This window comes from Alteromonas sp. CNT1-28, from assembly GCF_022348345.1.
Taxonomy (GTDB): domain Bacteria; phylum Pseudomonadota; class Gammaproteobacteria; order Enterobacterales; family Alteromonadaceae; genus Alteromonas; species Alteromonas macleodii.
In genome coordinates, this window is record NZ_JAKREZ010000001.1 from 115,344 (window position 1) to 173,014 (window position 57,671).

Annotated in this window: 51 protein-coding genes and 1 pseudogene (2 of these 52 cut by a window edge); 22 read left to right on the top strand and 30 right to left on the bottom strand. The window is 44.8% G+C overall.

Going from position 1 to position 57,671, the window contains the following annotated elements; translation table 11 throughout:
• The 3 genes from MHN02_RS00520 to MHN02_RS00530 form a co-directional block, all read left to right on the top strand.
• Positions 1-1,050, top strand: the 3' portion of a protein-coding gene (locus MHN02_RS00520; protein ID WP_061486814.1) for a phosphoenolpyruvate carboxykinase. It extends 513 nt beyond the left edge of the window; 1,050 of the gene's 1,563 nt are visible here — the last part of the coding sequence; its start codon lies off the left edge, out of view; its stop codon occupies positions 1,048-1,050.
• 235 nt (positions 1,051-1,285) lie between these two features.
• The gene (locus tag MHN02_RS00525; RefSeq protein ID WP_061486813.1) at positions 1,286-3,709 is read left to right on the top strand and encodes a TIM-barrel domain-containing protein; all 2,424 of its coding nucleotides are present in this window, start codon (positions 1,286-1,288) and stop codon (positions 3,707-3,709) included.
• 140 nt (positions 3,710-3,849) lie between these two features.
• Positions 3,850-5,022: an MFS transporter gene (locus MHN02_RS00530; RefSeq protein ID WP_061486812.1), complete on the top strand. Its 1,173-nt coding sequence runs from the start codon at positions 3,850-3,852 to the stop codon at positions 5,020-5,022.
• A 26-nt stretch (positions 5,023-5,048) separates the two neighbouring features.
• On the opposite strand, the gene envZ is transcribed toward MHN02_RS00530, so the two are convergent.
• The 5 genes from envZ to MHN02_RS00555 all read right to left on the bottom strand — a co-directional run bounded on the left by envZ (position 5,049) and on the right by MHN02_RS00555 (position 10,802).
• Positions 5,049-6,368: a two-component system sensor histidine kinase EnvZ gene (gene envZ / locus MHN02_RS00535; protein WP_014951299.1), complete on the bottom strand. Its 1,320-nt coding sequence runs from the start codon at positions 6,366-6,368 to the stop codon at positions 5,049-5,051.
• 136 nt (positions 6,369-6,504) lie between these two features.
• A complete protein-coding gene (gene ompR / locus MHN02_RS00540) occupies positions 6,505-7,227 on the bottom strand; it encodes a two-component system response regulator OmpR (RefSeq protein ID WP_014951298.1) in 723 nt (240 codons plus the stop codon).
• A gap of 298 nt (positions 7,228-7,525) precedes the next feature.
• Positions 7,526-8,671: a DUF2855 family protein gene (locus MHN02_RS00545; protein WP_061486811.1), complete on the bottom strand. Its 1,146-nt coding sequence runs from the start codon at positions 8,669-8,671 to the stop codon at positions 7,526-7,528.
• Between the two features lie 167 nt (positions 8,672-8,838).
• Positions 8,839-9,744 carry a phosphoribulokinase gene (locus MHN02_RS00550; RefSeq protein ID WP_014951296.1) on the bottom strand — a complete coding sequence of 302 codons (906 nt, stop codon included), beginning with the start codon at positions 9,742-9,744 and terminating at the stop codon, positions 8,839-8,841.
• A gap of 122 nt (positions 9,745-9,866) precedes the next feature.
• Positions 9,867-10,802, bottom strand: coding sequence for an ion transporter (locus MHN02_RS00555; protein ID WP_014977768.1), 936 nt, complete (start codon positions 10,800-10,802; stop codon positions 9,867-9,869).
• Between the two features lie 157 nt (positions 10,803-10,959).
• On the opposite strand from MHN02_RS00555, the gene MHN02_RS00560 reads away from it, so the two are divergent.
• A complete protein-coding gene (locus tag MHN02_RS00560; protein WP_239244084.1) occupies positions 10,960-11,721 on the top strand; it encodes a CBM9 family sugar-binding protein in 762 nt (253 codons plus the stop codon).
• Positions 11,722-11,890: 169 nt separating this feature from the next.
• Here MHN02_RS00560 and MHN02_RS00565 read toward each other — a convergent pair whose 3' ends face one another.
• The 7 genes from MHN02_RS00565 to prmA form a co-directional block, all read right to left on the bottom strand.
• The gene (locus MHN02_RS00565; protein ID WP_061486809.1) at positions 11,891-12,643 is read right to left on the bottom strand and encodes a glucosaminidase domain-containing protein; all 753 of its coding nucleotides are present in this window, start codon (positions 12,641-12,643) and stop codon (positions 11,891-11,893) included.
• A 468-nt stretch (positions 12,644-13,111) separates the two neighbouring features.
• Positions 13,112-14,404 carry a phosphoribosylamine--glycine ligase gene (gene purD, locus MHN02_RS00570; RefSeq protein ID WP_061486808.1) on the bottom strand — a complete coding sequence of 431 codons (1,293 nt, stop codon included), beginning with the start codon at positions 14,402-14,404 and terminating at the stop codon, positions 13,112-13,114.
• A 27-nt stretch (positions 14,405-14,431) separates the two neighbouring features.
• Complete coding sequence (locus MHN02_RS00575) at positions 14,432-15,247, bottom strand: class I SAM-dependent methyltransferase (RefSeq protein ID WP_039228695.1); 816 nt, start codon at positions 15,245-15,247, stop codon at positions 14,432-14,434.
• 311 nt (positions 15,248-15,558) lie between these two features.
• On the bottom strand, positions 15,559-17,157 hold the full coding sequence (purH, locus tag MHN02_RS00580) for a bifunctional phosphoribosylaminoimidazolecarboxamide formyltransferase/IMP cyclohydrolase (protein WP_239244086.1): 1,599 nt from the start codon (positions 17,155-17,157) through the stop codon (positions 15,559-15,561).
• Between the two features lie 82 nt (positions 17,158-17,239).
• On the bottom strand, positions 17,240-17,533 hold the full coding sequence (gene fis, locus MHN02_RS00585; RefSeq protein ID WP_012520109.1) for a DNA-binding transcriptional regulator Fis: 294 nt from the start codon (positions 17,531-17,533) through the stop codon (positions 17,240-17,242).
• A 30-nt stretch (positions 17,534-17,563) separates the two neighbouring features.
• Entirely contained in the window at positions 17,564-18,562 is a 999-nt protein-coding gene (gene dusB / locus MHN02_RS00590; RefSeq protein ID WP_014951289.1) for a tRNA dihydrouridine synthase DusB, read from the bottom strand.
• A gap of 369 nt (positions 18,563-18,931) precedes the next feature.
• Positions 18,932-19,810 carry a 50S ribosomal protein L11 methyltransferase gene (gene prmA / locus MHN02_RS00595; RefSeq protein ID WP_239244088.1) on the bottom strand — a complete coding sequence of 293 codons (879 nt, stop codon included), beginning with the start codon at positions 19,808-19,810 and terminating at the stop codon, positions 18,932-18,934.
• Between the two features lie 291 nt (positions 19,811-20,101).
• Between prmA and MHN02_RS00600 the strand changes: the two genes are divergently transcribed.
• From MHN02_RS00600 to MHN02_RS00620, 5 genes are all read left to right on the top strand, one after another.
• Positions 20,102-20,863, top strand: coding sequence for a transporter substrate-binding domain-containing protein (locus MHN02_RS00600; RefSeq protein WP_239244090.1), 762 nt, complete (start codon positions 20,102-20,104; stop codon positions 20,861-20,863).
• A gap of 141 nt (positions 20,864-21,004) precedes the next feature.
• On the top strand, positions 21,005-22,624 hold the full coding sequence (locus MHN02_RS00605) for an amidase (protein WP_239244092.1): 1,620 nt from the start codon (positions 21,005-21,007) through the stop codon (positions 22,622-22,624).
• A gap of 339 nt (positions 22,625-22,963) precedes the next feature.
• Positions 22,964-23,752, top strand: coding sequence for a hypothetical protein (locus MHN02_RS00610; protein ID WP_049585492.1), 789 nt, complete (start codon positions 22,964-22,966; stop codon positions 23,750-23,752).
• Positions 23,753-23,763: 11 nt separating this feature from the next.
• On the top strand, positions 23,764-24,525 hold the full coding sequence (locus tag MHN02_RS00615) for a hypothetical protein (protein WP_239244094.1): 762 nt from the start codon (positions 23,764-23,766) through the stop codon (positions 24,523-24,525).
• Positions 24,522-25,160, top strand: a complete 639-nt coding sequence (locus MHN02_RS00620; protein WP_168533060.1) for a hypothetical protein — start codon at positions 24,522-24,524, stop codon at positions 25,158-25,160. Before MHN02_RS00615 ends, MHN02_RS00620 begins: the two co-directional genes overlap by 4 nt.
• Before the next feature lie 183 nt (positions 25,161-25,343).
• Here MHN02_RS00620 and MHN02_RS00625 read toward each other — a convergent pair whose 3' ends face one another.
• From MHN02_RS00625 to MHN02_RS00645, 5 genes are all read right to left on the bottom strand, one after another.
• Entirely contained in the window at positions 25,344-25,637 is a 294-nt protein-coding gene (locus MHN02_RS00625; RefSeq protein ID WP_014951285.1) for a high-potential iron-sulfur protein, read from the bottom strand.
• A 222-nt stretch (positions 25,638-25,859) separates the two neighbouring features.
• Positions 25,860-26,489, bottom strand: a complete 630-nt coding sequence (locus MHN02_RS00630; protein WP_239244096.1) for a flavin reductase — start codon at positions 26,487-26,489, stop codon at positions 25,860-25,862.
• On the bottom strand, positions 26,482-26,673 hold the full coding sequence (locus MHN02_RS00635; RefSeq protein WP_014980678.1) for a CPXCG motif-containing cysteine-rich protein: 192 nt from the start codon (positions 26,671-26,673) through the stop codon (positions 26,482-26,484). Before MHN02_RS00635 ends, MHN02_RS00630 begins: the two co-directional genes overlap by 8 nt.
• A 312-nt stretch (positions 26,674-26,985) precedes the next feature.
• Positions 26,986-28,812 carry a hypothetical protein gene (locus MHN02_RS00640; RefSeq protein ID WP_239244098.1) on the bottom strand — a complete coding sequence of 609 codons (1,827 nt, stop codon included), beginning with the start codon at positions 28,810-28,812 and terminating at the stop codon, positions 26,986-26,988.
• Positions 28,813-29,009: 197 nt separating this feature from the next.
• Entirely contained in the window at positions 29,010-32,840 is a 3,831-nt protein-coding gene (locus MHN02_RS00645) for a hypothetical protein (RefSeq protein ID WP_239244100.1), read from the bottom strand.
• Between the two features lie 148 nt (positions 32,841-32,988).
• On the opposite strand from MHN02_RS00645, the pseudogene MHN02_RS00650 reads away from it, so the two are divergent.
• Positions 32,989-33,728 (top strand): annotated as a pseudogene (locus MHN02_RS00650) (IS5 family transposase).
• Between the two features lie 695 nt (positions 33,729-34,423).
• Here the strand turns inward: MHN02_RS00650 and MHN02_RS00655 are convergent.
• Positions 34,424-34,621, bottom strand: coding sequence for a hypothetical protein (locus MHN02_RS00655; RefSeq protein WP_239244102.1), 198 nt, complete (start codon positions 34,619-34,621; stop codon positions 34,424-34,426).
• Positions 34,622-34,780: 159 nt separating this feature from the next.
• Here MHN02_RS00655 and MHN02_RS00660 point away from each other — a divergent pair, with 159 nt between their 5' ends.
• From MHN02_RS00660 to MHN02_RS00670, 3 genes are all read left to right on the top strand, one after another.
• On the top strand, positions 34,781-35,068 hold the full coding sequence (locus MHN02_RS00660; protein WP_232375974.1) for a hypothetical protein: 288 nt from the start codon (positions 34,781-34,783) through the stop codon (positions 35,066-35,068).
• A gap of 117 nt (positions 35,069-35,185) precedes the next feature.
• A complete protein-coding gene (locus MHN02_RS00665) occupies positions 35,186-37,321 on the top strand; it encodes an exonuclease domain-containing protein (protein ID WP_014980676.1) in 2,136 nt (711 codons plus the stop codon).
• A gap of 102 nt (positions 37,322-37,423) precedes the next feature.
• Complete coding sequence (locus tag MHN02_RS00670) at positions 37,424-37,687, top strand: TIGR03643 family protein (RefSeq protein WP_014977757.1); 264 nt, start codon at positions 37,424-37,426, stop codon at positions 37,685-37,687.
• 36 nt (positions 37,688-37,723) lie between these two features.
• On the opposite strand, the gene MHN02_RS00675 is transcribed toward MHN02_RS00670, so the two are convergent.
• From MHN02_RS00675 to cutA, 8 genes are all read right to left on the bottom strand, one after another.
• Positions 37,724-38,164 (bottom strand): hypothetical protein, encoded by a 441-nt coding sequence (locus MHN02_RS00675; protein ID WP_239244104.1) that lies wholly within the window; start codon positions 38,162-38,164, stop codon positions 37,724-37,726.
• 250 nt (positions 38,165-38,414) lie between these two features.
• Positions 38,415-39,359: a hypothetical protein gene (locus MHN02_RS00680; protein WP_239244106.1), complete on the bottom strand. Its 945-nt coding sequence runs from the start codon at positions 39,357-39,359 to the stop codon at positions 38,415-38,417.
• A gap of 364 nt (positions 39,360-39,723) precedes the next feature.
• Positions 39,724-41,067, bottom strand: a complete 1,344-nt coding sequence (gene accC / locus MHN02_RS00685; protein ID WP_014951277.1) for an acetyl-CoA carboxylase biotin carboxylase subunit — start codon at positions 41,065-41,067, stop codon at positions 39,724-39,726.
• A 14-nt stretch (positions 41,068-41,081) separates the two neighbouring features.
• Entirely contained in the window at positions 41,082-41,546 is a 465-nt protein-coding gene (gene accB / locus MHN02_RS00690; protein ID WP_014951276.1) for an acetyl-CoA carboxylase biotin carboxyl carrier protein, read from the bottom strand.
• 14 nt (positions 41,547-41,560) lie between these two features.
• Positions 41,561-42,001, bottom strand: coding sequence for a type II 3-dehydroquinate dehydratase (gene aroQ, locus MHN02_RS00695; RefSeq protein ID WP_014999994.1), 441 nt, complete (start codon positions 41,999-42,001; stop codon positions 41,561-41,563).
• 303 nt (positions 42,002-42,304) lie between these two features.
• Positions 42,305-43,114 (bottom strand): M23 family metallopeptidase, encoded by an 810-nt coding sequence (locus tag MHN02_RS00700; protein ID WP_239244108.1) that lies wholly within the window; start codon positions 43,112-43,114, stop codon positions 42,305-42,307.
• Between the two features lie 115 nt (positions 43,115-43,229).
• A complete protein-coding gene (locus MHN02_RS00705) occupies positions 43,230-45,029 on the bottom strand; it encodes a protein-disulfide reductase DsbD (RefSeq protein WP_239244288.1) in 1,800 nt (599 codons plus the stop codon).
• Between the two features lie 150 nt (positions 45,030-45,179).
• The gene (gene cutA, locus MHN02_RS00710; RefSeq protein WP_014951272.1) at positions 45,180-45,494 is read right to left on the bottom strand and encodes a divalent-cation tolerance protein CutA; all 315 of its coding nucleotides are present in this window, start codon (positions 45,492-45,494) and stop codon (positions 45,180-45,182) included.
• Between the two features lie 214 nt (positions 45,495-45,708).
• Here cutA and MHN02_RS00715 point away from each other — a divergent pair, with 214 nt between their 5' ends.
• The 3 genes from MHN02_RS00715 to groL all read left to right on the top strand — a co-directional run bounded on the left by MHN02_RS00715 (position 45,709) and on the right by groL (position 48,479).
• On the top strand, positions 45,709-46,233 hold the full coding sequence (locus tag MHN02_RS00715) for an FxsA family protein (protein WP_239244110.1): 525 nt from the start codon (positions 45,709-45,711) through the stop codon (positions 46,231-46,233).
• Positions 46,234-46,510: 277 nt separating this feature from the next.
• Complete coding sequence (locus MHN02_RS00720) at positions 46,511-46,801, top strand: co-chaperone GroES (protein ID WP_012520088.1); 291 nt, start codon at positions 46,511-46,513, stop codon at positions 46,799-46,801.
• A gap of 40 nt (positions 46,802-46,841) precedes the next feature.
• Positions 46,842-48,479: a chaperonin GroEL gene (groL, locus tag MHN02_RS00725; protein ID WP_239244112.1), complete on the top strand. Its 1,638-nt coding sequence runs from the start codon at positions 46,842-46,844 to the stop codon at positions 48,477-48,479.
• Positions 48,480-48,569: 90 nt separating this feature from the next.
• Here groL and MHN02_RS00730 read toward each other — a convergent pair whose 3' ends face one another.
• The 4 genes from MHN02_RS00730 to MHN02_RS00745 all read right to left on the bottom strand — a co-directional run bounded on the left by MHN02_RS00730 (position 48,570) and on the right by MHN02_RS00745 (position 51,847).
• Complete coding sequence (locus tag MHN02_RS00730) at positions 48,570-50,393, bottom strand: DUF885 domain-containing protein (RefSeq protein WP_014980669.1); 1,824 nt, start codon at positions 50,391-50,393, stop codon at positions 48,570-48,572.
• 81 nt (positions 50,394-50,474) lie between these two features.
• Positions 50,475-50,858, bottom strand: coding sequence for a hypothetical protein (locus MHN02_RS00735; protein WP_014980668.1), 384 nt, complete (start codon positions 50,856-50,858; stop codon positions 50,475-50,477).
• A 48-nt stretch (positions 50,859-50,906) separates the two neighbouring features.
• The gene (locus tag MHN02_RS00740; protein WP_239244114.1) at positions 50,907-51,104 is read right to left on the bottom strand and encodes a hypothetical protein; all 198 of its coding nucleotides are present in this window, start codon (positions 51,102-51,104) and stop codon (positions 50,907-50,909) included.
• Entirely contained in the window at positions 51,104-51,847 is a 744-nt protein-coding gene (locus MHN02_RS00745; protein ID WP_239244116.1) for a helix-turn-helix domain-containing protein, read from the bottom strand. The genes MHN02_RS00740 and MHN02_RS00745 overlap by 1 nt, the downstream gene beginning before the upstream one ends.
• A gap of 516 nt (positions 51,848-52,363) precedes the next feature.
• Here MHN02_RS00745 and MHN02_RS00750 point away from each other — a divergent pair.
• The 6 genes from MHN02_RS00750 to cyoE form a co-directional block, all read left to right on the top strand.
• Positions 52,364-52,771, top strand: coding sequence for a hypothetical protein (locus tag MHN02_RS00750; protein WP_239244118.1), 408 nt, complete (start codon positions 52,364-52,366; stop codon positions 52,769-52,771).
• 150 nt (positions 52,772-52,921) lie between these two features.
• A complete protein-coding gene (cyoA, locus tag MHN02_RS00755; protein WP_014999973.1) occupies positions 52,922-53,863 on the top strand; it encodes a ubiquinol oxidase subunit II in 942 nt (313 codons plus the stop codon).
• A 2-nt stretch (positions 53,864-53,865) separates the two neighbouring features.
• Positions 53,866-55,854, top strand: coding sequence for a cytochrome o ubiquinol oxidase subunit I (gene cyoB / locus MHN02_RS00760; RefSeq protein WP_014980664.1), 1,989 nt, complete (start codon positions 53,866-53,868; stop codon positions 55,852-55,854).
• Positions 55,851-56,468 carry a cytochrome o ubiquinol oxidase subunit III gene (gene cyoC, locus MHN02_RS00765; RefSeq protein ID WP_014977735.1) on the top strand — a complete coding sequence of 206 codons (618 nt, stop codon included), beginning with the start codon at positions 55,851-55,853 and terminating at the stop codon, positions 56,466-56,468. The genes cyoB and cyoC overlap by 4 nt, the downstream gene beginning before the upstream one ends.
• Positions 56,468-56,839 (top strand): cytochrome o ubiquinol oxidase subunit IV, encoded by a 372-nt coding sequence (cyoD, locus tag MHN02_RS00770; protein ID WP_012520077.1) that lies wholly within the window; start codon positions 56,468-56,470, stop codon positions 56,837-56,839. Before cyoC ends, cyoD begins: the two co-directional genes overlap by 1 nt.
• Positions 56,840-57,036: 197 nt before the next feature.
• Positions 57,037-57,671 carry the 5' portion of a heme o synthase gene (cyoE, locus tag MHN02_RS00775; RefSeq protein WP_239244120.1) on the top strand. The gene runs 262 nt beyond the window's last position, so only the first 635 of its 897 coding nucleotides appear in the window; it begins with the start codon at positions 57,037-57,039; its stop codon lies off the right edge, out of view.

The window sequence follows — 57,671 nt, forward strand, 5'->3', positions numbered from 1 at the left end:
ATCAACTTCGCGAAAAAACGCGTATTGCTTGCGGGCATGCGTTACGCGGGTGAAATGAAAAAAGCCATGTTCTCAGTGCAAAACTTCCTGCTTCCGGCAAAAGACGTGCTACCTATGCACTGTTCAGCCAACGTGGGTGAAGAAGGCGATGTGACCTTGTTCTTTGGTCTTTCAGGTACTGGCAAAACAACACTTTCAGCCGATCCTAAGCGTTTCTTGATTGGTGATGACGAGCACGGCTGGGCACCAGGTAGCGTATTTAATATCGAAGGCGGTTGTTACGCTAAATGTATCGACCTATCTCAAAAGAACGAGCCAGTAATTTGGAATGCTATCAAGTTTGGTACCATCCTAGAAAACGTAGTGCTTGATGAAACACGCACGCCGGACTATACCGACACGTCGTTAACCCAAAACTCACGTGCGGCCTATCCGCTTTCACACATTGAAAAGCGCGTTGCTGAAAACCGAGGCGGCGAGCCTCGCTCGGTTGTATTTTTGACCTGTGACGTAAGTGGCGTATTGCCTCCTGTTTCAGTGTTAAGTGAAGAAGCTGCGGCGTATCACTTCCTAAGCGGTTACACAGCGAAAGTAGGCTCTACTGAAATTGGCTCTACTAGCGATATTGAATCAACCTTCTCAACGTGTTTTGGTGCGCCTTTCTTCCCACGTCCAGCAGGCGTGTATGCAGAGCTTCTGATTAAGCGTGTTAAAGCGTTTGGCGCTAAGGTTTACTTGGTTAATACCGGTTGGACAGGCGGCCCTTACGGCACAGGTAGCCGTTTTGATATCCCTACTACGCGCGCCATCATCGACGCAATTGTATCGGGCAATTTGGCTGATGTTGAAACCCAGCACATTGACGCGTTAAACCTAGATGTGCCAGTGGCAATAGACGGTGTAGACAGCAATTTGCTTGTGCCACAAAACACGTGGGCAGACAAAGAGAAGTACAACGAATACGCCGCTAACTTAGTCAACGACTTTAAACAGAACTTTGAAAAATACGACGTTAGCGACGCTATCGTTAAAGCCGGGCCGGGTAACTAACACTCGGTTTGCCCCTTCCCAACGTTAATCACACTCAACGTGATTGATGTTTTGCCCGCACCGTGTTGCGGGCTTTTTTTGTATTGTTGTTAACAAATTTAACATTATGAATACGTATGTTTATTTAAGTTGAGCAATGCACTGGCTATCATTCACCGTACACAAGAAGGCTTTAATTAAGCGCGCTTCGTTAATTAAGTGCGGTTCGCTATGAAGCATAAAGAAGGTTTTGAGCATGATAGACAGGAAACAGCGTATAGCACTTGCATGTGCTGGTTTGGCATTTTTCTCGGTAAATACGGTAGCCGAAGTTCAAACAGCGACACTCGAAAAAGCAACGCTAAATATTGATACGGATACCAATGACTTCACGATAAGCGCGTTGCACGATAGTGGCTTTCAAGTAACGTATCTTACTGATGATAATGGCACGCCTTACGCAAATCTACCGTCTATGGCGCTTCCCGAGCCCGCGTTGACTGGTGTTAAAAACAAAAAAGCTAATGATGTAGAGCTAGTTGAAACTGCGACAACCCTAAACTTAAAACTCAATAATATTGCAGCGCATGTTGATAAGGCGACGCACGCTATCAGTTATTCTGTTAACGGCAAAATTGTCGCGAAAGAGCAAGGCGGACTAAGTATTTCCAGTAAAGGCGTCAGCCTGTCGTTTGCGCTAGATAAAAACGAAAAACTCTATGGTGGCGGCCAGCGCGTCTTAGGTATGGATCGTCGTGGTCATAGCATGCCGCTATATAACAAAGCACACTATGGCTACACCACGTCTTCAAATCAGATGTACTTTGGCTTGTCGGCTGTGATGTCGTCAAAAAATTACAGCGTATTGTTCGATAACACCGCTTCTGGTGAGCTAGATATTGGCAAAACGAACAGCGACGAGTTGCTATTTAAGGCACAAGGCGGCCGTGCTAGCTACATCATGGTGTTGGGTGAAAATTTAGAAGACACGGTTACGAATACCGTAGCAGTTACGGGAAAACAGCCGCTTCCACCGCGTTGGCTGCTGGGTAACTTTGCATCTCGATTTGGCTATAAATCTCAAAATGAGGTGATGGATGTTGTTGATGCCTTTAATACGCAAGATATTCCCGTTGATGCCGTAGTGCTTGATTTATATTGGTTTGGAAAAGACATTAAAGGGCACATGGGGAACTTAAGCTGGGACGCCGCCACTTTCCCTGAGCCTGAGAAAATGATTAGTGAGCTACGCGCTCAAGACGTGAAAACCGTGCTGATAACAGAGCCTTTTATTCTTACGACGTCAAAACAATGGGAAAGCGCCGTTGCCAATAATGCCCTTGCTCAAAACGATAACGGTGCGCCGTATACCTTCGATTTTTATTTTGGCAATACCGGCCTTGTTGATGTGTTCAGTGAAGCGGGTCAAGATTGGTTTTGGCAATATTATGAAAAGCTTGCTGCACAGGGTGTTGCAGGCTGGTGGGGCGACTTGGGCGAGCCTGAAGTGCACCCTGATGATATTCAGCACATGTGGCAGTCTACAAAAGTAAGCGGCGCAGAAGTGCACAATGCCTACGGTCATCAGTGGGCGAAAAGCGTATATAACAACTTAACAGAGCTTCAGCCTGATACGCGCCCCTTTGTGCTGATGCGTTCAGGCTTTTTGGGCAGTCAACGGTACGGAATGGTGCCGTGGACAGGCGATGTGAGTCGAAGCTGGGGCGGACTTAAACCTCAGGTAGAGTTGGCACTTCAAATGAGTGTTTTTGGAATGGCGTATACCCATTCCGACTTAGGTGGGTTTGCTGGAGGCGAAACCTTTGATCCTGAGCTTTATACAAGATGGCTTCAGTTCGGTACCTTTTCGCCGGTATTTAGGCCTCACGCTCAAGATAATATTGCGCCGGAGCCAATTTTCCACGCCGACCCCGTAAAGTCTATTGCGCGCAAGTTTATCCAACTTCGCTATGACATGCTGCCTTATAACTATTCATTGGCCTTTGAAAATGCGCTTTACGGTACGCCATTAATGCGTCCGTTAGCTATGGCGTACGGTGAAAGCGATTGGTTTGAAAATGCAGACAGTTATCTGTGGGGCGATGGTCTGTTAGTTTCGCCTGTGACGAGCGCTAACCAAACGGTGTGGCCGACCAAGTTACCCGAAGGCGTATGGTTTGATTTTTTCTCTGATACGAAATACCAAGGTGGTCAAACCGTTAACTACCCGCTAAGCCAAGATAATTTCCCAGTGTGGGTAAAAGCGGGAAGCTTTATGCCAATGACTAAAGGGCTTAGCCGCACAGAGCAGTTTGATGCCCGTAAAATAGAAATGCACTACTGGCATGACAATTCAGTGAATTCATCTTCATATACTTATTACGAGGATGACGGCAAAAATCCAGCGTCTGTCAAAAAAGGCTTATATACAAAGCTACTTCTTAATGCGTCAGTAGACGATAAGGCCGCATTAACCCTGACGCTTGATAGCGAAGGCAGCTATATAGGCATGCCAAAGCAGCGAGACATCACTTACGTCGTGCATGGTTTAAGCGAAAAACCACAGAGCGTTTCAATTGATGGCAGGAGCGTACCTGTAATGTGGGATGAAAAAGGGAAAACGCTTTCACTTGCAACTTCTTGCGATTATCAGCAATCTGTAAAGGTAGTGATTATGTGATAATTAAGGGCTGCTGTTCTTTCTTGCACAGTAAAGGTCAGCGCCCTCAAAAGGTTCACTTTGTGTTCAAGGGCATAACTACGCTGTGCCCTCACGCCTAAATCGGATGTCTTTCTACTGATATCAGCCATGGAGCCTAAATGAGCCGACTTCCTGCCACCATCGTTATTTTCGCTGGTTTTTTTCTAATTGGTAAATTGTTTCTCTTGTGGGGAATATTACTGCCAGATATTGCAGCCGATTTGCAAATGTCTGAAGTAGTCAGCGGCGCACTTTTTTCGCTCTTCTCTGTAGGCATGATGTTAGGCGCTGTGATTGGTGGCAAGTATGCCAGTCGCTTTGACTATATGCCGCTATTAGCTACGTTATTCAGTATGAATACGGCGCTGTTGCTGCTTGTGTCAGTGCTTACCGCTTGGCAATGGTTTTTGGTATTAGCGGTATTAATCGGTGTGGTGAGCTCAACAATATTTACTATTGGCCACACGCTTATAGCACGAATGTACGCAGAAAAGCGCTTTACTATGATGGGCTTAATGGATTTTATGTTCAGTTTAGGAACGTTTGCGGCGTCGTTCTTTGTAACGCTGTTATACCTTGTTGAGCACAACTGGCGTTTACCTATTCAGGTGTTGGCAGGCGTTATGATTGTGCTTTCGTGCTATGCATTTATTGCGGCGCGTTCTCAGGCAAAAGTGCTTAAAGGTCAGCCTAAAGCGCCTAAAAAAACCTTGGCATTTGGGGTCATTATTAAGCAGCCTGTTTTCATATTTCTAACTTTGCTTACCTTTGGCTATGGTGCTGTAGAATTTGGTAACGCGAACTGGTTTGTGAGCTATGCGCAAAACGGCTTAGGCTTTACCGGCGAACAGTCGCGAAACTTACTGGCATTTTTTACCGCTGGTATGGTGATAAGCCGCCTTACTTTCCCGTTTTTACTGCGATTTGTATCGGTACACCGCATGATTGTGCTTATGGCAACAGCATCGCTAGCAGGTGTATTCGCACTGAAGTTAATGCCTTCATTTTACGGGATTGGCGCAGGTAATTTACTGCTCGGCTTAGGGCTAGGTGGGCTCTTCCCGTTAGCACTGTCTGCTGCAATGAATATCGACAGTGACAACGGCCCGGTACTTTCTGGTATTTCTATTATCGGTAACTCTACTGGCGTGCAAGTGGCATCGTTTTCTACCGGACTATGGGCGAACTTCGCGCCACTTACTACGGCGTTTTGGGTGATCCCACTTGGCGGCTGCGTGCTGTGGTTGGCGTCTTATGGATACAGCCGAAAAATTAAGTACCACAGAAGTTAATACCAATCCGTGTAGTGTTTTTGGGCTTAATGGGTTTGATAGGGTAAATAAAACTCTGCGACCAAGCCCTGCTGAGGATGATTTCGCAACGTCACCTCACCATCGTGAGCTTCTACAATTCGCCTTATTATGGCAAGGCCAAGGCCTGAACCTGACGAATTGCGGGCTTTGTCGCCTTGTGCAAACGGCATGAATACACCGTCGAGCTCCGCTTCCGGTATTCCCGGGCCAAAGTCGCGTACTTTGCAATACACGCGCTTTTCGTGGCGATTGTAAAAGCTGCTAATCGCAATATCGTCCGAGCCGTATTTGAAGGCGTTTTCGATGAGATTATCGATCACGCGTTTCATTGCAATTCGTCGTAGCGACAACGGAGGAATGGCGTTGAGTTTAAGTTCAATGTGGTGCTTATCGTCTAAATGTCTGGCTTGTACCAGTTCTGCAATAATCGCGTTTAAATCGGTTTCTTGAGTGACTTCTTCGGTGTCGTAGCGCGCATAGTCAATGAACTGATCGATGATGGCGTTCATGTCTTCTATGTCATTTACAATGCCGTCTTTAATCCAGTCTTGATCTTCTGGCAGCATTTCTGAGGCTAGGCGTATACGGGTAAGCGGTGTGCGCAAGTCGTGAGAAATGCCCGCTGTCATAATATTTCGGTCATTCTCAAGCTGCTTAATACCCTGATTCATGCGGTTAAACGCCCGAGTAACCTGAATCATTTCGGTGCTGCCTTGTTCGCGAAGCGGCGCCGGGTGCTCGCCTTTACCCACCGCTATTGCTGCTTTTTGCAGGGCTGACAACGGGCGAGTCATGCGTCTTACAAACAACCAGCCGCCGGCCACACTTAATATACCAATTACCATCAAGTACATAGTAAGAGGGGATATATTCGCTTCGTTAAGCCCTGAAATAGGAATAGATATCCACGTGTCTGGGTAGCGGTTCAGGGATATCCACACAATGTAAGGTGCATTTTCATCACTGGCCTGCGTGGTAGTGCTAATACGTACATCAGCAAGTTGCCTGAGCTGCTCGCTAACTTGAGAAGAAATATAGCTATAGTATACGGCGCTCTCTAATCCATTCTGTTTGGCAACGCTTTCGTCAAAGACCTGCACCTGTGTTTTTTGAAAATAGCGGTCTCGGGTCTCTTGGTTAGTCACCAACAAATCGTTGGCGAGCACAGATTTAACTTGGGTGGCCAATAAACTGTTAATTTGTTGGTAACTGGGCTGAATAAAGTAATAGGTAACAGAGATGTAGGACACAATCTGATTAATAAGCAACAGCACGCCAATAAGCATGACGGTTTGGCCAAATGCACTTTTGGGAATTAAACGCATAACATGCCGTCGCTTTGAATCATAAGCCAGTGTTTGGAATGGCAGTAGGTAAACGCATAATTAGGGGTCATGAGTAAACATACTTCACTTGCGCACTGGCCAAGACGGGTAGAGCCCGCCGTATCAGTCATAGGTGCTAAACTTGTTCGCCATCAGGCACGAATACGTAGCCCAATCCCCATACAGTTTGAATATAGCGAGGGTTGGCAGGGTCTTCTTCAAGCATTCTTCGTAAGCGCGAAACCTGAACGTCAATACTGCGCTCTAACGCACTATAGTCGCGACCACGCGCTAGGTTCATCAGTTTGTCTCGCGACAATGGCTCGCGGGGGTGAGTAACCAGAGATTTTAATACTGCAAACTCGCCGCTCGTCAGTGTTAAAGGTGTATCGCCAGCTGTCATCTCACGGGTGGCGAGGTTCAGCTTGTAGTTGCCAAATTCCACAATTTGCACATCTTTAGACGGCGCGCCCGGCGCTTCGCTGCTGCGTCTGCGCAATACCGCTTTAGCACGCGCTAGTAGCTCGCGTGGGTTAAATGGCTTAGGCAAATAATCGTCTGCACCCATTTCAAGGCCGATAATGCGGTCAACTTCATCGCCTTTTGCAGTAAGCATAATAATGGGCATGTCGTTTTCTTGCTGGCGCAATCGGCGGCAAATAGACAAGCCGTCTTCACCAGGTAGCATAAGGTCCAAAACCATAAGGTGAAAATTCTCGCGCTCTAGCAGTCTGTCCATTTGTTCTGCGTTAGCCGCACTGCGTACTTGATAGCCCTGTTCGAGTAAATAGCGCTCTAATAGGCTGCGCAGACGCATGTCATCATCAACAACGAGAATTTTAGAGGTTTCCTGACCCATACTCATACCTTTCGTTTTACTTTTGTTTCACTATAACCACAAGATGTGAAATACAAAAGCGAGAAAAGCGTAAAAGGCTGGGGATGTTTGTTACAAATAGTGTCTAGGTCTGTCGAACTTAGATGTAAAGAAAGAGCCAGCAAAGGCCCAGTAAAAGCCCAGCAGACTCCAACGAGGAGGAAGCCATTACGCTTTTCTTCCCACTGAGCTTATAGTGAACTACGTATTGGTGAGAAGCTTTATAACGTAGGCACTGCAACAACACATCAGCAGTTCAAGTTGTAATCCTTAAGGAGCGCTAATCAAAAGTGACGACATTAAGGGCTTTTGTTTGCGCCGTTCCATTAAGCGTTTCTAAATATAACTGCGTTATAGCATCAGCTCCGCGGTGCGATTGCTCATAAAACTGATCGCTCACTTTCTCTGCGAAGCGTTTCCATGCACTGGCGTATTTTGCCAAAAAGGCCTCGTGCCCCCATTCATGTTGGCGCAGTTTCACGCGAGCTGGCGCGAAAAATATCTCTGCATTGAGCAATTTGGGGTTGGGCTTCTCTTGGGCTTTCCAATCTGTCGCACCAATGAGTGTAACGTCGCTCAGGCTGTCGCCAAGCTGCTTGGTAAGGTCATTAATCAACGTACCGTTGGCAGCGAAATCAAGCAGCCAGTAGCGCGCATCGCTGCTTTTACTGCTATTGCCTTCGCTACTCAGGGCTGAGAGTTCGTCATAACTATACACTTCATCGTAGCAGCCGGACGCTTTTACCAAATCCACGTTTTGTTTCGAGGTTAGCCCAACCACCTTGTAGCTTGCGTTTCGAGTGGCCTTTTGGTCTTTAAGTAGTTGCGCTGTACCCAGTGCGGTTTTACTCGAAGCGCTCGACAACAGTAAGGTTTCATTGTTTGCTTTCTCTGCCACATAGTCATCGAGAACAAACGAAGTCATATAAAGGGGTCTAAAATTAAGCTGCCATGCTTCGCGGTTTTTGTCGTAGCCGGGGTCGGCGGCACAGCGAAGATATTGATCGTAAACAGGGCTAATGCTCTTCCGTTTTTCGTGGATGTCTGAAAAACCGTGAGGGGCAACTTTGCCAGCTTTTATCACCCAATGGCTAGCCATAGGCAGGTAGCCGAACACCTTTTCACCTACTTTGATATCGCTATGACAAGACGCCTTAACGGTAGCAAAGCCCCAAACGGGCACAATACCGAAGCCATGTGCTTCATCAACGTCATTATCACTCTTTGCAGGGAAAAAGCCCCAATAGCCCATTTTAAAACCCAGTGCAGCATAGGTGATGTTGTTGGCAGAAAAGCCAAAGCTGTCTGTCTCAAGCAATACTTCGTCTTGCTGTAAGTCGTTGATGTTTATATCGCGGGAAACAACGTTAGTGTTGGCAAGGTTTTGCTGGTCTACCCAAATTTGTTGGCTTTTAATTGTGGTCATAATAGGAGCCTGCTGTGTCAAAAACTAGGTCGAGAAACTAAATCAAGAAACTAAATCAAGAAGCTAAACCAAGAAAGTTTCCGAATAGAACCTAGATTGACGCAGGGCATGAGCCATTACGACTTACTGTTTTAAATACATGCCTATAGAAGCGATGTATATTGGGCTTACTCGTCGCTGCTCAACCAATCCATCTGATGACCAGCTCTGCGCTTTTTATTTAAGATGTCTTCAAGGAGCGGAGTTAAAATGAGCTCCATGGCTAAGCCCATCTTTCCGCCGGGTACAACCAAGGTGTTGATGCGAGACATAAACGCGCCGTCGATCATTTGAAGTAGGTAGGGGTAGTCCACAGTCTTCATTTCCCGTCTAAAGCGCACAACCACAAAGCTTTCATCTTGGGTTGGAATTTCCCGTGCACTGAAGGGGTTGGAGGTATCAACGGTTGGTACGCGCTGGAAGTTAACGTGGGTGCGTGAAAATTGTGGCGTGATGTAGTGGAAATAGTCGTCCAGTCCTCGCACTATGCTGCTCATTACCGCTTCACGAGAATGTCCTCGGTCAGTGGTGTCGCGTACAATCTTTTGGATCCATTCTAAGTTTACGATCGGCACCATGCCGACCAGTAAATCTACATGTTTTGCTACGTCATTTTCTTCCGTTTTTACACCGCCATGTAAACCTTCATAGAACAGCAAGTCAGTGTTTTTGGGTAAATCTTGCCAAGGTGTAAAGGTGCCGGGCATTTGATTAAAAGGCACGGCTTCATCGAACGTGTGAAGGTATTGTCTAAACTGTCCTGTACCCGAGCTGCCGTATTCCCTAAACAGGGATTCCAGTAGCTCAAAGTCGTTGGCTTTAGGGCCAAAGTAGCTGATATGCCTGCCTTGCTCTTGGGCTTTGCGAATTTCCACTTCCATTTCCGGGCGGGTAAAACGGTGAAAACTATCGCCTCCTACAACCGCAGCATTAACACTTAAGTTCCTGAAAATATGGCGTATAGCGTTGGTCGTGGTAGTAGTACCCGCGCCAGAAGAACCTGTTATAGCAATAATAGGGTGTTTGACAGACATAGGAATTCTTTTTGGAAATGACGGGTACTAGTTATAAGCTGATGTGAGCTAAGAATCAAGGGGAGGTATAAGCGCATACCACTCGATTCTTGGGAGTTGCTTTCGCTCCAGCCTGCGTGTAATCAATCATCTAGCCGTTTGTGATGGTGCTGCAATAGGCGCACAATTAGCTTTGCCTCCTCTTCATCTAAATCAAGAAGTGCGCGAACATGTTCTAGGTGGTGCACATCGTGCTCACTCAACTTTCCGTCGTCCAAAACGCTTCTTACTGTGTCTTTAAACCTATCGCGTTTTAGCTGCATCTGCGACGTGTAGCTAGAAGATAAAATACCCGCTGGTAGGGCGTAAAAACAGATACCCATTATAGTTATGAGGCCGCCAAATATTTTACCCAATGCAGTTATAGGAACGGCGTCACCATAGCCCACCGTGGTCAGCGTGACGAGTGCCCACCACAATGAAGCGGGAATACTGCTAAAAACATCGGGCTGAGCAGCATGTTCAATGTAATAAATACAGGTGGCGGCGATAATCGTGAACAACAAAAGTACGCTTAACGCCGCAATAAGGCTGTGAGACTCGTTGCGCAATACGGTAACGAGAGTTTGCATAGAGCGCGAATAGCGCCCAATTTTTAGAATTCGCATTACCCGAAATATTCGCAAAATACGTAAATCGAACGCCACGAAAACGCTTAAGTAAAAAGGCAGAATTGCCATTAGGTCGACGAGCGCCATGGGGCTTTTCAAATAGGTCCAGCGCTTTTGCCATGTCGTTGTACGTTCGTGATTAGGACGGTTTGGGGCCGATGCGCTGCCGTATAAACGAAGAAAGTACTCAACGGTAAATATCAGTACTGAAACCACTTCGATTATATGAAGTTCGTACTGCCAAATGGCAGGGATACCCGGCACTGTTTCCAGCATCATAGCGACAACATTTACGATAATTAACGCGATAAGAAATACATCAAATATTTTGCTGAGCTTTTTGTACTCGTGAGCCTCGCTGGCAGGCGCAAGGATGTGATAGCACGCGTTTTGAAATGACATAGCCACGGTAGTGAGGGAACGAATGTCCTTTTTATACCAATTACCGTTGCAAATTGGTAATGCTTCTAAAAAAGAAGAGGGTGTTTGGCGCTATTTTCAAGCGCGAATGGAGTCAAAACATGGTAGTTTAAAATACAAATAAGCAAACAAAGAGCGTATCCAATTGAAAAGTGCAAAACATTTAGGGGCAGTACTAACCTCGGCACTGCTTGTGGCTATGTCTGTGCCCACAGCACAAGCCAAGTCTGACAGCGTACTTTTTTCATCAACGCCACCTGTTATAGATGGTGTAGCCAATGACGCTGCATGGAAAGGGGGCGATTGGCATGAAATGACGTCGCTTATGTGGGGCTCGGCTCCTGAGTCCGGTGATTTTTCTGGTCGATATAAACTGCGATGGAACAAGGATGCGCTGTATCTGTTGGCAGAAATACAAGACGATCACCTCTCAGATACCTATGCCAATCCCCTTGAACGTTATTGGGATGATGACTGTTTAGAAATTTTTATTGATGCTGATGCCTCTGGTGGCGATCACCTTAATAACTACAATGCGTTTGCCTATCACTTAGCGTTAGATAATCAGGTTGTTGATATTGGTCCAAATGAAGCAGGAGAGGCTGTACCACAACTCTACAATGATCACGTAGAGAACAAATGGCAGCGAGATATATCGGCGCCGCATAAGATTCATTGGGAAGCAGCGGTACGTGTATTTGATGATAGCTATCAACACGGAAAAGATAATTCGCCTGCCACCTTAAAAGAAGGTATGACACTGGGCTTTATGCTTGCCTATTGCGATGCGGATGGTGGCGACAGAGAGCACTTTTTAGGCTCTCATGAGATCACCCCAGTAAACGGCGATAAAAACTTGGGGTATAAAGATGCATCGGTGTTTGGAAAGGTGAAGCTGACAAAGTAGTGAACCATAATTTGTCGCTACTTTAATTGATTGACTTGCCGCGCGTAATTGGAAGGAGTCGCAGAAATGCCACTCCTTTTAACCTGCAATCACTCACCTTGACTAAAAGCCATGCCATTTGGCGATAAATAAATGTGCTACAGAGCTCGTCACGCTCTAGCTGGTTGAGTTAATTGGCTTCGCCTTCCTGCTTACTCAGATCTAACTTGTCCAGCACTGCAAGTTTATTAAAACTGATCATCTCACGTATTTCTTTTCCATATTCATCGCCACGCTCAGAATACTTCCCTAAGCCATAGCTGAGCGCAACCCCGGTGACAGCCTTGTCTTCTTCACGTAAGGATTGTCGAATTTTACGCAATGGTTTGTAAGCATCGTGGGTGTTTAAATTTAGCATGTAGCTTTCTACTGAGTCGGCAGGCGAACGGAAATCAGCAACTTCATGATTTTTGTTAGTGTCACGCGATTTTGGAACGATACCGCAGCCCTCAGAGAAACACCACTGACCAAAAAAGTTGTTCCCTAATTTTGCAAAACGAGAGGTACCCCATGCACTTTCATTCGCTGCTTGTGCAATTGCTAACGACGCAGGAACAATGTCGGCACGCCTTAACAACACCTCGCAGGCTGACTCCTGTTCAAGGTCAGCATCGTCAACACGAAACTTTGTCAGGAACTGGTCTAGATTGTCTGCTTCATCCGCGTCGCAAGAACTTTGAATTTGCTCTCTATCGGTGGCTAGCTCTTTGTTCACCTCGACTACAATAGGAGTGAAATACTCAAAAAATGCCGCTTTTCGGTCAGGGCCTGCGGCATAAGCAGTAAAGTCTGGAGCAGATTCTTTGGCAAAAAAGGCGAACCACGCTGCGGTACTCGCCACTACTGCTACAAGCAACACAGCAATAAGTTTAGTGTTCGACATCAGGTGATACCTCTTTTATTAGAATGAAATAATACGCTTTTTAAGCAGACTACCTGAGCTTATTAAATCTCGCTAAGTGGTTAATCATCTATGCGGATTGATATTAATACCATACAGGTTCTTGTATGCGCTGCAACATATGGAGAAGGTCAGTAAATTAAAGATTTATAATGTATACAGTACTATCGGCAAGTACCAAATCAGACTCGATGTGAAATTCAATACCTTATTGCTTATGTACTGAGCGCGAGTTTTCTTTTGTGTTGAGCGTTAGTATCAGGTTAAGCAGTGATATGTAGCTGGGAAACTACGATTTCTGCGTTTACTGCACGTTAGCATGGTAAGTAAGTGGTAAGAGTAGGTAAGAGTAAAAGTGGGGGGCGTAGAATTCACACCCTGGCTTTTCGTAATTATGTAAGAACGCAGCATTACGCTGCGTTCATTTAGCACTTTCTATGAGGCTTTCGGCTACTTGGCTTCAGCTTCACGCGCAATCGCACGGTGCGCGATATCAGTGCGGTAGTACACATCTTTAAACTGAATGGCTTTTAGTAGCTCGTAGGCTTTTTGCTGCGCTTCGGTAACGTTGTTACCCAAAGCTGTAGCGCAAAGTACGCGGCCACCTGCGGTTACCACTTCGCCATCTTGCAGGGCGGTGCCTGCATGGAAAACCTTTCCGTCTAACTTAGCGGCTTCTTCGAAACCAGTAATCACGTCGCCTTTATCATAGCTGCCTGGATAGCCGCCAGCGGCAAGCACAACACCTACCGACGCGCGCTCATCAAACTCAATCGTTTTACCAGCAAGTTCGCCTTTGCACGCTGCTTGGCAAAGTGGAACCAAGTCAGACTTTAAGCGCAGCATGATTGGCTGGGTTTCCGGATCGCCAAAGCGACAGTTGTATTCGATTACCTTTGGAGTGCCATCAGCCATAATCATAAGGCCAGCATATAAAAAGCCAACGTAGTCGTTGCCTTCAGCAGCCATGCCGTTAACTGTTGGCATAATCACTTCTTGCATAATACGGTCGTGAATGTCCTGCGTTACAACCGGAGCCGGAGAATATGCACCCATTCCGCCTGTGTTCGGCCCTTTGTCACCGTCAGCAGCACGCTTGTGGTCTTGGCTGGTGGCAAAAGGTAGTACGTTTTTGCCGTCTACCATGACAATGAACGACGCTTCTTCACCGTCTAGGAATTCTTCAATAACTACGCGGCTGCCGGCTTCGCCAAACGCGTTACCTGCCAGCATGTCGCGGATAGCGTCTTCCGCTTCTTCAAGGGTCATCGCAACAATAACACCTTTACCCGCAGCAAGACCGTCAGCCTTTACTACAATCGGCGCGCCTTTCTCACGCACATAGGCAATAGCTGGGTCAATTTCTGTGAAGTTTTGATACTCGGCCGTTGGAATGTTGTGGCGAGCCAAAAAGTCTTTGGTAAAAGCTTTAGAGCCCTCAAGCTGCGCGGCAGCTTGAGTGGGGCCAAAAATCATTAAACCAGCGTTTGTGAACGCATCAACAACACCTGCAACTAGCGGCGCTTCTGGGCCTACAATAGTAAGCTCAACATCGTTACCCTGAGCAAAAGAAACCAAGCCAGCAATATCATTTACATCGATAGCTACGTTCTCAAGCTTAGGTTCTGTAGCTGTGCCTGCATTGCCAGGTGCTACAAATACTGTTGAAACATCAGAAGACCGCGCTGCTTTAAACGCTAGCGCGTGTTCGCGGCCACCGCCGCCAATTACAAGTACGTTCATTAACTGTTCCGTTTTGAGTGTTTAATTTTATGATTTTGGTTTGGTGAATTTTAGCGTCATGCGATTGCTCTCGCCAATCGCCATGTATTTTTCGCGATCTTGATCATCTAGCGCCAAACGTGGAGGTAGCGTCCACACACCTTTCGGGTGGTCGGCAGTATCCATTGGGTTCGCGTTGACATCGCTGCTTGCTTCAAGCACAAAGCCTGCTTTTTCGGCGGCAGCCACAACGTAAGAACGCTTCATGTAGCCACTTTTCTTCATTGCTTCATCATCTGCGCTTTCAGGAAGCTCATGTTCCACTACGCCCAGTACGCCACCTGGCTTAAGCGCTTTGAAAAATGCGCCAAATGCATTGTCGATACCCTCGTCACCGTGACGCATATACCAGTTGTGTACGTTGCGAAACGTCAGCACCATATCGGCACTACCTGCGTCGCTAATATCTAACGCTTTGATTGGGTCGAATGCAGTAAGCTCAGCACCTTCGTACTTCATGCCCGGCTTCATTTTTTCTTTGAAGCCTTCTACCGATTTTTTAAAGTAACCGCTGGTTTCATCATCAACGTAAAAGTGAGCAGCTACATACTTACCGTTATCTTTTACAACAGAATAAAGGATGTCGGCGTACCAACCACCACCTGGAGAGATTTCTACCACAGTCATGTCTGGGGTAAGGCCAAAAAAGCGCAGTGTTTGCTGAGGATTACGGTACTCATCGCGTACTTTTGCACTAGCAGAGCGGATATCGCTCATTGCGGCATCAGAAATCGCATCTGCGCTGGCATAAGTAGCACTTACACCTAGGGTTGCGGCTAACACATATTGGGCTAATTTTTTCATTCTTATTTCCTTTTTCTGTCGAGGGTAGGCGAATAACATAACACTATTACTACAAATTACCACGGGTCAGATCAAGCCTATCAGCTAACCCCTATTTGCACTTACGCCTTAGCAGAATAATTCGCAACCCTGTCGCTTCGATGAGATTTCACTACAACCAAGCAAATGACCTCGAGTCTGCGTATTTAAAAGGGTTAAGGAAAAATAACAAACACACAGTAAAGCCACTAAATGCCACTTTACTGCGTGTTTAACTTAGGTGTTGGTGTCCCTCACTAAGCCTGCACTAAAAGGTATTGCGTTAATACTTATTAGTGACGGAAGTGGCGCATACCCGTGAACACCATAGCAATGCCGTGCTCGTCAGCGGCATCAATGACTTCTTGGTCGCGCATAGAGCCGCCTGGCTGAATGACTGCTTTAATACCTGCTTCAGCCGCAGCGTCGATACCGTCGCGGAATGGGAAGAATGCATCAGACGCCATTACAGAGCCTGCAACTTCAAGGTTCTCATCAGCTGCTTTAATACCCGCAATTTTTGCAGAGTAAACACGGCTCATTTGGCCTGCGCCCACGCCTACCGTCATACCGTCTTTGCAGTAAACAATCGCGTTAGACTTAACGTATTTTGCTACCTTCCAGCAGAACATAAGGTCGCGTAGTTCATCTTCGCTTGGCTTACGCTTAGTCACAACTTCTAGGTCTTCCATTTCAACCATGCCGAAGTCGCGCTCTTGTACTAATAAACCGCCGTTTACGCGCTTAAAGTCATAACCTTCAGTTAGCTGACCAGCCCAATCGCCACACGCTAGAAGACGTACGTTTTTCTTCGCACTTACTACTTCTTTCGCTTCATCGCTTACTGTCGGCGCAATAATTACTTCCACAAATTGACGGTCAACAATCGCTTGCGCTGTTTTCGCATCAAGCTCGCGGTTAAATGCGATAATGCCGCCAAATGCAGACGTAGGGTCAGTTTTAAACGCGCGGTCATAGGCACTTAAAATATCTTCGCCAATCGCTACACCACATGGGTTAGCGTGCTTAACGATTACACATGCTGGCTCTTCGAATTCTTTCACGCACTCAAGGGCTGCATCGGTATCAGCGATATTGTTAAACGAAAGCTCTTTACCTTGAAGCTGGGTAGCAGTGGCAACAGAGGCTTCCTGAATATTGTTTTCAACATAGAATGCCGCTTCCTGGTGGCTGTTCTCTCCGTAGCGAAGATCTTGCTTCTTGATCAGCTGCATGTTGTAGGTACGTGGGAATTCACTGTGCTGATGATCACAGTCTGCTTCACAACCAGTGCTGTCTAAACGGGCACCAAAGTAGTTTGCAATCATGCCGTCGTATTCAGCAGTGTGCTCAAATGCTTTAATGGCAAGGTCGAAACGGGTGTTGTACGTTAACGAGCCGTTGTTGTCGTTCATTTCAGCAAGTACGCGAGAGTAGTCAGACGCATTAACCACAATAGTCACATCTTTATGGTTTTTTGCAGCAGCGCGCACCATAGTTGGGCCACCGATATCAATATTTTCAATTGCATCTTCTAGCGTGCAGTCTTCGTTTGCCACGGTAGCAGCAAACGGATAAAGGTTAACCACCACAAGATCGATAGGCGCAATGCTGTGTTCTTCCATCACCGCTTCATCGGTACCGCGACGACCAAGGATACCGCCATGAATTTTCGGGTGAAGAGTTTTAACACGGCCAGCCATAATTTCTGGGTGACCTGTGTGATCAGACACTTCTTTAACAGGTAAGCCAGCGTCAGCGAGAAGTTTCGCAGTACCGCCCGTCGACAGAAGTTCTACGCCAGCGTTATGCAGCGCTGTCGCGAAATCGAGGATACCGGTTTTATCAGAGACACTAAGGAGAGCACGTTTAATTGGTTTTGGTGTTTGCATAAATTTTAAGTTTCTAATGTTGTAGTGTTGAAACAAAAAGAGCACCGATTGGTGCTCTTTGGTGGGCAAAGCCCTTGGAATCTTAGTTCATGCCGTATTGCTTAAGCTTCTTGCGAAGTGTGCCACGGTTGATGCCCATCATGATGGCAGCGCGGGTTTGATTGCCGCGTGTGTAAGTCATGACTTCTTCTAGCAGCGGCGCTTCAACTTCAGCCAGTACCATTTCGTACAGGTTATCGATGTTTGCGTTATCCAATTGCTTAAGGTACTTATTAACCGCTTGCTTTACAGAGTCACGCAGTGGCTTTTGAGCTTGCGTTTGTGAAGGCGTAGTTACTGTAGTAGTAAAAGGTGAAGTCACGTTTTGATCGAACATAATACTGTGTTGCTCTTAAGTTAGTCATCACTATGCTGCGGGAGAAATCTGTCGGGTTTCTCGAGTCTGCAGCGCTTGAAAATATGCATTTAGTGCATCGAGTTGCTCATTTGCATCATCGATAGCGTTAAACGTTTTACGAAACTGACGATCCGTATCGTGCTCCGCGAGATACCAGCCCACGTGCTTACGGGCAATTCTCACACCGGCTATGTCGCCATAAAAGTCCTGCACATTTGCTACGTGCTCATGCAAGAGTTCATATAACTCTGACAGCGGCGGTGCTGGTAGGTTCTCGCCCGTTTCAAGATAATGTTGGATTTGCTTAAATATCCAAGGTTTACCTTGCGCGCCGCGACCTATCATTACGCCATCTGCACCGGTGTAATTCAGCACCTCTTGTGCTTTCTCTGGAGAAGTAATATCACCATTTGCAATAACAGGAATTGAAATTGCCGCCTTAATTTGGCGTATGGTGCTGTATTCAGCTTCTCCTTTATACATACAAGCTCGTGTTCTGCCGTGAACAGCAAGCGACTGTATGCCGTTTTGCTCTGCAATGCGGGCAATCTCTACCCCATTGCGATTTTCTGGGTTCCAACCGGTGCGAATTTTCAGTGTTACGGGTACGTCAACAGCATTAACTACTGCTTTAATAATCGCTTCCACTGTGTCTGGGTATTGAAGCAAGGCAGAGCCTGCTAGCTTCTTATTAACCTTCTTAGCAGGACAACCCATGTTGATATCGATGATTTGCGCACCGTTCTCAACATTAAATTGCGCTGCTTGAGCCATAAGCTCAGGGTCGGCCCCAGCTATCTGTACAGAGCGAATGCCTTCTTCACCCTCATGATTCATACGCGCTTGTGATTTAGCTGTGTTCCAAACTTTCGGATTACTCGAAAGCATTTCTGAAACAACAAGGCCTGCACCTAAGCGCTTACAAAGTTGGCGAAACGGTCTGTCTGTTACGCCAGCCATGGGGGCCAACATCAAATTGTTTTCTAACTCGTAAGGTCCAATTCGCATTGTAAAATGTATAGCTCGCCATCTAAAACTGCACAGAAAATATACACCCGGCTAAAACGGGGCGCTAAGTGTACGTGTTTTCGCAAGGCTTGAAAAGGCTAAAAATCGCACAAAATTTCACTTCGTGGTCTTGACAGTGAAAAAAATCTGTCACATTAGTAAGCTAACGTCGTTTTTAGTTTAAATATTGTACGAAAGTCTTACAGCCCCCGATTTGAAAGGGCTGTAATGTGAAAAAAATTAACAATTAATTAGGCGGCAACGTGCTTTTTCGTACAAATTTTCGTCGCAATTTTGAGGTGGTTGACCGAAAACACACTATTCTAACTGGGCGTAATATTCACCGACTGGTCGGTTTATCGCTCAAACTTAGTGTTTTTTGCCCGACACTCTCGCCCATTCGCCATCTATGGCACTGGGTTCAAGTGTAATATCTTGAGCGTACGCTTCTTCTATGCGCGTAACTTGCTCCGCCAAAATGCCAGAAAGAACTAACAAACCGCCTGATTTGCAGTAATTTGTAATCACGCTTTGAAGTTCTAGTAATGGACCTGACAAGATATTCGCCATCACCACATCGGCTTCTAGTTCAGGTTGGTCTTCAGGAAGGTATACATCCAGACGGTCTTCAACGCCGTTGCGGCGCGCATTTTCTTTCGTTGCCTGAAGGGCTTGTGGGTCAATATCAATACCAATAACGCGCTTAGCACCCAATTTCAACGCTGCCAGCGCTAATATTCCTGAGCCACAGCCAAAATCGACCACGGTTTTATCTGTCATATTTATGCCGTCTAACCAGCGTAGGCAAAGTGCGGTAGTAGGATGCGTACCTGTGCCAAAAGCAAGGCCTGGGTCCAACATAACATTAACGGCATCAGGGTCTGGAACGTCACGCCAGCTTGGGCAAATCCACAAGCGCTCGCCAAACTGCATAGGATGGAAGTTATCCATCCACTCTCGTTCCCAGTCTTTGTCTTCAAGTGGTTCTAGCTTGTACTTAAAGTCTGGACCTAAGACTTTGGCTTTACCCAAACGCTGAAGGATGCCTTTCATATCGGCATCTGCTTCGAACAGCCCGACTACTTGAGTGTCTGGCCACAATAACACTTCACCCGGCTTGGGCTCGTACATTGGGGTGTCTTTCGCGTCTACATAGGTAACCGCCTGCGAGCCATTTGCAGTTAGCATGTCTCCTATTGATTCTGCATATTCAGAAGAGGTATTAATTCGAAGTTGTAGCCAAGCCATAGTTGTCGTTCGTTGGGACCTTTGTTGGTCATTGTACCTTTGCTTGGCGTTAAACAAAATGCAGGCAGGCGAAAAGCTTTAAGTAAATCAGAACGCGATGCTTACAGAGGCATGATCAAATCTAACCACTTTGGTTCTCAACAGGCTCTCAAGTACCCAATAAAACTTGGCTGCTCAATTGATTACGTAAGCCTCGAGAAAAACTAACCTTTTGTCGACTGGTGAAATTCTAATATAAGTTTATATTATGAGAAGGGTATCGTTTAATTTATAGTTTGGTTCATCTGTTGTATGCGCGCACTTTTATCTGCTGTTTGTTTACTGTGTTTTATCATACCGCTTAGCGCGAAAGAGCTAGATGTGGTTGTGGGCTGGAACAAGCCTCCATACGTTATTTCACAAGAACACACCGGCTTTGAAGTTGACTTGGTGCGGGCGATCCTTGCTGAAATGGGATATGGATTGTCGCCTATTTATGTTCCTTTCGGGCGTACGGCAAGGCTATTAAAAGATGACGCCGTTGACATTGGACTTACCCTTAATCTTGCACACACAGTCGATCAAAGCATTTTATCTGAGCCATATATTATCTATCAGAACGTCGTGGTAACACGCGCAGACAGAGAACTGACGATAGACAGTATCGACGATTTGAAAGGTAAAAGCGTCATTGCTTTTCAAACCGCTCAATCGGTATTAGGTGAGGACTTTGGGCGAACTCTCGCATCGCAAACTACCTATATAGAAATGGCACGACAAGATCGTCAAGTGGACATGCTGATGCGTGGTAGCATTGATGTAGCTATCCTAGATAGAAACATTTTTAATTATTTCAAATCTAAAAATGGCACTTACTCTCAAGATAAGACCGTCTTTCATGAGTTGTTTCCCATCTCAGCGTACAGTGCGGCGATCCCTGACCCAGAGCTACGAGCTAAATTTAACGCTACGCTTCGTCTTTTTATTGAAGACGGGCGGTATCAATTACTACTTGATGAGTACAAGCTCGACAATCTCCTTCACAAGCTTCCCAATGCAAATGTTGCTAACTAGATATTAACTTTATTGTCTAGACAGTGAACTATTTCTGATTCAACGTATAAGAAACTAACACTACATTGGTGCGAGTTTGTTCTGTAGCAAAATTAATCTTCGCTAAAACAAGCACTAGAACTATGCGTTAAGGAAGAACCTATGCTCAAACGGTGGTATTTACTGGCTATTGTTGTGTTATGCACTGCATGCGCGTCACAAGCAAATCTTAATAATGACATCGAACAATGGCTGGATAAGCCTGCCCACATTCAAGCGCAAGCTATTGCAAGTGGTGATACTACCTCTGCTGAAATCGTCAGCGGTTATATTGCCCGCATTAAACAGCTAGATACAAAGGTTAATAGTATCTTAGCGCTTAACCCAAACGCGCTGACCGAAGCGAAAGTCATCGACAAAAAAATAGCGAGCGGTGAAACACTTGGCCCTCTGGCTGGCATCCCAGTTCTCTTAAAAGATAATATCGAAAGTACAGAAATGCCCACCACTGCAGGCTCAATGGCGCTGCTCAATAACGATACCGGTCGCAATGCGTTTATTGTGGAAAAACTGAAAGCAGCTGGGGCAATTATATTGGGTAAAACCAACTTGTCTGAGTGGGCTAACTTTCGTTCAGAGTCTTCGGTGAGTGGCTGGAGCGCTGTGGGTGGGCTTACCCGAAACCCACATATACTATCAAGAAGTGCGTGTGGCTCGTCATCGGGTTCAGGGGCGGCAATGTCGCTTCGTTTGGCGTCTCTTGCTGTGGGCACTGAAACCAATGGTTCTATTATATGTCCCGCGTCTATAAACGGTGTAGTAGGCTTTAAACCCACAGTGGGTTTACTTTCAAGAACTCACATTGTGCCTATATCTTTCAGTCAAGACACCGCGGGACCAATGACATCTAACGTTCAAGATGCCTGGCTGATGACGTCAATTATGGCAGGCACAGATGCAGGCGATAACGCTACGCTAGATGCAGACTCTCATCGTCCAGCTATGCCCGCATCGTCCATGCTTGCTACCGATTTAAAAGGTAAGCGAATTGGTGTGGTTAGGTACCGCCAAGGCGATAATCCTCATGTACTCGCCGTATATGAAAAGGCGTTGAACCAGCTAAAAGCATCGGGCGCTACGTTGGTGGACATCAGCGACTTCTCTCAGCCAGATTCTTTTTGGGCCGACTCTTACAATGTTTTGCTTAGCGAGTTTCATCATAGCATCAACGAATACTTGTCGACGTCGCCAGCAGAGCTTCCTGTTAGGAACTTATCAGAGCTCATCGCGTTTAATAATAAAACAGAACGCGAGTTAGCGTTATTCGACCAAGATATATTCGAGAAGTCGCTCGCGTCGACAGCCATTAACAGTGAAAAGTATCAAAATGCGCTGCGCCTTATTCAAGACACTGCAGGCAAGAACGGTATCGATACATTATTAGCAAAACACAACGTTGATATATTGGTTGCGCCCTCGAACAGTCCATCATTTCTTATCGACGGAGTATACGGCGACCATTCGCCAGCCGGCTTTATTGGTGTAGGGTATTTGGCTGCCATCGCTGGTTATCCGCATCTCACAGTGCCTGCCGGACAAGTAAAAGATCTTCCTGTGGGAATTAGTTTTATTGGTGGTAAGTGGCAAGACGAAAGTGTTTTGAAAATAGGTCGAGTCTTTGAAGCAAAACACGGCTTCTTCATTAAGCCTGGCCTTCTGCCTACACGTTTTGACAACCCAGCGTTGAAAGGTATTGATGAAGGGGTTCGAAGTAACCGCTAAGCAATGGTAATTTAAGATCTTTTGAAAGATGCTGAACTGGGAAAGTTTTGATTATTAAAGTGATTCAAATTATTTGAGTATTTCAGTTAGTGAAGGTCATTTTATATTCTGCTCACAATTTTAAAAATAAGTTAAAAAAATATGGTTAAATTTTTGTTAATATGCAAAGCTTACGCTTGTTGACTTGAACGGTACGTCTTTTCAGACAGTCACATTACGTACACTACTCATTGCCTGAATTCGCTTGGCGAGAAGAAGTGTAGTACAGAGTTCAACACACATAAACAATGACTGCGGTAAATGTCACTTCATTCTAGATTATCACTATGGAGGTGTATCATGTCTGGAACTTCTGAAGCAGTTACTCAGGCCACAAGACTAAGCGAAATTGGATTCCCTGAATTTACGACTAAACTAATAACCGATGTATTTGACGCATTAATCTCTAGTAACATCCGCCAAACCGAAGCCTATATTGAGCTTCTTCAACAAACAAGTAAATCGCTTTCTTCTTTTATCAATGACACCAAAGATGATATTAGCGGTGACATGATTTTAGATTTTTTAGCGCGAGCGTTACCCGCTGATGTAGACAACCAAGAGAAAGTTACCGCTGTAGAGAATAACGGAGGAAACGCGACATTAAATCAAGATCAAGCCAATGCATTAAATGCAGCGCTTGAAACCCCGGAGGAAGCGGGAGTCGCCGACAATAATCAAATCGCTGTAGATGGTCAAAACTCGTATGACGCTATTCTTGATGCGGTAGCAAGGCGAATATCGGTGAATAAATACGACATGCTTAAAGAAATGGTTAAGCAAGGAATATTGCGCCTGGTCATTGAAAATGGAGACATAGAAACTCGTTTGACGTTTACAACCTATGGCTCGTCCTTTAGCAGAGAAACACAAAATAAATACAACCGCAAAGCGTTTTCCGCACAGGCTCGCGCTAAAACCGGCTCCATCTTATCGAGTTGGGTCAAAGCTTCGGCATCTACTAAGTATTCGAATGTGACAGTTACGACAACGAGTAAAGTTGATCAAGATAGATCAGGCTCAAGAGTGAATATTTTTGGTGGTGTGAAAATAAACTTCCGCACCGATTATTTACCGTTAGATCAGTAGGAATACACGCCATGTCAAACTCAGCTCTTAATGAGCTGGGTTTTGCCGAGTTTGTGGCAAAACTCATCTCAGATACGTTTGGTGCGGTTCTCGCATCGCAGATTGAACAACAAGATAAAATATCAGAACTAAACAATTTATTGACACTTTCAGACGACGAGTTTGTTGCAAAATGTATGCAAGACGATGAACTTGTTTTCCAATTAGAAGAAAATCTTAAACAGCGTTACCCATTTGATAGCGATGTTGAACACGCGGTCTACAAGGGGGCACCGTATCAAGCACCGACGCAGCAAAAAGAAGAGTCTCCCTCGTTTTTTAAAGACCTAGGAATTTCACTAAAAGAAAAACTGGACTTTTCAGGCAAAAAATTAACTGAGGAAGGTGCGAAGAAGATTAAAATAGCTGTCATGCTAACCATTGCCCAAAAGCAGCGGCAATTGCTCTCTGATGTGTTGATAAACGGTATTCCTAAACTTTCTGTCGATCACGGCAAGATAAACGCAAAGCTCACTTTTAGCATGAAGGAAGATAGCTCTCAGGAAGAGGAGGAAGAGAACGACTCAGCACCGAGTAGCAACGCAACAATAACTAGAAACTTTGGTCTGAGTAATTTGTCAGTAGCCAATCGTTTCGCCGGGGTCATCGATACATCAAAATTGATAAAAACAAGGCTTAATATTACGCCTGCAAGTAATCGAGCGCCGCAAGACGCACAAAGTAGCGCAAACATCTACAGCGAAGTTGAAATTCATTTCAAGTCTATTTTATGAGTACTTCTACTGACGTACAGAGCTTAATTTGGCTTATACATGCTGAAATGGCAACGGTGATGAATACCTTAGCCTTTCAGCAGTCTAGTTTTGGTGTAGAGAGTATACGAGTAAGAATGGGCCAACTAACTGATGATGAAAATAATAATAGCACCGCACCTCAACTTGATCCCCAGCGCTACCCACTCGCACAAGATGGTTGGTTACTAGACGTTCATTACAATGTTCATTCTATGGACACGCCTTTTGTGCCAGCGAAGTGGAAAGGCTTAAAAAGCGACATTGAGGTCATACGCCTTCAAGGTGTTGGTCCACAACTTACCAAGCGATTACACAAGTTACATATATTTACCATCGGTGAACTTAGTCGTATGAAAGCCGAATTAGTCAGGACCCACGAACTGAGGCCGTACCAAACAATAGCTGCACTAGCCTTAACGGTGCCGCCCGTCGCATTAACTTCTGAAATTCTTAAAAACTCGCCGCTGTGGTTAATTGACAACGAAACATGGTTAAGCACAAAAGTGTCTTCAACAAAACATTTTCGCGCACTTTCTAATTGGCTGCGACAGTTAGAGGTTTGTTTGGACAATAAGTGGCTATCTCGAGTTTCGCTGTACGAAATTGTTGGTTAAATACGCCCAATATTTTTAATTCAGCGAAAAATAGTCATCATATCTTCTTGTTGATCACTACACACGACAGATAGATGGCCTTGTTTAACCTAGGAACTTGTACTTATACGACTATTCTTAGCCTAACAAAACGCCCGACTAACAATAGACGGGCGTTAAATGAAGTTGCAATGGCTAAGGTTGTTAACCTGGCTTTTTCACCCAAGCGCTACACCAGCCATCAGCGTTAACAAGCTTATTAGGGAAAATGTTACAAGGGCGGTGTTGTTCGCCATCGGCGCCCTGCACGTACATGCAGTTTGCGCATTTTGCACCTTCAACAGTTGACGACGGTGTGTAGTTCAGTGCTTTTGCAGTAGGGTCATCAGCACTCAATTGTTCTTGAGCCTGAGCACGTAACGCTACACCACCTAATGTAAGACCGATAACTGTCGAGCCAGAAAGCTTTAAAAAGTCACGGCGATTTACAGATTTCATAACATTCTCCTTAAGAGATAGAAACGATAATGATTCTTTTTTATTCAGTGCCTTAAACGCAAAAACCTGCCCAAAGAGGCAGGTTTTGTTTCATGTTTAAATACTATCTCTTTTTGAAAAAAGATCGAACGAAATGTCGCATTTTCGCTTGATCCAGATTAAATAAACTTCAGAGTTACAACCTTAAGTATTGAATGTAAGACCGTTGGACAGTTTATTAGTTCACTTCACGGTTAACTTTACATCGGGCTTTGCATACGCAAATTGCGCAATTCGTTGTGTGCTGTGGTAGCTGTCTAGGCCTGAGATACAGGCCGTTTGCGCTTGCTCTATATCAGCATAGCCGTCTGAATCTATTATTTGCTCAGGAACGTAGAGCTCTTGGATCTCGCCGATAACCATTTCGGTTTCATTAAGCAAAGTAAAATGCTGTGCTACTTTTAAGCCCATTTTAATTTCACTTTCTTTGACATACGGCGCACTGAAGGACTCATTGATCTGCGCGGTTAACCCAACGGCTTCAAATTCACTTTCATCTGGCGCATAGCGGGCTGATGTTTGGTGGGCTTTGTCGACCCAGTCAACAGCCACGTGATTTAGCGTATAAAAGCCCTGCTGTTTTATATTGCTCAACGTATCTCGCGTGACGGTATGTGGACGCATGATCATGCCAATGAGAGGCGGGTTTGCACCGACATGAACAATAGAGCTCACTATAGCCAAATTGTTTGTAACGCCGTTTGTTGTACCCACCAAAGTCGCCGATTTAAAACCAGACAAACTATTGATTAGGTTTGCGCGGTAGCGCTGTGCAAGGGCGTCTATATCACCGCGGGTAAACTGCTTAGTCATTCTCTCTTTCTGCCTCTATCTGAATGTCATCACCGTGCTGATAAGCAGTAAGCTCAATGGGCTGACAACACACTTGGCAGTCGAGCACCTGTACTTGGCCAACATCGTTAATTTCATCTATTTCAACATCATTTGGGGCCATACAGTAAGGACAGGAAAAGCCCATGGAACGAGTTAAACTCATATTTAAATGCCTTTGTAATCACTAATGCTATTTGTTACGTAATGCAAAGACGAGTGGATTTTCTTTTAGACACGTGTGGGAACTCTTCTTCGTTGAATTGACAAGGGCTCGTTTGACACAGATATTTCACTAAAAGAGACAAATAAGGTACGGCGAGAGTATCACATTGCTAAAAACAAAAGTGAAAAGAGTGGCCTTGACCTTCCCGAAAAAACTAAGCCACCAGTTGTGCAGGTAAGGTCAATTTAAATTGGATAGTGGGTTAATCTAACTTAGTTAGCTACGATTTTTATTGCTGGAAACAAAATACGTTTACTGGTGAACCCTGACAAGTTCTCGGAGCTTCGAATGCTTATTATGCCCTTGATCTCTAAGTTTCTTAAGTTCTCCGGTTCTTTTGCTTTCTTTCTTCGACCATGATGGATCCAGTTGCGTTTTTACTTCATCTACAAGGTCGTGGTAGCGAATGAAGAACTCTTTTGGTGTTTGTATAGTTGGTTTGACGGCCATTAGTTCCAGCATAGTGTTCAGGCAGCCTTTTAAATAATGTTCAAGGTGAGCACAAAGCTGTTCTAGACCTTCAATGTTCCGAGCATCATGGACGATCAAATTTCGAACACGATAGATTCTTCTTAGTTGCTGCCTAACTTTCTTCTCGTGGTTAGCAATTCTTTCATACATAGTTATTGAGGAAGTGAAGTACTCAGAAAATACTCTGAATTTATACTGGAAAAATGGATAGTCACCCAGCTGGTTTATGACAGCTTCACTTTTCTTACCGTCCAATAAAACATCATACAAATCTATCGGCGCACAACCATCCAAAGAGAACCGGTCCTCCTCTCCTGGCATTTGGAAGTCAACCACTCCAATATTGTGAAATGCCGCGATGAAGGATTTTAGCCTCTTAGTTACGTAATCAATTGCTATGCAGGGTAATGCCGCAGCAATTACATTTTCGTCATCTCCTCCTTGTCGCTCGAACACATCTCTTGTCAGCGACTCCAAAGCAGTCCAATAGTTAGTGTACTTTAACTCCGTACTTGTTGCGTGCGAACTTACTCTTAATAACCGGAACGCGGCCGATATTTTGTTGTCTTTTGTGCCAAGGTTGTCACTTCCTGTACCTGCTTCCATACTCTGACAGAACCTTAAAAATTTTTCTTCCTCAAATTGATAGTTAGGGTTTGGTATTGGACGATGAATTTTAAATGATTTAGTACGATTATTAGCTACTAATGTTGCAGTGTATCTAGTAACTATCGTTATTTCTTGCTTGCCCAATGTATAGCTGAGCGCATCAACAAACTCTCCCAATAGGTCATAAGCTTGTGCCCCCGCCGTGGTATATGACTGAGCAGATAGAGTGCATGTTGCTTCAAGCTCTTGCTCTGATATCGGGGTAATTTGCAGCGGCCCGAAACAAATTTGAGGATCTTCTCCAGCCAACATATCTGCAAGAGCGGGGCTTTTTATTTTAAATACAAGCCGATACTCCTCTGGAGAGCTTAAAGCCACGGAAATGAGACGTTCCAATCTTTGATCGAAACTTTCCTCACCTTCCTTCATCAGGATGAATCTATAGAAAGCGTTTGTTTCTTGTATATCAGCACCGTTGGCCGACAACGCTCCAATCACCGAATTAGTCAACGAAACAATTGATTGAAATTCATTATTCCTATTTTCGCTATCAAACCCAGCTAATTTGGCCTTGAGTAATTGAAAGGCATCTTCCAGATAACTCTTCTCAAGCAAGTCCAGCAACTCTCGGCATAAGCTAACTATTAAGTTTCCATTCCTATTTACTCTGCATTGCGCATGTTCGCCAGTATTAACATTTGCATCCATGTTACAGATCATACGGTTGACAATCTGGATGTACTTTCCATCTTTGAGTACAGCGTCTTGTGTCAAGACCTCGGCCAATTCTGACGCGACAACTACACGTTTACCCGCAGCCCCGAACTGCTCCCCCATTTCGAACAAAGATAAAAGCTCTCTGACTCCTCTTATAGGGTTTATGAAGGTAGCCCTCTCACTGTCTAACGACAGTTCATGAGACATATTGAACCAGCAGTCCAAGAAAAAGGCTTGCTGAACTGAAAATCCCTTTGTTAGAATCGCCTTGTCTACCCGCATAACTTTTTGTTACCATCTAATTTTAGACTATACTAGTTGATAGTACACTAATTTAGTTCAGTTGCTCAAATAGCTAAGTGGCTGAAACATTGAAAGAATGGTCGCCTACGTGGACTGGTGCTAGTTCCCGCATGTAGACCGACCAACCTATAAAAAGGCCCTCATGTACAATAGAGGGCCTTCTTTTTTCTACAATATTAGCCATACCGTAAAACCTCCATATTCAATAGCAGAATTCTTGCTACAACCCACGAGGCAGCTTTTCCCTGAACTTGTCCTTCAAGAAGCTTCGCATTTTGAGAGTAGAGGGGGCTCTCAATATCGGCACCTAATTTACGTTGCTCTAGTTCGTCCGATAAATCCTTCCACTGCTCATCCAGTAAATCTTTCAACTCAACTTTTTGCCCATCATCAGCATCAAAACATACTCCAGTGAGGGCATCAGCATTGGTTAGAAATTCTGACTCCAAGTGTTTGTAAAGCTGGTACTCCTCTTTATGCAGAGCCTCTAAATCAACGCATTCAATAAGTCTAGATAGTGAATCAATACTACTCTGACATACAGTAAAGTGATTATTGTATCTGGACACAAAAAATGGTGTTTCAATTATATTTTGCCAGTCCTGTTCAAATGTTAAGTCTGGCAGTGATAGAGGTAATGATAAAGCAGGTTTGACGGCCAATTGTGATAAAACAGCACCGTTACAAATCATGGCAACACTAATCTGAATCCCTTCTTCAGAAAGGCATCTTAAGACAGAGAGCGACTGTTCGAGAGACTCTATTCCAGTGAGCAAATCTTTAACTTCTATCAAAAAAGCGACATCCAGACTTGGCCAAATGTGGGTGTTCTTTTTGTCAGTTGGTCGGACATAGAAATGAGCAGTAATATTTAACTCATTTTTGATCCTTGTCAGACGTTCTATTAACCTAGATTTGGCTTTTTTCTTGCAGTATCTCGCCGCTTCTAATATAGCTTTACCCTTTTTTGCTTTTCTGGCCATCAACAGCACTTCTGCTAAGTTTGATTCTGATTGCTGTTCGGAGAACTCATGAAAGATAGATGAAATATCGCGTACTTTTTTTGCTATTGAGGTAAGTTCAGAAAAAGGTGGATCTTCGATATACTTCCATATCTCTGAATCAACTAGCCCAACCAAGTCGTTAACCAAATCTGAACTATACATGGCATCAGCTTTTAGGTTTGACTTAAGGTTAATGACACCCATTTTATTCATCAAGGTTGTTAAAATCCCAGACAAAGCACCAGATAATCTATCGACCGGAACGCTTTCAGCTTGCCCTGACATGTGTCTTGGAAGGGCCTGAAAAGGGGCCACCTGAATCTCGTTTACTTCACTAATAAGCTTGTTAACTCGTTGAGCAAACTTCTCCTTGTTTAGTTTTGGCTTTGCGCCAATCCAATACTCTGAGTATTCCGATAGCAGATATTCGACTTTTCTAATAATTTGCGTCAATTCCTTTGCTTTGCAAGTATTCGTTTCATCGTAAGCTTTGTTATTTATCAGTTTGTGAAAAATAATGTTCCAAGAAACATTTACGTCTGTTGGTAAACTTGTTCGAGGAATATTTTTTTCTGCAATGGGATAACCCCCCACCTCGTATAAAACACCGTTAGGAAAAGTGGCTTTTACTGCGACAGCTGCCGCACTAGGACATAATGCAAGTAGTTTTTTGCAGTGGATTACCACTTGTTCGTGAATATCCCCTTGTGTATCTTCATCTACAACATAGTAGTCAGCACAAACCGTTTTCCCATACTTACCATTTGTTTCAATTACAGGATTACTCAGCCACGGATTCCACAACCCATAACTTTCAATAAGCTTATTTTCTCCTTCCAAACTTACCGCTAAATCTCTCGCACTCTCAGGCGAAATGGCATACATAACCGAAAGGAGTTTTATTATATCTTCAGAGAAAATATCACCTTCTGGCTTTTGGATGTGCACAGAAATAGAAGCGGGTTCCACATTACCGATTGGACATAGAGAAGAAAGGAAGTCTATGGCTTCAACAGCCCCTTCCAAATGTGGCAGTACTCCTTTAGTTGGCAGGCTTTCGAGACAATACTTTCTGTAATCGACATGCTCCAAAGATTTAAACTCTTCCAGTGCTTGAAGTACAACTTCCCAGTGTACCGATTTCGATAGCTCAGGTGGCTGAATTCCAGCTATCGCAAACATAGACACAGCCAGCCATACGGACTTCCTTACTTGGTGTTTTTGTAAGACCTCAATCAAATCTGACGCAATTAGCTCACATGAATAGAAGCCGAGCCCATTAAGGATGCCCTCCCAAAACTTGGGCGTTTTATTATCTTCAAGAGCCAGTGCTAGCTTTCTCAGAATCTGAGATTTGTCCTGCTCTTGATGGTCAACCAACATTCGAAGGACAAAGGTAGCTATTGAATCATGTGTTAGAGCTTGTAGACTCTTCCAAATCGAGTCATCAGACTTAAACACTAATTGGTCATGGGATGCCTCAAACAATTCTAGTGAACGAAGTTGATGTAACCCACCTAATACGCCTGGCCTAATTTCAAATACTAAATGTTCATTTAAAAGCCGCTTGAGGGACTTCGATAGAGTTTCTCTTGATAGGCCAGTAACTTTGAGTAAATTGTCTGTATCAATCTCTCCACCGAGCGCAGATGCTGCTGATGAGATTCGTAAAACCGCAAGCTCATCATATCGCTCTTCTTTTTCACGAGTTTCAACTTGTTCTTTAATGACATCCGAAAGGCGTTGCCCTTGCGTCAAAACATGCACGTACTCCAGCAGTAAACCTTTGGAAACATCAAACGGCTCTCTCCAATACTCCCAACTTGTTTGGCCCCGTCTGTTTAGCTGTTTCCAAACTTTTTGGGCAACCCCCTCAGTTAGGCCATGGCTAAAAATACAGATGTTTGATTTTGACTCAACTAAGTAAGAATCTTCACTCCGTACCGAGCCTAATAGGAGTAAATGATGGCGCTTTTTTACTTCAATCGCTAAGTAATTCCATACTTGTATATTCTCGCTATTAATTTCATCCATCGCGATTGCAATTGGTGATTTAGAAGACGGTTTCCGAGACTGAATGAAACTAAGAATTGCCTCCACGTCATCAATAGTTGCTCTGGGAGCTAACTCGAACCATCTGAACTGAGAAGTAAGCCGATAAACACAAGACCACATCGCAGAAGATTTACCAGCTCCAGAAGGGCCTGAGATAAGTACAATTTTGTTGCTACAGAGCGCTTCCTGATATTTTATCAATCGCTCTTCATCATCAAAAATAAGTCCGGCAGAAACATGCCCGAGACGAGCTTTAACCCCTTTGTAAAATGAAGCGTCCGTTAATGGAGATAAATCTAAAGGCACAACTATTTTTGTCTGCAATGCAAAATCAATGCGCTCCAGATCACTAAATTCTAAAGTTTTGGTAACGACTTTTTCGATATCACCAACGGAGAGTTTCTTCCTGCTTTCATATGTTAGCGAAGCATTTTCGGCTGATGTCTGAGCCACGCATTTGTATATATCAGATAGAATGCTCTCAGCGACTATTTCCGCAACCTGCAGTCTGGATTTTATGACTGATTCAGAGGCAAATTCAGGATCTTGGCAATGGAAAAAACTTCCCTTTGAACGCCCTAGGTCTTTTAGCTCTTCACTACCTATGCTTTTTTCATCTGTTTCAGTAATGATTGCAGATTTTATGTTCTCAAAATGAGCAAGTTCTGACGCTTTAATTTGGACCTTATGGAGGTAATTATTTAGCTGAGTCTTGCCTATGGTCCCTGAACTTTTTGACTTTATTTGAAGCCAAATTGAGTGTTCTTTACCTTCCAATACGCAGTCTTCAAGTCCCTCTGGAACTACAATACTGGGCGAACGCAAGCCCGCCCATTGTTCAACCAAAAGATGTGAGATGACGAGATGTTGATAGTGAAATCCTCTACCTGCCCAGGCACCAGAGCGAGACTTTTTCCACATTTCGTTACTGTTCTCACTACTCATCATTTGCATATCACCAAAATTGACAGGCTTCTAGATTCCTCGACTTGCTATAGATTGCTAACGAGAGCGTGTTGATCTTTTCGGTATGAAAAGTAAACAGAAATTGGGTCGGTTATAATGATTTTGCCAAAAAACAACATAACCTTCCCAAATGCCGAGACTCATGCTAACAGATGATAGCTGGAAACTGCTATCGAGAATCATGTATTTAAAAGGTCAAATTTACAATAAGCCTGAACATTGAATGACACTTGAAGGTATTTTGTACCGGATGTGAGCGGATATTCCTTGGCGAGATTTAGCTAGAGAGTTTGGCGAGTTGAGCGCTGTATTCAAGCGCTTTAATTTATGGTCTAAAAAGGGCGTGCTAACACAGATATTCTAGTTTTTATCCCGCATTAATGACTCACAATGGTTGTTCATTGATGGAAGCATGGTTAAAGCTCATCAGGGCGGAACTAACGTGAGCGCTCAGGCACAACAAGCCATTGGAAAAAGTAGAGGAGGGAAATCAACGAAAATACATTTAGCTATTGATAGGGGCGATTTACCTGTCTACTTCGAGCTGTCTGGAGGACAGGCTCATGATGGCAGACATGGTCAACCTCTGGTTGAGTCATCGCCTTATCCTGAAGTGGTGGTAGCCGACAAAGGCTATAACAGTCAAGCATTACGTGAGCTAGCGAGCAGCCGTAATGCTTGACTGTTATCTCGAGTAAAAGGAACAGTAAAACAGGTAACACTGATATTGACTGGGCGATATACCGTTATCGCCATTTAGTCGAGAATGCTTTTTAAAAAATTAAGAATTATCGAGCCGTAGCTACCCGATATGGCAAGTTAACCAAAAACTACCACAGTGTGGTGGCACTGGCTTTTGAACTTATGTAGTTACCAATGTGAGTTGATTAAAATATCTACAGCAAAGATCAATACGCTCTAATATGAATGAAATTTAATCATTTTCTTCTGGCGGCTTACCTAAAATCCAAATGGGTGGGGCATGAGTATCACAGCAATTAATTCCAACAGGTTCAATCGTTCACTTCAATTAGATAAAAGAGCTTGGGTAAGTTTTGTAGTAATGTTCACTTTTGATCAAAAGCCGCTTTGCGAACATACTCATGATCTTGAATGATTTACAGTGAATATCCTGAATTATGCACGAGGCCTGCCAATCAGATCTACGCTTCTTATTTATATTGCTTTACTGATATCTTCCCATCCACCCTCTGAAAGGTAGTCTCATATCAAGAATATGAGACAGGGTTTCAGCCAATGTGAGATCCCATACACATATGAGCAGATGCAATGAATGTGGGATCTTTTATTCGTTGAAGTGACAATGGCTAGTTTGTTACAAATGTTTCTCTAAAAGAGACAAATAGGGCACGGCGAATGTTTCACATTGCGTGAAATAAAGGTGATAAAACCTCGCATAGCTTGAAATGAAAGTGAAAAGAGAGGCTTTGACCTTTCCGAAAAACACTAAGCTACCGATTGTGAAGGTAAAGTCAATTTATATCAGATAGTAAACTGATCTTGCTTAGTTAGCCAAGATATTGATTGCTGGAAACAAAATATGTTTACTGATGAACGCTGACAAGTTCCCGAAGCTTCGAATGCTTATTATGCCTTTGGTCTTTAAGTTGCTTAAGTTCTCCGGTTCTTTTGTTTTCTGTCTTCGACCATGATGGATCCAGCTGCGTTTTTACTTCATCGACAAGGTCGTGGTAGTGAATGAAGAACTCTTTCGGTGTTTGTATAGTTGGTTTGACGGCCATTAGTTCTAGCATAGTGTTCAGCAGCTTTTTAAATAATGCTCAACACGCCCCTTGTATCTGATTTTAAGAGAAAAGGACAAGACTGCCATTTGACGTTTATGAGTAATCAGAAAATTGGGTGCACAAATAATAGATGTGATAGACGAAAAAGGTGACTTTGTGGCAAATAAAGTTGGTCAATGCCCGTGCTGTAATAGAGAAACTCGCCTTACTTACCATCATCATATTCCGCGAAAAATGCACAGGCGTACCTATTTTAAAAAGCACTTTAGCAAAGCGGAGCTTCAGGACGGCATTTACATTTGCAGACAATGTCACAGCGGTATACATCGATTTTATGATGAGATGACGTTGGCCAAACACTACTTCAATTTGCAGCGTTTATTGGCAGATGCGCAGCTTTCTTCGTTCTTTCATTGGGTGTCTAAACAGCGCGTACGCGTGTAAAAGTACACGCTGTGCACTATTGGCAGCAGATGTGATACCCAATCGCGGAGGATTTAATTTGATTCGCGAGGCTGTATAAATATACACTATTGGTGTTTTCATAGCCAAAGATACCTCATGCGAAAAGATTTACCGCCACGTTATTACCTTACACACTTTCACGAGTTCCTTGGGTTCTTTGAGGGTGCTAGCAGGGCGCTTCTAAGTGACGAAGCCACTGACTTTGTTAGGCGTTTTAAAGCGTTAGACGATGACAAACAGTGTATTGTTGTGCGCGCTGCAAATCGCAAGTATGCAGTGATTGACAGGACGCAGTTCAATTATAGCGAAATCGCTGTGCCACAAGAGCAAATAGATTGGCTTACCGACAACGGCTGGTTTGGTGACCTTACCCACGCTTCGCTTAATGACATCGCTGGTGTCTTGACCAAAGATGCTCTGCTTGAGCTACTTGCTGAATACGGCAGTATTCAGGGGCTCGCATCTCTCACCAAGCCTAAACTCGTGACGTTGCTTAATGAACATATCGAAGGTAGAGGCTGGCCAGAGCGCTTTTCGCTAGATAACTACTTAGTGTGCTTGTTTGACAATGCACTTCGCTATTTGCTGTTTATCTATTTTGGTAACACCAAAAGCCGTCTAAATCAGTTTTCTATGCGCGATTTAGGCGTAATGAGAACCCGTTCTGATTCCGTAACGGATACGGCGCGTTTTGAAACTAAAAGCGACGCCCAAGCGTCATGGTTTTACGCCAACCATTACAGCCAGTTAGCTTTTTATAACGATGATATGTTGCTTGCCATTGCCGAAGGTGAACTGCCCATTACAGAAGGTGTGTCGGCCTGTTTTTATCGCGACCAGTTTCTCTATGCACTAGGTCTAAAAGTGCTGATGTTTGATAGAGCGAAAGGGCTAGAAGTATTGAAAGCGGCGCAAAGCGATAAGGCAAAAGAAAAGTGGTTGAGAGAGAGCTACAAGGACGGAAATGAAAATAGTGTTAAACAGACCCTTGAAGAGATAATTGATAATCCGCAATCGGATACGCTGTTAGCATTTGCAGAAGATTTCTATGCCCGTAAATACCACAAAAAACGCACCAGTACGGTTACCGACATGCTTCGCAATGCTAGCCGTACACTGGATATTGATGTAAGCCAAAACCAACAGGTTGAGCGTGGTGTGCTGGCGCATTATGCGCGGCACGGCATTGAAGGCTGGCGCACGGAAAACCGATTATGGCGCAGTTTGTTCGGCCTTACCTTTTGGAAGCAACTTTACGAAGAAGACACGCTGGTTACGGAGTTTGATCGCAGACCGTTATCGCTTAAACAGAATAACTTTTACGCCAAGTTTAAACACAGTATTGAAGCGTTGTTACAGGCGCTTGATAGCAAAGAAAAACTGCGTTTTCATATTCACAAAATGGCCACGATGCACTATGGCAAAGTGAATAGCCTGTTTATGTGGTCTAGTCATTTGCTTACGCCTATAGAAGCGCTAATTGAGCATGGTTCGCTAGATTCTATTTATGCTTTACTTCGCATGATGTGCAAAGACTTTGAGAGTCTCCGAGATGGCTTCCCCGATATCATGGTATTTGACGGCGCACTTCGCTTTGAAGAAATCAAAGCGCCTGGCGATCAGCTTCGCCGAAATCAGCTGGTTTCAATTCAACGTTTGCAGCAAGCTGGATTTGACGTTGCGGTAACAACAGTGAAATGGATACGCGACCCAGCACAGCCTTATGTTGTGGTAGATATAGAGACCACTGGAGGAAACAGCAGCTACAACCGGATTACCGAAATAGGTATGGTAAAACTTGTTGGTGGGAAAGAGGTAGACAGGTTTCAAACCCTGTTAAATCCGCAGCGCCGAATTCCTAGCAACATTACCCGCCTTACTGGAATTTCGGATGACATGGTGGCAGATGCTCCGCTTTTTGCTGAAGTAGCGGAACACGTGGCAAATTTCACCGAAGACGCTGTGTTCGTGGCTCACAACGTAAACTTTGACTATGGGTTCATCAAGCAAGAGTTTGCAAGACTAGAGCAAAGTTTCAGGCGACCCAAAATGTGTACCGTTCGCGAAATGCGTCGCACCTATCCTGGGCTGCCTTCTTACTCGCTGGCAAACTTAACAAAGCATTTTCACATAGAAATGGAGCAGCATCACCGCGCGCTGAGCGATGCGAAGGCCGCCGCCGAGTTGTTGAAGCTAGCATTTGAAAAAGACGATGAGCAAGTGAGCGTTTAAGTCGGCCACTAATTGTTTGTAAGTTTAGCGTACTTGAACTGAACAAAATGAGCCGAAAATAAGTATGTAGTGGGGTTAAACACGCATATTGAGATGTAAGAAATGGCATTAACTGAAGAACAAGAATCACGTGTAATTGAAATGGCGTGGGAAGACCGTACGCCTTTCGAGGCAATAGAGCGTTTGTACGGGCTGCCTGAAAAAGATGTGATAAAGCTTATGCGTAAAAATCTTAAACAGAAAACCTTCAAGAACTGGCGAGAGCGCGTGTCGGGTAGAAAAACCAAACATGCCAGCCTGCGCCCTGAAGGTGTGGACAGAGGATACTGCCCCTCTCAATACAAATTTAAAGGCGCTAATAAGTAGCGTGTAGAAGCCTTTCCTATAGAAGCGGAGCTGCCTTTATTTTTTGGGAGGCGAAATAGTAGTAATCGGCAAAAGAAACGCAGTTAACTGCTGACGCATGGGCGTGGGAAAAACGATCGTGTTTTCTGATTGCAAAATACTATTAGCGTGGTGAACCTGACGCAATAGATTTTGATAGGTGTTGTCATTTTGCTGAATCGCTTCTACCTTGTTCATGACAAGCTCAATGAACTCTGCAGGAGAAACGTCTGTATGTTGTTTGATCTCAAACGCCAGTGCCTTTAGCACGTAGGCTTCCCACTCCTTTCTATAACTGTCTTTCAGCCGTTCCGGGTAAAGCGTTAAGTCAGATATATCTTGCGCTAAGTCTACGATATCGAGAGGATCATCAAAAAGGACGCGAAACGCAAGAAGCGCTTCATCGGAGAGTCGGGAAATGGGAAGTTTTTCTTTGAACTGAGCGTAACGGCTGGGCACAAGAACACCTTCAGATTACGATTATTAGAGTTAAACAATACGAGCTTTAGCGCTTCATTAGACTAAAGTTTAATAAACTCAACTTTAAGTTTAAAGCTTAAGAGATTAAAAATACGTAATCTGCGGCAACTGAACTCACAATGGCGACAAGCCGTAATTTATTATGCACTGTTAAAGTGTGTACGCGTTCTTGCTGTTTGGCCCATCGTTTGATGGGCCTTTTTTATGTGGTGTAGGCGCTTCGTTTCATTCAACTATCGAAGGAGAGTTTTACTCCTGCCAATAATCGACTGACGCTATCTACCACATCAGCTCTTATAAACCATTCAACATCATGCTTCTCAGATAGCACGCCACTAAATTCCAGAGAGCCGCCGTGACCAGTTCCTAAAAAGTCTTCAATTAATTCAGCGCGCTCACCAAAACTACTGTCTATATAGGAATAGTAAGCAAAATATTCGATAGGATATGATGTGTTAAAAGCGCTTGCAGTGAATTCGCCGCTGGTGCCCACTACAACTTTCGCAGCACTTTCATCAGTACGCTGCACTAATTCAATGAACGCGGTATCTTGTTCATTAATACGTAATCGATATTCTGCCCTGGCAAATGTACCGTTCAGCATTCTTTCAAAACTGGCTTCGTAGCTATGTCGTTGTCCCATCTTGGCCGAATATTCAATTTCGAAATACTCATCCTCTTCGCCAATATTAAAGGCTTCAGATGCTTCAGCATTTGCAAGTTGACCAACGACTATTTCAATGGCGGTGTCGTTTTGCAATTGCCTCACGTGACGTACCCCCGTTATCCAACCATCTTTTGACAAGCCGGTGGAAGAAACACGCCCTTTGTAAGTTGGAATAACACCTAACTCAGTTTTCCCCGAATCGGTTTCATGCCTTAAGTACAGTCGCCTTGCGTAGAGATAATCAGTGTTGTCGCTGCCGAATGTATTGTGGCTTGATGAAAAGTCATCGCCAGTCACCACAAAGCTGTTTACTGACCACGCAGAAGTGATGGCAAGAGAGGGATAGTAACGCAGTCGATATTGTTCGCGGCTTGGGCGGTTAGAACGATTATCGTAACGAACCTGAATATCTAGCTTCTGTGAGAAGGTGGGCGCTATTTGTTCTGCCTGCGCGTTAGTTCCTGCAATGGCTATCAGCGGTAAAATAAACAAAAAAGGATTTCGCACCTGTTTAACCCTAAACAACATGATTAAGTAGTTTATACATTAATTAGCGCAACATATAACGGCTTAAGAAAAAAATACAAAAAAAAGCCGGCAGGGATGCCGGCAATAAGTGGAGTGGGACTCCAATGAGGGTAAAACACACAAAAGCATTAAAACTCAGGGAGATGTCTTAAAACTTATATGCAGTATAGAACCAGTTTTTAAATTGGAAAATCGTTAAAAATTGATTGTAGTAATCGGAAAATTAGAATGTGCTGAATAGCGAATAGCGAATAGCGAATAGCGAATAGCGAATAGCGAATAGCGAATAGCGAAGAAAGAAAATTGGGCTACACAAAAAACAGCGTGTAGCCCAAAGGGGGGATTAGGCTAAACCTAGCTTCTTCTCTAGGTAGTGGATGTTGGTTCCACCCGCGAAGAAGTTTTCATCGGCCATAATGGCACGCTGAAGAGGGATGTTCGTTTTAATCCCTTCAACCACAATCTCTTCAAGGGCGTGGCGCATACGAGCAATCGCTTCGTCGCGGCTTTCACCATAAGTGATAAGCTTACCAATCATTGAGTCGTAGTAAGGAGGCACGTGGTAGCCCGCGTAAATATGCGACTCCCAACGAATACCTAAACCACCTGGCGCATGGAACATATCAATAGGGCCAGGGCTAGGAATAAAGGTTTGTGGATCTTCTGCGTTAATTCGACATTCAATAGCGTGACCACGAATTTGAATTTGCGACTGATCAATTGATAGTGGCTGACCGGCTGCAATGCGAAGCTGCTCTTTAATAAGGTCAACGCCTGTGATCATTTCAGATACTGGGTGCTCTACCTGAATACGGGTATTCATTTCAATGAAATAGAATTCACCGTTTTCATACAGGAACTCGAATGTACCTGCTCCGCGGTAGCCAATTTCAATACAGGCTCTGCGGCAGCGATCGCCAATCTTAGTGCGCATTTGCTCAGAAATACCCGGTGCAGGCGCTTCTTCAACAACTTTTTGGTGGCGACGCTGCATTGAACAGTCACGTTCACCTAAGTGAATAGCGTTACCTTGGCCATCGGCTAATACCTGAATTTCAACGTGACGTGGGTTCTCAAGGAATTTTTCCATGTAAACCGTTGAGTTACCAAATGCAGCGCCAGCTTCCGCTTGCGTTGTTTCAATGGCTTTAATCAACTCAGCTTCGCTGCGCACCACGCGCATACCACGACCACCGCCGCCGCCCGCAGCTTTAACGATGATTGGGTAACCAATGCGCTTAGCAATGGCTTTGTTGCGCTCTACGTCGTCAGTTAGCGGGCCGTCGGAACCGGGTACACACGGTACGCCTGCTTTTTTCATGGCGTTGATAGCAGAAACTTTGTCACCCATAAGGTTGATAGTTTCAGCTTTAGGGCCAATGAAAATAAAGCCGCTTTTTTCTACCGCTTCAGCAAAGTCTGCGTTTTCCGCTAGGAAACCGTAACCTGGGTGAATAGCAATAGAGTTAGTGACTTCTGCAGCAGCAATAATGCGAGGAATGTTCAGGTAGCTTTCGGTTGCCGATGCTTTACCAATACAAATTGATTCGTCAGCCAGCAACACGTGCTTCAAGTTTTTATCCGCAGTAGAGTGCACTGCTACGGTTTTGATGCCTAGTTCTTTACAGGCTCTCAAAATACGCAGGGCAATCTCACCACGGTTAGCAATAAGTACTTTATCTAGCATAGTTAAGCACTCGCTTATTCAATGATGAACATTGGCTGGTCAAATTCTACAGGGTCTTGGTTTTCAACCAAGATTGCCTTAACCACACCGGCTTTATCTGCTTCAATTTGGTTCATCATCTTCATCGCTTCAACGATACAAAGCGTGTCGCCAACTTTCACTTGCTGACCCACTTCTGCAAATGCTTTTGCCGTTGGTGAAGATGCACGGTAGAACGTACCGACCATTGGAGACTTAACAACGTGACCTTCTGGCTGAGCTGGCTCTGCTGGTGCTTCAGAAGCAGTGGTAGCGGCCGCCGCTGGAGCGGGTGCCATTTGCGGTGCCGCTGGTGCTGCAAAGCTGTAGTTCATTGGCGCTTGAACACCCGTTGGACCACGGTGGATGCGTACAGACTCTTCGCCTTCAGTGATCTCTAGCTCGGCAATGCCAGATTCTTCCACTAGTTCGATGAGTTTTTTAATCTTTCTAATATCCATGTTCTGTCTCTGCTTTATTTTTGCGATTTCGGTAAATTGATTGCTGCAGTAAGCGCGAGCGAGTAGCCCATGGCACCAAGGCCAACAATGACGCCAGCTGCAACATCAGAAAAATAGGAATGGTGACGAAACGGTTCACGGGCATGAACGTTCGACAAATGCACCTCAATAAACGGGATATTGACACTTAATAATGCATCGCGAAGAGCGACGCTGGTGTGCGTGAAGGCAGCAGGATTAATAATAATGGCATCAACAGTACCCATAGCAGCGTGCACGCGATCGATCAGTTCAAACTCCGCGTTTGACTGAAAATGCGTTAAGGTCACGTTGCTCGACTCAGCCTGCGCCTGCAAATCATCAACGATGTCTTGCAAGGTTTGCGTGCCGTATTTGTCGGGTTCTCTTTGGCCTAACATATTTAAGTTAGGGCCATTCAATAACAAAATATTCATCTAGTTTGCTGCTATCTTCGGGAAAAAGTCACTGTTATTGCCATTTCAACAAAATTTTGTGACAGTTGCACGAAAAAAAGCCAATTAATTTTCTTGTCTACTGTGTTAATTGCTGATTATAGTGATAGATAAAGATTTCGCAGCAAAATACTGGTCTAATCAGGTGTTTTCGGCGCAAAGTTTATTGGAAAGTTTGCTTATTTGCTGCCTGTGAAACCGCAGCATGCTGCACTCTCAGAAGGCATTAGTGGGGGATGAGATGGCAGTTTTAACGAAAAGTATCAGTATGTATTGCTATAAATGCTAAGGCGAGGCCTTAGTTAGGGCGCTGTCGAGGGAAAACGGCACACTCACGTACTTACCATGGAATTTGGCTACATAAATGCCAAAGTGAAGGTGGGGTAAGGAAGAAAACCCCGTATTGCCAGTATAACCGATAAGCTGCCCGCGCTTTACAGTTTGCCCTCTTGTTACTACTACACCTTTATATTTCAGGTGGTAGTATTCGCCGGTGGTTCCGTCGCTATGAAGAATAACAACGTAGTTAGCGTATTTTGCAAACTTCGGCGTTGGCCCGCCTTTCGTGCCGTCATCTTTCGTGTCGATCACTACGCCTTCCCGGGCGGCTAAAATAGGTGTACCTACAGGCGCGGCAAAATCGAGAGCATATCTTGACGCCCCAGAATGACTAAAATTGCCGTTAAAGCCTTGAACAATAAGGTATTTGCTAGCTGGTTGTAGCGGTGGCAGATACGTATAGGCGTTGTCGTGTATCGCGTCTACGCGCCCCACCGTCCATTTAACGCGCATAGATGCCCAGAATGCGTCGGCATTTTTTACTACGCCAAGGGGCACTTGGTCATTGGTATCTAAAAATGCGTTAACGTGGGTTTTTGATCTAAGCTCCCCATTGCCTGTGGGAATGTCTTGCATCACATTGGAATACAGAGTTAGCGCTACGGGCAATTCTACTTTTCTCTGTACTGAGACTAAATAAAGAGAAGAAGACGAAGGCGTAAGCTCAAAACAAAAGCGTTTGTTATCAAAGCACCCCGTGGTTTTCGCTGTTACTGATAGGGAAAAAGTGAGCGAAATAAATAAGAAGGCCAGCATTGAATCCAACCTTCTTTTCTGAACCCCGTTTCTACCCAAGATAAAGAGAGCGGCGCTTCGCACCGCTCGCCATACTCGCCATATGAGAAGAGGAAAGTCCTGGAATCGACGCGCCTTAGTCCAAGCGACCACTTTGACCGTCATTAGTGTTAGACCCATTGTTAAGCCACTCGTTTACGTGACCGGCAAAGGCGTCTGCTTTCATAAACCCGGTGACACGAGCTTTGGTTAGCTCGTCGCCGTTTTCGTCAAAGAACAAAATGGTAGGCAGGCCTAGCACAGTAAAGGTGTCAAAAATCTCCTGACGTTCTGGTGTGTTATCGGTAAGGTCCATTTGCATCCATACCGTATTGCTAAGTGCAGATACAACTTTCTCGTCAGGAAACGTGTACTTTTCGAACTCCTTACAGGCTACGCACCAGTCGGCGTACAAATCGACCATCACGGTTTTACCTTTTGTGTTAGCCGCCGCTATTTTATTACGTAAGTCTGCCAAGTCTCGCGCAACAACAAAGTCTGGATGCCCTGCGTGGACACCATCAGAGTGCTCGCCCCAAAGCCCTGTGTTTAGCCCTGCTTGATAAGTAAGGCCAGCACTTCCCATAATGCCTATTGCCACCACAACAGCACGTACAAGCTTCATCAGTGAGTTTTTGCTGGCGCGATTGAGTACCCAGTAGTAACCGAATAAACCGAAGCCAAGCAATCCCCATAGGAAGCCAGTGGCTCGGCTATTATATAAACGCTCAATAAACACAATGGCCACGGCAAGCATCATAAAGCCGAAAGTCACCTTAACCACATTCATCCAGTTACCTGCTTTAGGTAGGAGTCTTCCACCTGTCATGCCGAACAGAATAAGTGGAACGCCCATACCAATACTTAACAAGTAAAGAGAAATAAAACCTAGCGTCATATCGCCAGTTTGGGCGATGAATAACAATATGCCGGTTAGCGGGGCCGTCGTGCAGGGCGAAGCGATAAGGCCAGACAATACACCCATAACAAATACACCTGCGAAACTGCCGGGCGTTTGATTGTTACTCATGTGAGTGAGCTTTTCTTGATACTTTGCCGGTAGCTGAATTTCAAAGCCACCAAACAGGGCAACGGCAAGCGCCACAAATAGCACAATGAATACGCCCAGCACCACAGGGTGTTGCAGCGCAGCCTGAAACTGCGCGCCGGCTACCGCAACCACTAATCCAAGCAGCGAGTATGTAATTGCCATGCCTTGTACATAAACAAAGGTTAGCCAGAATGAATGCGATGCGGTTTTAGGTTTGCCCTGACCAATCACAATGCCCGACACAATGGGGTACATGGGGAACACGCAAGGGGTAAAAGCTAAGCCTACACCTAGTGCAAAAAATAGAGCTAAAGTGAGAGTAAGGTTATCTTTATCGATTAGCCTTTGCGCTAAATCGAACTGCTCGCTTTGCGAAGAGGCCGCTGCGTCATTTGATTCTGAGGTCGTATCTGTATCAGCAACTGCACTGCTTCCCACTTCGTTTAAATACACGACTTTCACTGTGGGCGGGTAGCAAAGCCCTGCGTCAGCGCAGCCTTGATAGCGAATTTTTACTACGCCGTCACTGCTCGCTGACTCAATGGGTAAGGTAATAGATACGCCGTTGTAAAACACTTCAGACTCGCCAAAAAACTCATCCTGAATCATTACCCCACTTGGGTACTTAGGCTCGCCAATTTCGGCTTGTTTCGCCACAAACTTAAACTGCTTTAGATACAGATAATAGCCTTCCGCAATATCGAAGCTTACCGTAAGCACGTCGCCTTTTTGGTTGAAATCAAACGCAAACGCTTGGTCTACATCTAAAAACTGGGGTTCATCCACGAACGGATCGTCAAAGGCATTGGGCACCTGAGCCAAGGCGAACGAGCTTAATAACGTCATTAAACAAAATGCTGAAAGTACATAAGCGTTAAAGCGACGAAACAGTGAAGCTGATACAGTGCCTGATGGGAAAGAAGGTAAAGTCATAAAGTTACAGTTCATTTTTATCTATTTTGCGTTGTCGTTATTTTTATTAGAATTACGTTTTAACTAGCGCTGTAGCGTGGTTTGTAACCACTGGCCGTAAGCGCTGCTAGCCTCAGCATTAAGTTCTAACCATTCAGGGACATCGTACGGATGTAGTTCGCTTACTCTATCGAAGGCCTGTAAAACGTGTTGTGTGTTCGTTTTAATAAGCAGTTGGCACTCTGCGTCGGTTTCCACCTTCCCCTGCCACTCATAAACGGACTCTATACCCTTGATTATGTTGACGCAGGCGGCAAGCTTTTCTTCAACGAGCGTGCTGGCAATTAACTGCGCTGTCTTTTCATCGGGCGTGGTGCACAATACAAGCTTAATTGTCATAAACGTTTCCTACTTTATTTCGCGCCTGTTACTTTGCTAGTGGGTCGATATGTAATTGACCTGAAAAGTCGCACTATTCTTTCATAGCTACAGTATATCACGGTCGTTATCGGTCGCTTTAAGTGGCTATTTAAGCGAAAGGGTGGGCACCTTTTCTTGTTATTACGTACAAAGACCCTATAACAGGTTATGAATACATGAAAGAGGAAGCATTTTGCGGGTTTTATTTATACTGTTTGCCCTATTACCTATTTTAGAGATTGCGTTGCTGATAAATGTGGGCAGCGTGATCGGTGGTTGGAATACCGTTGGCTTGGTACTTCTTTCTGCCTTTATTGGTGCTTACTTTGTTAAACGCGAAGGCGTGAGTACACTGCAAACTGCACAAGAAAAAATGCAGCGAAATGAAGTGCCAGGAAAAGAACTAGTTGAAGGCTTGATGCTGGTGGTTGCGGGTGTTTTACTTGTGACGCCAGGCTTTATTACCGATATTTTCGGCTTCTTATTGGCAATGCCAGGCTCTCGTCACTTCTTTGCTGCTCAGGTCAGTAAGCACATGAAAATGCGTGTTGTTGCTGCGGGGATGGGGCCGGGAACTGCAGGCTTCGGACAGGGTCAGTCACCGTTTGGGCAAAGTCCTTTCGACCAGCGTCCACGTTCACATAATAGCGATGGTGATGTGTTTGAAGGTGAGTACACCGATCACACCACTAACGATTCAGATAAGCGCTTAAAATAGCGAGCCCCAACGCCCTCTCCATCAGGTTATGAGCGCCGTTTACCGCGATAAACGGCGTTTACTTGCCCAATAAAAAGAAGTATTTAGAGAAAAAACCAATTTTTTTACATTTTTTTGCTTAAAAACCCTTGAAGTTATCTGGGTACTACCCCATCTATCCGTGCAGAAACGATTTTAACTGCTCAGCAATGAGCAACCTTAAACACACGGCATTTAGATTGTCTGAATGTCGATAATTACATTCATTTGAATAGTGGAATTTTCAGGAGACTTGAAAATGGCAATTCGTCCTTTACACGACCGCGTAATCCTTAAGCGCGCAGAGCAAGAAAGCAAATCTGCAGGCGGTATCGTTCTGACTGGTTCTGCAGCAGAAAAATCTACACGCGGCGAAGTAATCGCAGTAGGTAACGGTCGCATTCTTGAGAACGGCGAAGTTAAAGCGCTAGACGTTAAAGTAGGCGACACCGTTATTTTCAACGACGGTTACGGCGTTAAAACAGAAAAGCTGGATGGTGAAGAAGTACTAATCCTAAGCGAAAGCGACATTCTAGCGATTGTTGAGTAATTACAACTAACGTTAAAACGAATTTTAGAGGAATTTAATCATGGCAGCTAAAGAAGTACGTTTTGGTGATGACGCTCGCAGCAAAATGCTAAAAGGCGTAAACACACTAGCTAACGCAGTTAAAGTAACACTAGGTCCAAAAGGCCGTAACGTTGTTCTAGACAAGTCTTTCGGTGCACCTACTATCACTAAAGATGGTGTGTCTGTAGCGAAAGAAATCGAGCTTGAAGACAAGTTCGAGAACATGGGCGCGCAGATGGTAAAAGAAGTTGCGTCTAAAGCGAACGACGAAGCAGGTGACGGTACAACTACTGCTACTGTACTTGCGCAAGCAATTGTTACTGAAGGTCTTAAGAGCGTTGCAGCGGGTATGAACCCAATGGATCTTAAGCGCGGTATCGACAAAGCAGTTGCGGCAGCAGTTGAAGAGCTTAAAGCCCTTTCTACTGACTGTGCAGACAGCAAGTCTATCGCTCAAGTAGGTACTATCTCTGCAAACTCTGATGCAGAAGTTGGCGACATCATTGCTCAGGCAATGGAAAAAGTAGGTAAAGAAGGTGTTATCACTGTAGAAGAAGGTCAGGCACTTCAAAACGAACTAGACGTTGTAGAAGGTATGCAGTTCGACCGCGGTTACCTATCTCCATACTTCATCAACAACCAAGAAAACGGTACTGTTGAACTAGACAACCCGTTCATCCTTTTGGTTGACAAGAAGATTTCTAACATCCGCGAACTACTTCCTACCCTTGAAGGCGTAGCGAAAGCGGGTAAGCCGCTAATGATCATCGCTGAAGATGTTGAAGGCGAAGCGCTTGCTACACTAGTAGTTAACAACATGCGCGGTATCGTTAAAGTTGCAGCGGTTAAAGCACCAGGTTTCGGTGACCGTCGTAAAGCAATGCTTCAAGACATCGCTATCCTAACTGGCGGTACAGTAATCTCTGAAGAAATTGGTCTAGACCTTGAAAAAGTTCAGCTTGAAGACCTAGGTACTGCTAAGCGCGTAGTTATCAACAAAGACAACACAACAGTTGTTGACGGTAACGGCGACCAAGAAGCGATTGAAGGCCGTTGTGCTCAAATCAAAGGTCAAATTGAAGACTCTACGTCAGACTACGACAAAGAGAAGCTCCAAGAGCGTCTAGCTAAGCTTTCTGGCGGTGTTGCAGTAATTAAAGTTGGTGCAGCAACTGAAGTTGAAATGAAAGAGAAGAAAGACCGCGTAGAAGATGCACTACACGCAACTCGCGCAGCGGTTGAAGAAGGTGTGGTACCTGGTGGTGGTGTAGCACTAGTTCGCGCAGCAGCGAAGCTTTCTGACCTAACGGGCGACAACGACGACCAAACAGTAGGTATTAAGCTTGCACTACGTGCAATGGAAGCGCCTCTACGTCAAATCTCTATTAACTCAGGTGCAGAAGCATCAGTAGTTGTTAACGAAGTGAAGAACGGTGAAGGTAACTACGGTTACAACGCAGGTAACGACACTTACGGCGACATGCTAGAGATGGGTATCCTTGACCCAACTAAAGTAACGCGCTCTGCACTACAGTTCGCCTCTTCAATTGCTTCACTAATGATCACAACTGAAGCAATGGTAGCTGAACTACCTAAAGAAGACGCACCAGCAATGCCTGATATGGGCGGCATGGGCGGAATGGGCGGCATGATGTAATCATCCCCCAAGCTTAACGCTTAAAAGAAAGGCGCTGCTCATAGAGCAGCGCCTTTTTTGTTTGTGAGACAAATCTAGAGCGTTACAGGGCTATGCGCCCTGTTTTTCTGCAATATACTCGTCCACCAATTCTTCAAGAATGGCAAGTGGCACGGCACCGTTTTTAAGTACCACGTCATGGAAATCGCGTAAGTCGAACTTATCGCCTAATTCTTGTTTCGCTTTCTCACGAATTTCTAAAATCTTAATCATGCCCACTTTGTAAGAGGTGGCCTGACCCGGCATAACAATATAGCGCTCAATTTCAGATGTAACGTCGCTAAGCGCCATACCTGTGTTGCGTACCATATAGTCAATTGCCTCTTCACGGGTCCAACGTTTATCGTGAATACCCGTATCTACCACTAAGCGTACTGCTCTGAATAGTTCAGCTTGAAGGCGCCCCAAGTTATCTAAAGGTTTATCTTGAAAACCCATCTCCCATGCCAGGTATTCTGAATACAAAGCCCAGCCCTCGGTGTAGGCAGTAAAAGGCGACATTTTGCGAATAAAGGGCATGCCTTCAAGTTCCATCGCTAAGGCTACCTGGAAATGGTGGCCTGGGATGCCTTCGTGATAGGCCAATGTGCGCATGCTGTACTTAGGCGTCGCTTTAATATCATATAGGTTGGCATAAAATCGCCCCGGGCGAGAGCCATCAATAGCGGGCTGCTGGTAGTAGGCGCCTGGCGCGGTTTTCTCTTTAAACTCCGGAATACGTACCACTTCCATGCCGGCCTCAGGGCGAATTCTAAATACATCACTTATACCTGCATCAATCTCATCAAGTATGGTTTGGTAATCTTTTAGAATTTGCTCGCGGCCTTCATCACTGTCTTCGTAATAGTGAGAAGGGTCGGCGGCTAACGCGTCCATCGCGCTAGAGAAGCCCTGAGTTATGTCGTAGCCTTCACCAGCAAGAATAGTCAACATTTCGCCCTGAATTCTTGCTACCTCTTTTAAGCCTAGGTTGTGAATTTCATCGGCAGTCATGTCGGTGGTAGTGAAAAAACGCAGCGCATTGGCGTACACTTTGTCGCCGTCAGGTAAATGCCAGTAGCCGTGGTCATTGCCAGCTTTGGCTTGAAGCGTGGTGAAGTAATCTATAAATAGCTGGTAGGCGCGGTCAACGTCATCACCTATGACTGTTTGAGCTTCAGCTAAAAATGCGTCTTGCTGTTCCGCAGAGATTTCTTCAGCCTTAGACATCTTTTCTTTCAGTGAGCTGTAAAGAATATTCTCTTCTATTGGCGAAGATATAAAGCCATTCATTTCATCTAGTACGCGGTCTATCACGAAGCGCGGAGGGATAATGCCTTTTTCTTCACGAAGCTTAAGCCCTTCAAGTACTTGCGCGAATTTCTCGTCTACGGCACGCAAACGGCTTAAATAGTTCTCTACGTCGGTAGCATCATTAATCTGATGCTGACCTTCCATAAAGCTTGGAAACCCGTTTTGTACACCGAAAAGCTGGTTTACTGGGTAGCTGTGATACTGAAACGGCTCGTTACTAATGAGATAATCAAGCAAGTACAGCGTGATTTCTTTTGAAAGCTTCTCATCGTCGTTTAAATCTTCGTCGTCATACGCTAAAACTTTTTCTCGTATATCATGAGCTTTTACAAACAAGGCTTCATTTTTTTCTTGGCTAACGTCATCAAGCTCGGCGTTGTGGCCTTTAATGCCCATTGATTCTAAAAAACCGAGAGAGGTTAAGGTTTCAGGACTATCAAAAGCTACTTTCACCATTTCTCGGTTAAGTAGGTTATTAAAGTAAAAAGGTTTATCCGCATACCACTCGTGCGCAGCAAAAGTACCGCCTGCCAATACAATTACCAGTAAACCAGTACCAATCCATTTAAAAAATCGTTTCATCGTTATTATTGTCCGAATTTTATCCAACGTTTACGTTAACGGAAAAACTTAATAAAAGTAAATGGTAATTATGAACCCGGTTTAAAAAGAAAGGCGAACTTCATTACTGCCACCCCAAATGCCGCCATAGCCATGGCTACCTTTGTGATGCCCCGCGTTGTTTAAACTCTCTGATAATATGCTGTATTGCAGTGTAAAGCGCTGATTATTGTAGAACGAACCTACCTCGTCTTTTGACCAACTGAGCGAGCAGTGATCGATGATGACGTCAGTAGTGTTTCTTACAGTGACCGCGTCGCCTTCTTTACTGTCTTTCCCTGGCCTAAAACGCATGTGACGAATAATAACCTGGTTAGCTTCAACGCTTGTTGATGCGCCAGAAATTACAATTCCGTGGGGAGATGTCTGTCCTGCAATGGTGACGTTGCCATGTTTTATTTCTAAATCCTTTTCTAGCGCTATCACGCCAGACACATTAAAGACAATTAGTCTGGGATAGTCTTGCGCAATAGCTCATCGCAATGTTCCCTCTTGTGGGCTTTTGGCATTATCAGACAAAGAGCTAACAACTAACACTTTTCCTTGGTTTCCACCTTGTGTGTATTTTCCGAACCCCAGCGCACCTTCAAACGCCAATGATTGTGCGTGACAGTTAGACAAGGCGAGAAACGCGACGAAAGCGACAATCAGTTGAATTGGAATATATTTCATTACTGCATGTCCTGCTCGTAAGGGTGGGCACCGGTGGTTGGTTGGCGGGCGATGTCTTTGAGTTTAGCGCTCCATGCTTGGAGTACCTTAACGTCGTGGATCATACCCTCTAGTTCTATTGCTAAAATTGATACAAGCTCTCCATCTCGCATAAAGACGGGCACGGCAACAAGCGTTACGTTGCGCGGTGCAAAGTGGCTGACGGCATAGCCTCTGGTACAAGTTGTTGCTCGTAATTTCGCGGCTTGTTGTTCATCAAAGTTTGCGGGGTGTGTGCTGTCGTTCATGTTTTGATACTTGGGATGGTAGGCCAACATGACGTGACCCGCAGCAGATTCAAATAAGGGCAGTTTTGTCCCTGGCCTAATTGTTGTTATTTGCTTTTCTCTGGCATCTAAAACGTCAATTACAAACGCGCAGTAGTCGCCTAATGTGCAGATGATTGCGCTAGCGTTGGTTGCAGCTATAAGTTTCGAAAGCGCAGGTGCAGTGATTCTCTGAACGTATCTGCTGCGCGAGTTAGCGGCGCTAATTTCGTAAATGCGTGTGCCATAGAAGTATTTTGTACCACGCTTTTCGACTACCCGTTCGCTGGTTAATGTTCTAAGTAATCTAAATACTGATGTGCGGGGAAGTTTAAGCGCTGACTCAATTTCAGAGGCACTTAAACCCGAGCGAGACTCGGCGATGGCTTGACATAGCTGCAGCGCCTGCATAACACTGGGAATAACATACCTTTCCATCTTTTTGCGATCCCGAAATCAAGATAATATTGCTCGATATTAACACGAATTAAACAAAATGCTACCGGTGGCATTTTAAATTATTGATGATTTTTAAATCAATTACATTGAGAAAAGAGAGAAAACTGTCGTGCAACTCATCGCATCCATAAGAAGGTTAACGCTTTATCAACCGCGTCCGGTAAGCGGTTTAATTTTGTATATTTAAAACAAAAAATTAACATGTGTAGGTGCTGTCGAGGTGCAAGTTGAAGGCTCAGCGAGCGAAAAAGTGAATGAATGCCTGACATATACGCTAAGGGCGACGATAAATCTGTGGAAGCAGAGTCTTACCTTTTGAATGTTAATAAAATAGTCATTTGTGTCTGGTGCTTTAATTACTAGGTCTTTTTAGCCTGTCAATAGGTGGCTTGTACTTGTCCTTATTTGAGATTACTCTGCCACGCCTGCTTTCTCATTCTCATTTGAAGCAGCGTTAAACTTAGAGCATTGTTCTTGTAAGGCATTACATTCTATATGGCACCACGTTCTTTCGTTTTTTTAGACGAACTGAATTCTTCGATTAGACCCGCAATAAACTACACCAGTGGTGTAGGCGCTATGCTGTGGTTGGCTAATCTGGTGTTACTGCTGAACATTGCGCTAGTTATCAGTGGTACCTTGGCTGACTCGGCAGAATTTGTCAGTGCGTTTAATGAAAGTTTGGTTGTAGAGCCTTTTTTCATTGCACTGGCCAATCACACGCTGTCGCAATTTATTGTTCCCACTATTGCATTAGTGTTAGTTGGTCTCTTGGTAAAAGCCACGGCTATAGCAAAGGCGCAAATAACAAAACAGCGCCGACCTATTTCTTACCTTTGCCCTACATTCCCCCAGCCTTTTGTTCAGACGGTTGGCAGTAGAGCGCCCCCACTTTTTAGTTAAACGTCTCCGATTTGATTATCTAACGCCGAAAGCGTTGCGCAGTATGTGTGACAAAGCTTTACCGGTGTGTTTTTCGATGCTGTAACGCTGCCATTCTCTATTAAGCGGCCCAGTCATCGCCGTTTAACTTGTGGGTTATAGGAACTTGTTTTGTCTATTCGTAACCTTTTTACTTTAATTGTTGCTGGTGCAGGGCTGACGTTGGCCGGTTGCAGCGGTGGCGTGCTTGACCCTAAAGGGCAAGTGGGTATGGATGAAAAGAATCTGATTATTCTTTGCACCATCCTCATGCTGATTGTTGTTGTTCCCGTTATTTTTCTTACGCTTTACTTTGCGTGGAAGTATCGCGCTAGTCGCGATTTCGAAATTTATACCCCTAAATGGGCACATTCGACCAAAATAGAAGCGGTGGTGTGGTCCATTCCAATTCTCATTGTCGTGTCGTTGAGTGTGATCACCTGGCGCTCTACTCACGCACTCGACCCTTATGCACCGCTAGAAGGTCAAGGAGAGCATCTTACTGTCGAAGTAGTCTCGCTCAACTGGAAGTGGCTGTTTATTTACCCTGAACAAGGTATCGCAACGGTCAATGAATTGGTGTTTCCAGCCAATAAACCCGTTGCGTTTAAGATTACTTCTGAAAGCACCATGAATTCGTTTTTTATTCCTCAGCTAGGAAGCCAGATTTATTCCATGGCGGGAATGGAAACCAAGCTTCATCTTATTGCCGACGAGCCAGGTACGTACAAAGGCATTTCTTCAAATTACAGCGGTGCGGGATTCACTGGAATGAAGTTTAACGCTATTGCCACACCTACCGAGGATGACTTCGAGGCGTGGGTTGCCAGCGTTAAGCAGTCGCAAACATCGTTAACGTCAGGTGCCTACAAGCAGCTTGCTGAGCCAAGCGAAAACAATCCGGTGACCTATTTCAGCAAAGTCGATGACGGTTTATTTCATAACATTGTTATGAAATACATGAAAGATCACGGCTCTATGGATTTCTACAACAAGCCGGAAAATGCCGCCATGGGCGAACATCACGCCATGCCTGAAATGCAACACAGCCATCACCAAGAGGATGCACAATAACCATGTCTTTATTAGGTAAATTATCTATTGAGGCCGTGCCCTATCACGAGCCGATTATTATGGTGACACTTGCTGTTGTGGCAGTGGTGGGTGTGGTCATTGCCATGCTTATCACCAAGCACAAACAGTGGGGAACCCTATGGTTTGATTGGATAACGTCTGTCGACCACAAACGTCTTGGTATTATGTACATTGTGTTGGCTATGATCATGCTGCTGCGTGGCTTCGCCGACGCCATTATGATGCGTACTCAGCTTGCAATGGCAACCAATGGTGCGCCCGGGTATCTACCGCCAGAGCATTACGACCAAATCTTCACAGCCCATGGCGTTATCATGATTATCTTCATGGCGATGCCGTTTATGATTGGGTTGATGAATATCATTTTGCCACTACAAATTGGTGCTCGCGATGTGGCGTTTCCATTTTTAAATAACTTAAGTTTTTGGCTGACCGCAGGTGGCGCAATTCTAGTAAATGTGTCTTTGGGGTTAGGTGAATTCGCAAAAACAGGGTGGGTTGCTTATCCGCCGCTAGCCGGGTTGGAGTTTAGTCCCGGGGTTGGCGTCGACTATTACATATGGGCCCTGCAGATATCCGGGCTCGGTACGCTGCTAACCGCCGTAAACTTCTTAGTTACCGTGTTTAAAATGCGTGCGCCCGGCATGAAGTTAATGCAAATGCCTATTTTCACCTGGACCTGTACGTGGGCGAACATTCTGATTGCTGCTTCGTTCCCTATTCTTACGGCTGTGTTAGCTATGCTAACCTTAGACCGCTACATGGACTTCCACTTCTTCACGAATGAAGCCGGTGGTAACTCGATGATGTATATCAACCTGTTCTGGGCGTGGGGACACCCTGAGGTTTATATTCTGGTACTGCCTGCATTTGGTATTTTTTCAGAAGTTATATCTACGTTTACCGCTAAGCGCCTGTTTGGCTACAAGTCGATGGTGTATGCGTCGGGTGCCATTGCCATTCTTGGTTTTATTGTTTGGCTGCACCACTTCTTTACCATGGGGTCGAGCGCCAATGTGAATGCCTTCTTCGGCATTATGACCATGGTTATTGCCGTACCCACGGGCGTGAAACTGTTTAACTGGCTATTCACCATGTATCGCGGTCGCTTAATATTGAGTGTGCCTGTACTGTGGACGTTAGGCTTTATGGTGACCTTCACCATTGGCGGCATGACAGGGGTGTTACTTGCTATTCCAGGTGCTGACTACGTACTTCATAATAGCTTGTTTCTCATTGCGCACTTTCACAACACCATTATTGGTGGTGCGGTATTTGGCTATCTGGCTGGCTTTGCGTTTTGGTTCCCGAAAGCCATGGGCTTTAAGCTTGACGAAAAAACCGGAAAAGCAGCCTTTTGGTGCTGGCAAATTGGTTTCCTTTTGGCGTTCATGCCCCTATATGTGCTTGGCTTTTTGGGTATGACACGCCGCTTAAATCACACCGACAATCCTGACTGGAATATCTGGTTATACATTGCTGCATTTGGTGCGTTTGTTATAGCAATTGGTATTTTCTTCCAGCTACTTCAGTTGTTTGTAAGCTTCAAAAACAAAGAGAAGCTTAACGATACAACGGGCGATCCGTGGAATGGTCACACGCTAGAGTGGTCAACGGCGTCACCGCCTCAATTTTACAATTTTGCCAAGATTCCTCACATCAAAGACATTGATGCATGGACGGATATGAAGGAGCGCGGCGAGTCGTATCAACGCCCTGAAAAATACACACCTATTCATATGCCAAAAAATACTTCAGCCGGAGTTTTCATGAGCATGAGCTTTACCCTGATGGGCTTTGCGCTTATCTGGCATATTTGGTGGCTTGCTGTTGTCGGTTTAGTGGCAGGAATAGGAGTATTTATTAAGCGTTGCTATACCTCGGATGTTGATTACTACGTGCAGGTAGATGAGGTTGAACGAGTTGAAGCTACGCACTTAAGTGCCAATACAGTGGGAGGTCGCTCATGAGTACTATTGCAACATCAAGCGCCGCATCAATGCCGCATGAACACGCACACGAAGAACATCATGAAAACAACACCGTGTTTGGTTTCTGGTTGTATTTAATGACCGACTGTTTGTTGTTTGCTTCTTTCTTTGCCACCTATGCCGTGCTGTTTATGAATACGGCGGGCGGTGTGTCTGGCAAAGATATTTTCGAGCTCAACTTTGTTGCAGTTGAAACAGCCGCTCTGCTTTTAAGCAGCATTACCTTTGGCTTTGCCATGATATGTGCTCACCGACAAAACAAGTCAGGCGCCCTTGCTTGGCTGGCGGTGACATGGGCACTGGGTGCGTGTTTTATTGGTATGGAGGTGTACGAATTTCATCACCTTATTGAGCATGGCAACGGGCCGCAGCAAAGTGCGTTTCTAACGGCGTTTTTCTCGTTAGTGGGACTGCACGGACTGCACGTTACAGCGGGCCTTATTTGGATGACAATCATGTTTATTGAAGTAACCCGCCGAGGTTTAGGTGAGCAAACTGTTACTCGACTTAGTTGCTTAAGTCTGTTTTGGCACTTCCTCGATATCGTATGGATATGTGTATTTACCGTAGTGTATTTAATGGGGGCAATGTAATGGCGTTACACGATGCAAAATTAGCTTCAAATACGGACGGTCACGCTTCATCGACCCACAATAGTGATGACGCACATGGCGATGTGAAGTCTTATATTATTGGCTTCATTCTATCTGTGGTACTTACCGCTATTCCTTTCACTCTAGTGATGAATGGCGACCTATCTAAAGTTACCACGATTTGGAGCGTGGTAACTTTGGGCTTGGTTCAAATTTGGGTGCACCTTAAATACTTTTTGCACCTTAACTTTGTTACTGAAGAAGGCAGAGCCAATACGTTTTCATTCTTATTCAGTGCGCTTATTATTTTCATGGTGGTTGGGTTATCCGTTTGGATCATCTACGAATCAAACGCCATGATGATGTATTAGCAAATCTCTGTATATGCGTGGTCTAGCCTGACGATCATGTCAGGCTTTTCAATGTGATTAATTCATCGCGGTAAGTACGTTAAGCCCTCATGTTTCGCCCTTCTATTGGTGCAACCTATTTTGGGGGCAACAATGGGGCTTCTCAGTACACCTTGATACGTGTCTAAATGGGCGCGTTCTAAATTTGGATTTTACCCATGACCTCTACTTATAAACGTTACCTCTCAGTTACCAAGCCCGGCATTATTATGGGCAATGCTATTTCGGTAACGGGCGGTTTCTTGCTCGCGTCCCGTGGCGATATAGATTATTGGCTATTGCTCGCAACGCTCATCGGTTTATCGCTGGTGGTGGCTTCAGGTTGTGTCATTAATAACTGCATTGACCGAGATATCGACGGTAAAATGCAGCGCACGGCTAGCCGGGTTACGGTAACAGGCGAGTTGCCATTACTTACTGCGATGTTGCATGGTGCTGTGCTGGGTATTGCAGGGTTCGGCTTGTTAGCAGCTTACACCAACCTTACCGCGGTATTTTTTGCCGCTTTTGGCTACGTCATTTATGTGGGTGTTTACAGCCTGTATATGAAGCGAAATTCGGTCTATGGCACGTTTGTGGGCAGTTTGTCGGGGGCCGTTCCGCCCGTAGTCGGTTATTGCGCCGCGAGCGGTCAGTTTGATATGGCTGCGGCTATTTTGCTGGGTATGTTCAGCATTTGGCAAATGCCCCATTCTTATGCCATCGCTATCTTTAGATATAAAGACTATAAGGCGGCTGGCATTCCCGTATTACCTGTATCGCAAGGTATTGCGAAAGCAAAACGCCATATCGT

What these genes read in the sequence shown, in the direction of transcription:
- MHN02_RS00525 (WP_061486813.1), top strand. Translation starts at nt 1,286, where the DNA reads ATGATAGACAGGAAACAGCGTATAGCACTTGCATGTGCTGGTTTGGCA.
- MHN02_RS00530 (WP_061486812.1), top strand. Translation starts at nt 3,850, where the DNA reads ATGAGCCGACTTCCTGCCACCATCGTTATTTTCGCTGGTTTTTTTCTA.
- envZ (WP_014951299.1), bottom strand. Translation starts at nt 6,368, where the DNA reads ATGCGTTTAATTCCCAAAAGTGCATTTGGCCAAACCGTCATGCTTATT.
- ompR (WP_014951298.1), bottom strand. Translation starts at nt 7,227, where the DNA reads ATGGGTCAGGAAACCTCTAAAATTCTCGTTGTTGATGATGACATGCGT.
- MHN02_RS00545 (WP_061486811.1), bottom strand. Translation starts at nt 8,671, where the DNA reads ATGACCACAATTAAAAGCCAACAAATTTGGGTAGACCAGCAAAACCTT.
- MHN02_RS00550 (WP_014951296.1), bottom strand. Translation starts at nt 9,744, where the DNA reads ATGTCTGTCAAACACCCTATTATTGCTATAACAGGTTCTTCTGGCGCG.
- MHN02_RS00565 (WP_061486809.1), bottom strand. Translation starts at nt 12,643, where the DNA reads ATGTCGAACACTAAACTTATTGCTGTGTTGCTTGTAGCAGTAGTGGCG.
- purD (WP_061486808.1), bottom strand. Translation starts at nt 14,404, where the DNA reads ATGAACGTACTTGTAATTGGCGGCGGTGGCCGCGAACACGCGCTAGCG.
- MHN02_RS00575 (WP_039228695.1), bottom strand. Translation starts at nt 15,247, where the DNA reads ATGAAAAAATTAGCCCAATATGTGTTAGCCGCAACCCTAGGTGTAAGT.
- purH (WP_239244086.1), bottom strand. Translation starts at nt 17,157, where the DNA reads ATGCAAACACCAAAACCAATTAAACGTGCTCTCCTTAGTGTCTCTGAT.
- fis (WP_012520109.1), bottom strand. Translation starts at nt 17,533, where the DNA reads ATGTTCGATCAAAACGTGACTTCACCTTTTACTACTACAGTAACTACG.
- dusB (WP_014951289.1), bottom strand. Translation starts at nt 18,562, where the DNA reads ATGCGAATTGGACCTTACGAGTTAGAAAACAATTTGATGTTGGCCCCC.
- prmA (WP_239244088.1), bottom strand. Translation starts at nt 19,810, where the DNA reads ATGGCTTGGCTACAACTTCGAATTAATACCTCTTCTGAATATGCAGAA.
- MHN02_RS00600 (WP_239244090.1), top strand. Translation starts at nt 20,102, where the DNA reads ATGCGCGCACTTTTATCTGCTGTTTGTTTACTGTGTTTTATCATACCG.
- MHN02_RS00605 (WP_239244092.1), top strand. Translation starts at nt 21,005, where the DNA reads ATGCTCAAACGGTGGTATTTACTGGCTATTGTTGTGTTATGCACTGCA.
- MHN02_RS00610 (WP_049585492.1), top strand. Translation starts at nt 22,964, where the DNA reads ATGTCTGGAACTTCTGAAGCAGTTACTCAGGCCACAAGACTAAGCGAA.
- MHN02_RS00615 (WP_239244094.1), top strand. Translation starts at nt 23,764, where the DNA reads ATGTCAAACTCAGCTCTTAATGAGCTGGGTTTTGCCGAGTTTGTGGCA.
- MHN02_RS00620 (WP_168533060.1), top strand. Translation starts at nt 24,522, where the DNA reads ATGAGTACTTCTACTGACGTACAGAGCTTAATTTGGCTTATACATGCT.
- MHN02_RS00625 (WP_014951285.1), bottom strand. Translation starts at nt 25,637, where the DNA reads ATGAAATCTGTAAATCGCCGTGACTTTTTAAAGCTTTCTGGCTCGACA.
- MHN02_RS00630 (WP_239244096.1), bottom strand. Translation starts at nt 26,489, where the DNA reads ATGACTAAGCAGTTTACCCGCGGTGATATAGACGCCCTTGCACAGCGC.
- MHN02_RS00635 (WP_014980678.1), bottom strand. Translation starts at nt 26,673, where the DNA reads ATGAGTTTAACTCGTTCCATGGGCTTTTCCTGTCCTTACTGTATGGCC.
- MHN02_RS00640 (WP_239244098.1), bottom strand. Translation starts at nt 28,812, where the DNA reads ATGCGGGTAGACAAGGCGATTCTAACAAAGGGATTTTCAGTTCAGCAA.
- MHN02_RS00645 (WP_239244100.1), bottom strand. Translation starts at nt 32,840, where the DNA reads ATGATGAGTAGTGAGAACAGTAACGAAATGTGGAAAAAGTCTCGCTCT.
- MHN02_RS00655 (WP_239244102.1), bottom strand. Translation starts at nt 34,621, where the DNA reads ATGGCCGTCAAACCAACTATACAAACACCGAAAGAGTTCTTCATTCAC.
- MHN02_RS00665 (WP_014980676.1), top strand. Translation starts at nt 35,186, where the DNA reads ATGCGAAAAGATTTACCGCCACGTTATTACCTTACACACTTTCACGAG.
- MHN02_RS00670 (WP_014977757.1), top strand. Translation starts at nt 37,424, where the DNA reads ATGGCATTAACTGAAGAACAAGAATCACGTGTAATTGAAATGGCGTGG.
- accC (WP_014951277.1), bottom strand. Translation starts at nt 41,067, where the DNA reads ATGCTAGATAAAGTACTTATTGCTAACCGTGGTGAGATTGCCCTGCGT.
- accB (WP_014951276.1), bottom strand. Translation starts at nt 41,546, where the DNA reads ATGGATATTAGAAAGATTAAAAAACTCATCGAACTAGTGGAAGAATCT.
- aroQ (WP_014999994.1), bottom strand. Translation starts at nt 42,001, where the DNA reads ATGAATATTTTGTTATTGAATGGCCCTAACTTAAATATGTTAGGCCAA.
- MHN02_RS00700 (WP_239244108.1), bottom strand. Translation starts at nt 43,114, where the DNA reads ATGCTGGCCTTCTTATTTATTTCGCTCACTTTTTCCCTATCAGTAACA.
- MHN02_RS00705 (WP_239244288.1), bottom strand. Translation starts at nt 45,029, where the DNA reads ATGACGTTATTAAGCTCGTTCGCCTTGGCTCAGGTGCCCAATGCCTTT.
- cutA (WP_014951272.1), bottom strand. Translation starts at nt 45,494, where the DNA reads ATGACAATTAAGCTTGTATTGTGCACCACGCCCGATGAAAAGACAGCG.
- MHN02_RS00720 (WP_012520088.1), top strand. Translation starts at nt 46,511, where the DNA reads ATGGCAATTCGTCCTTTACACGACCGCGTAATCCTTAAGCGCGCAGAG.
- groL (WP_239244112.1), top strand. Translation starts at nt 46,842, where the DNA reads ATGGCAGCTAAAGAAGTACGTTTTGGTGATGACGCTCGCAGCAAAATG.
- MHN02_RS00730 (WP_014980669.1), bottom strand. Translation starts at nt 50,393, where the DNA reads ATGAAACGATTTTTTAAATGGATTGGTACTGGTTTACTGGTAATTGTA.
- MHN02_RS00740 (WP_239244114.1), bottom strand. Translation starts at nt 51,104, where the DNA reads ATGAAATATATTCCAATTCAACTGATTGTCGCTTTCGTCGCGTTTCTC.
- MHN02_RS00745 (WP_239244116.1), bottom strand. Translation starts at nt 51,847, where the DNA reads ATGGAAAGGTATGTTATTCCCAGTGTTATGCAGGCGCTGCAGCTATGT.
- MHN02_RS00750 (WP_239244118.1), top strand. Translation starts at nt 52,364, where the DNA reads ATGGCACCACGTTCTTTCGTTTTTTTAGACGAACTGAATTCTTCGATT.
- cyoB (WP_014980664.1), top strand. Translation starts at nt 53,866, where the DNA reads ATGTCTTTATTAGGTAAATTATCTATTGAGGCCGTGCCCTATCACGAG.
- cyoC (WP_014977735.1), top strand. Translation starts at nt 55,851, where the DNA reads ATGAGTACTATTGCAACATCAAGCGCCGCATCAATGCCGCATGAACAC.
- cyoD (WP_012520077.1), top strand. Translation starts at nt 56,468, where the DNA reads ATGGCGTTACACGATGCAAAATTAGCTTCAAATACGGACGGTCACGCT.